This is a genomic window from Pseudidiomarina taiwanensis (genome assembly GCF_003987435.1).
In the GTDB taxonomy this organism is placed as follows: domain Bacteria; phylum Pseudomonadota; class Gammaproteobacteria; order Enterobacterales; family Alteromonadaceae; genus Pseudidiomarina; species Pseudidiomarina taiwanensis.
The window spans coordinates 173,015-225,044 of record NZ_PIQG01000005.1; the positions used below are offsets into that span (position 1 = coordinate 173,015).

Genomic DNA, 52,030 nt, shown 5'->3' on the forward strand with positions numbered 1-52,030 from the left:
AAAAGGCTACGAAATTGTGGTCCCAGCAGAGCACATTACTCAGCTTTGGGATGATTTGCTTAATGTTGGCGTGCAACCGTGTGGTCTGGGCGCGCGTGATACCTTGCGACTCGAAGCCGGCATGAACTTGTATGGCCAAGATATGGACGAAACCATCAGTCCATTAGAGGCCAATATGGGTTGGAGCGTTGCCTTTGAGCCGAGCGACCGTGACTTTATCGGGCGCGCCGCATTAGAGCAGCAAAAAGCCGCTGGCCACATGAAATTAGTTGGCTTAGTCATGCAAGACAAGGGCGTCTTACGCCATGGTCAACGGGTACTGGTTGACGGTGGTGAAGGCATCATTACTTCAGGAACCTTCTCGCCTACGCTTGGCTTCTCGGTAGCGATGGCTCGTGTGCCTGCCACAGTGGGTGAAACCGCAGAGGTGGAAATGCGCAAAAAATTGGTTAAAGTGAGCGTGGTGAAACCATGCTTTGTGCGGAACGGTAAATCTGTTCTGTAACGACCACGACGACAATTATTACAGTTTGAAGGAAGACAACCATGAGCACGATTCCAAAGGAATTAAAATACGCGACGACTCACGAATGGGTTCGTAACGAAGGTGATGGTATTTTCACCGTAGGTATTACGGAGCACGCCCAAGATTTGCTTGGCGATATGGTGTTCGTTGAGTTACCTGAAGTGGGTGATACTGCCGCTGCGGGTGATGATGTCGCCGTGGCCGAATCAGTTAAGGCTGCATCAGATATTTATGCGCCAATTGCTGGCGAAATTATCGAAGTGAACGAAGCACTCGAAGATGCTCCTGAAACGGTCAACAGTGATCCTTATGGGGATGGTTGGTTGTTCAAGATTAAGGCTGACGACGCATCTGAAGTCGACAGTCTGCTCGACGCTGACGGTTATCAAGCCGTCATCGACGAAGAATAAGATTAGGTCAAGGATGACAAAGCCCCGGTCACTATTGCCGGGGTTTTGTCGTTACTGATCAGCAGGTTTCACCCTTAAATTTAGCCCGTAACGAGGGATATGACGTACATGACCACGACTTTGCAGCAATTAGAAAATCATGGTGAGTTCATTGGCCGCCACATTGGTCCGAGCGCTGATGAAATCCAAGGAATGCTTGATGAACTTGGTGAGAGCTCACTTGAAGCTTTGATCAAAGATACTGTGCCAGGTAAGGTTTTACGCGAACCATTCTTGGAGGTAGGTGAGCCATTAAATGAGCGCGAAGCGCTGGCCAAACTCAAGGCGATTGCAAAAAAGAATAAGGTCCTAACCTCGTTCATCGGGATGGGCTACTACGACACGCTAGTGCCTAACGTTATTCTACGTAATGTGCTCGAGAATCCAGGTTGGTATACCGCCTATACCCCGTATCAACCAGAGATTGCCCAAGGTCGTTTAGAAGCGATTTTGAACTTCCAGCAGATGACGATTGATTTGACCGGACTTGAGCTTGCAAGTGCCTCGCTACTTGACGAAGCAACTGCAGCTGCTGAGGCGATGGCGATGGCGAAACGCGTCAGCAAGAGCAAATCAAATACCTTCTTTGTGGCGGATAATGTCTATCCACAAACCATTGACGTGTTAAAAACTCGCGCCGAGTGGTTTGGTTTCGATGTTATCGTCGCACCTGTGGCCGAAGCGGATCAGCACGATGTGTTTGGCGCATTATTGCAATACCCAGATCGTAACGGTGAACTCCACAACCTCGAGCAAGTGATTGCTGAGATTCAAGCGAAAAAAGGGGTGGTCGCGGTCGCCGCCGATATCATGAGCTTAGTGCTATTGAAATCGCCAGGCGAAATGGGAGCCGATATTGTGCTCGGTTCAGCCCAGCGCTTTGGTGTCCCAATGGGCTACGGTGGTCCACACGCGGCATTCTTTGCCACCCGTGATAAATACAAGCGTTCACTGCCAGGCCGGATTATTGGTGTATCAAAAGACAGCCGCGGGAACCTTGCGTTGCGGATGGCAATGCAAACTCGTGAGCAGCACATTCGCCGTGAGAAGGCCAACTCGAACATTTGTACCGCGCAAGTATTACTTGCCAATATGGCTTCATTTTATGCGGTATATCATGGCCCGCAGGGGCTGCGAACCATTGCGTCGCGCATTCATCGGTTGACCGACATTGTCGCGCTTGGCCTGCAAGAGCATGGTGTCAAGATTGTCAATAACCACTGGTTTGATACCTTAACCTTCAACTATGACGGCAATGCCCAAGAGCTGGTTGAACGTGCGGTTGCAGCAGGCATTAACCTGCGGGTTGATGGTGACGGGCAATTTGGTGTCAGCCTTGATGAAGCAAAAACACGTGCTGATGTCGAAGTATTATTTGAGGTCCTATTCGGGAAAGACCATGGACTTGAAATTGACGTGCTTGATTCACGTGTGGCATCGGGTGATGTGCAATCGATTCCAGCGAACTTACAACGTGAAAGCGCGATTCTCGAGCATCCGGTCTTTAACAGCTATCACTCAGAGACTGAGTTGTTACGCTATATCAAGCAGCTCGAGAATAAAGATTTATCACTGAATCACAGCATGATTTCGTTGGGCTCATGCACCATGAAGTTGAATGCGACCGCAGAAATGATTCCGGTGACTTGGCCTGAATTTGGTCAGTTGCATCCATTCTGCCCAGAAGACCAAGCGGCTGGTTATGCTGAAATGATTCACACCTTGGCTGACTGGCTCATCAATATTACTGGCTATGACGCCATGTCGATGCAACCAAACTCAGGTGCACAAGGTGAATATGCCGGCTTACTCGCAATTCAAAAGTATCATCAGAGTCGTGGTGACGCGCACCGCAACATCTGTTTGATCCCAAGTTCAGCGCACGGTACCAACCCAGCGTCTGCGCAAATGATGGGTTTGAAGGTTGTGGTCGTTAACTGTGACAAGAATGGTAACGTTGACCTTGACGACCTGCGTGCAAAAGCAGCAGAAGCAGGTGACAACCTGTCCTCAATCATGGTCACTTATCCATCGACCCACGGTGTATACGAAGAAGGGATTCGTGACATTTGCGATATCGTGCATAGCTTCGGTGGCCAAGTTTACCTCGACGGCGCTAACATGAATGCCCAAGTTGGGGTGACCTCACCAGGTTACGTCGGCGCTGACGTATCTCACTTGAACTTGCATAAAACCTTCTGTATTCCACACGGCGGTGGCGGCCCAGGTATGGGACCCATCGGGGTGAAGAAGCACCTCGCTCCGTTCTTACCAAACCATTCAGTGGTGCCAATTCACGGCACTGGTTTGGACAACGGTGCGGTATCGGCTGCGCCGTACGGAAGTGCCAGTATTCTTCCTATCTCATGGATGTATATCGCCATGATGGGTGGCCGTGGCTTGCGCAAAGCGACAGAAGTTGCGATTTTGAGCGCAAACTACATCGCCAAGAAACTTAAAGGTCATTACCCGATTCTGTACAAGGGCCGTAACGATCGTGTTGCACACGAATGTATTATCGATTTACGTCCGATCAAAGAAGCATGCGGTGTGACCGAGTTAGATATCGCGAAACGTCTACAGGATTATGGTTTCCATAGCCCAACCATGAGCTTCCCAGTAGCGGGAACCTTAATGGTTGAGCCAACCGAATCTGAATCAAAAGCTGAGCTTGATCGTTTTATCGAAGCCATGATCAGTATTCGTGAAGAAGCCAAGCGAGTTGAAGCAGGGGAATGGCCTGCGGATAACAATCCACTCCATAATGCGCCACACACCTTGGCCGATATTGTCGATGCCAACTGGGATCGTCCATACTCGCGCGAGCTGGCTGCCTATCCAGTCAATGCGGTACGGGTGAACAAGTTCTGGCCATCCGTCAATCGTATCGATGATGTGTATGGTGACCGTAACTTGGTGTGTAGTTGCCCAAGTATTGATGAATACCGTTAAGGTGTCATTTCGTTATTGCCGAAAAAGCCCTCCTCGTGAGGGCTTTTTATATTATGATGGGGAAATAATTCAGCTCGTTGAAGAGTTCCAGCAACAAGGCACAGCAGATGACCCAAGCAAATCGAGAGAACGAATGGCAGGCAATGTTACGACGCTTACCCGCGGAGCGTGACCATGAGCGTTAATTCTGGTTCTAGCCTCGAGCAGCAGCGTCAAGAATTTGCCCAGCGACGCCTAATTGCGACGCCGCTTGCTGGTTTAATTGCTTGGTCGGTGGTGGCAGTCTGTTCTTTATTTATGGATAGCTATGCGATTTCAATGACTCTGTTTATCGCGACCGGATCGATTGTTTATTTGGCTCTGCCGATTTCCAAATTAACCGGTGAGGATTTCCTCAACAAGCAACGCCCCAAAAACACCTTCGACACTTTGTTTTACTACACCATTGGGATGTCGGTTTTAGTGTATGCGATTGCCATTCCTTTTTTCCTAATTGATTACACTTCGCTACCTCTCTCAGTGGGGATCTTAACTGGGTTAATGTGGCTGCCAATCTCTTGGATCATTCAGCACTGGATAGGCTTCGTCCATGCCATACTTCGAACTTTAGTGGTTGTTAGCGTGTGGTACTTATTTCCCGAGCACCGATTTTTTGCAGTCTCAGTTGCGATCGTTACGCTATACATTGGCGCGATCATTGTATTAGAGCGCCGTTGGCGTGCACTACAAAACTAATCAGACAAGAGTTTTTTAAGGTCTCATGGAAACCTTTATTGAGTTTGGCTACCTTGGCTTGTTCATCGCCGCTTTTCTCGCTGCAACCATATTGCCATTAAGCTCTGAAATTGTGTTAACAACACTTCTACTCAATGATCTTTCCCCAAATCTGTTAGTGACTGTGGCCACTGTGGGTAATGTTCTTGGTTCGCTTACAAACTATGCACTGGGGTACTGGGCTAGTTTTGAATTGGTGAAGAAATGGCTAAAATTATCAGAACAAGAGTATCAAAAAGCGGAGCAGCGTTTTACTAAGTATGGCCTGCTATCACTGTGTTTTGCTTGGGTGCCGGTCATTGGTGACCCACTCACGGTCATTGCCGGAGTGCTGAGGATTAAACTTATTTGGTTTTTACTGCTGGTTAGCCTTGGCAAGTTCCTCCGTTATCTGGTCATCGCTGAACTCATGCTGTAACTTTTGTAGAAGTTCGCAGTTCTGCGTTAGATCAACTACCTTACTTATAACCGTCAAACGAACAAAGGTGGTCAACGACATGCAAAATTGGATTAAGTTGAGTCTCGTTAGTGCAGTTCTTGTGACGACTTTTTCGAGTCATGCTGCACTCCCGCCTGATCGCCAAAACATGCGTGATTTAAATGTCATGATCTCGTTTATTAACGCAAATGAACGCGTTGCTATGAGCCTTGAAACGATAGATTTCAGCAATTACACCATTCACTTTGGAGGGGGTTGCCAGGCTATTTTTGAGCGCAAAGAGGTACATCGCTCAGCAGGCTGGGTAGGACCTGCAGCGCCGCTCGAGTTTGCCCGATCAACGTGCAAACTCGATTGATACTTCTAAAACAAAACCAAAGTCTTACGCAAAAAAACAGATGCAGTATGCATATTGCTATAATAGTGTGCAAAAGCACAATAAGGCGCTTTCAAATTAGCTAACTCTGTGTTAAATCGTTAAGAGTCAAATCCACAACATAATAACTCTGATAAGTGCGATTTTGATCCTTTAGTCGAGCACTGTGCTCAGACATGTCGTTCAACCCTTGGGAGAATAACAATGCAAATTGATCAAAAACCAGGATTAGGAAGGTTCAATACTCTAGCACTCGCCATTATGGCAGTGATGTTGCCGATACAAGGTGCTGTCGCGCAAGAGAGCGCAAGCGCCGATGGTGCGCAAGAAGATGTCGAGCGTATCAATGTTGTGGGCAGCCGTCGCGCAGGTCGCACCGTCAGTGATTCGCCCGTGCCAATTGATATTATCGATGAAGATTCAATTAAGGCGACGGGTCTCACTGAGACCAATATGATTCTGAATACTTTGTTGCCGAGTTTTAACTTCCCGCAACCTTCGATTACCGATGGTACCGACCATGTCCGTCCAGCCCAGCTTCGCGGTCTTGCACCGGACCATACCTTAGTGTTGGTGAACGGCAAGCGTCGTCATACTTCAGCACTACTTAACTTGAATGGTTCGATGGGGCGTGGCTCGTCTGCGGTTGACTTGAACACAATTCCAGCCAATGCGATTAAACGGATCGAAGTACTTCGTGATGGTGCTGCAGCACAGTACGGTTCTGATGCCATCGCCGGGGTCATTAATATTGTCCTAAAAGATAGTCCAGAAGGCGGTGAAGTATCGGTTACTTACGGTGCCAATGTCACCACGATGGACGGTGTGCCTAATTTAGACAGCGTAAGCATTGAGAATGGCAGCTTGTCACTGCAAACCGGAAGTGACCGTGAAGTCACCGATGGTCAAACCTTGACCCTGCGAGGAAACATGGGGTTTGAACTCGGTACGGATGGTTTCATTCACGTTGCGGCTGAATATCGTGACCGTGGTGAAGCCAATCGTGCGGACTATGACCCACGTCAGAACTATCCTTTGGTGAATGGCGAGCTCGACCCGCGTGAAGTAACCTTTGATCGTTACAACCATGTGTTTGGTAATGGTGCGGTCACCGATTTCTCTGTTTTTGCTAACGCCGGAAAATACTTAACGGATAGTGCTGAACTATACGTCACGGCGAGTGCGGGGAATCGCAACTCAGTTGGCGCAGGTTTTTACCGTCGTGCCAATGATAGTCGCAACGTGCTGAGCATTTATCCAGATGGTTTCTTACCGCGGATCAAGACCGACATCAAAGATATGTCATTGATCGCAGGGGTTCGTGGCTATCAAGGTGATTGGAACTATGACGTCTCGGTCACTCATGGTCAGAATGACCTCGACTATAGCGTGATTAACACACTCAACGTATCGCTCGGGCCATCAAGCCAAACCCAGTTTGATGCTGGTGGTCTCGAATATGGTCAAACCGTATTTAACGTTGACGCCTCTCGCTTCGTCGACACTGATTTGTTCTATTCTGAAGTCAACGTCGCAGTCGGCGCTGAGTACCGTCGTGAGACATACGATATTACTGCCGGTGAGCCGAACTCATATATCCAAGGAACCTTTGGCCCAGGTGGCGTAGTCACTGATCCAGTTGATGGTCCATTTGGTGCAGCAGGTTCACAGGTATTCCCTGGGTTCACACCAGAATCAGCAGGTAGCAACTCTCGTCATAACTACAGCTTCTATGTTGATTTAGATACCAACATTACTGAGGACTGGAACGCTGCGGTCGCTGTGCGTTTTGAGGACTATTCAGATTTCGGTAGCACCGTAAACTGGAAGATGTCGCATCGCTATGAGCTAAATCAAGACTGGGCGTTGCGCGGCTCAATCTCAACTGGTTTCCGGGCGCCGTCGTTGCAACAGCAAAACTTCACTTCAATCGCAACCGTGTTTGTGGATAGTGTGCCGACTGAAACCGGAACCTTCGCTCCAAGCAGTGATGTTGCGTTAGCACTCGGTAGTCCGGGTCTTGATGCCGAAGAGTCAACTAACTTCAGTGCCGGTATTACCTACTCGCCAAGTGCTAACTTTAACTTGTCAGTAGACTTTTACCGCATTGATATCGATGACCGGATCGTGCTGTCAAACAACCTGTCAGGTCCTGCAATTGAAACCTTGCTAGCCGGAACAGGCGCAGTAAGTGGACGTTTCTTCTTGAACGCTATCGACTCTCGTACGCAAGGTGTCGATGTGGTCACCACCTACACCTATGATACGGATAGTTACGGTACCTTGTTGTTTAACGCTGGGCTCAATATTAATGATAACGAAGTGACCGATATCATTGCCCCACCAGCGGTCTTGCAAGGCGCAGGTTTTGACCAAGACAACTTGTTCTCGGATGTCGAGCTACGTCGTTTTGAGACGGGGACCCCGAGCGATAAGATCAACCTTGGCGTGACCTGGAACTACGATATCTACAACGCAACGTTGCGGACAACACGTTATGGTGAAGTTGAAGATCCATCATCAATCGCAGCTCGCAATGAGATTATTCCAAGCGAGTGGGTGACAGACCTTGATGTAAATATCGCAGTGACAGATAACATCAACGTTGCAGTGGGTGCCAATAACATCTTTGATGTATACCCTCGCGCAACACGTTACAATATTGAGGATGTTACAACCTTCGCAAATATCTTCCCATACTCAGGCTTCTCAGCCTTCGGCTTTACTGGCCGTTATCTCTATGGAAAAGTGAGCTATCGGTTCTAATCACCGTTTAGTTGGTCTGTATAAAATGGGGCATTATGCCCCATTTTTTATGGCTGGCTGGCGCGGTAAGCCGGTTGCACAAATAGCAGATAGAGCCAGTAAAATCGCGGAGCCAATTAGGCAGGCCGTTAGTCCATGGCTTTGGTAAAGTGCACCAGATAGAAGGGTACCCAATAAGCGGCCTAGGGCATTCGCCATGTAATAAAAGCCGACATCCAGAGAGACCCCATCGGCACGTGCGTATGAAACGATGAGATAGCTATGCAGGGCTGAGTTAATCGCAAAGATGATTGCAAAAGCGAGCAAACCGATGATTAGCGATAACTCGGCGGGCCACCCGAAATTTAGTGCAGCGACGATCAAGGTTGGAATACTCATGGTCACTAAGGCCCAACTCACCGCATTCGGGGCCAGCTTAAAATGCGGAACCAGCGCTTGAATCACGCCATAGCCAATAATCCAAAGCGCCATAAAGCTCCCGACTTGGCCGTTGCCCCAGTCTAATTCGGTACTGAAGTAGACAGGTATCGCGACCACGAACCAGATATCACGGGCAGCGAATAAAAATAATCGCGCAGCTGAGAGCAGGTTAATCGCACGACTGGTCGAAAATACTTCGCGGAATTTAGGTTTGGCGGAGCTCGTTCCTAACTCGCCTCGTAAATAGAGCCAACTGCATAATGCCATTAGCGCAAGTGCAGCGGCGAGTGCTGTAACAGCAAGCTGAAACCCGACTGTGGCGAGTAATACCCCTCCGATGAAAAAGCCTACGCCTTTGAGAGTATTTTTTGAACCCGTTAATAACGCCACCCACCGATAAAGGCGGCCTTGTTGCGCCGCTGGAATAAGCAGTTTAATGGCACTTTTGGCACTCATTTTATTCAGGTCTTTGGCAATCCCAGAAAGGGCCTGCGCGGCCATGACCCAGATCATGCCAAGCCAAACGTCTGGAACGGCCAGCATGAGTAGAGCAATGATTTGCAGTAAGGCCCCAACTTGCATCGTTCGATTCAGACCAAAGCGAGCGCCTAACCAACCGCCGACGAGATTCGTCACCACCCCAAATGCTTCATAAAAAATAAAGAGCATCGCGATGCTCAGTGCGTCGTAGCCAAGTTGATAGAAATAAAGCACCACCAACATCCGCAGCGCACCGTCGGTGAGGGTGAAAACCCAGTAGTTGGCAGTGATCAGAAGATATTGTCGAACGGCGTCTGAGAGGCTTTTAAACTTCGCAATCATAGCTGATCGGCTTGCCCAACCAACTTCGCAAGCTCAACTGTGCGCATGGTGTAACCCCATTCATTGTCATACCAAGCGTAGACTTTTAACTGGGTCTCATTAACAACCATAGTGGACAGCGCATCGATAATACTCGAGCGAGGGTCACTGCGATAATCGACAGAGACTAAAGGCCGTGTCTCATAACCCAAAATGCCCTTCAGTTCGCCATTCGCGGCATCTGCAAAAAGTTGGTTCACCTCGGTGACCGAAGTTGGGCGTTGCATCTCAAACACACAATCTGTTAACGAGGCGTTGGCGAGTGGCACGCGCACCGCATGACCATTTAATTTGCCAGCAAGCTCTGGAAAAATCATACCGATCGCTTTAGCTGATCCCGTAGTTGTTGGAATCAAGCTCTCTCCGCAAGCTCGGGCTCGGCGCAAGTCTTTGTGGGCGCTATCCAGAATAGACTGGGTATTGGTGATATCGTGAATCGTCGTCATCGACCCATGCACAATACCGATATTTTCTTGTAGCACTTTAATCACTGGCGCAAGGCAGTTGGTCGTGCATGATGCTGCGGTCACAATACGGTGTTGAGTGGGATCAAATAAGTGCTGATTCACTCCCATCACCACGTTGAGAACACCTTCCTCCTTAACAGGGGCCGTGACCACGACGCGTTTTACACCCTGGGCAAGATAAGCTTGTAACACCTGCTGTTGTTTAAATTTGCCTGAGGCCTCGATTACAACATCACATTGGCTCCAATCAACCTCGTCTATTTTAGATGCTCGGCTACAGACTATTTTTTGTTGGTTGAGGAGCAAGTTATCGCCATCATGAGCGGCATCATGCGACCAGCGACCATGCACCGAATCAAATTGGATCAGGTGAGCAAATGTCGCTGCATCACCTGCAGGGTCATTTACTTGCACAAGTTGCAGCGCTGGCTCTGCCATAATGGCACGAACGGCTAAGCGACCGATCCGCCCCAAACCATTAATCCCCACTTTGATGGTCATAGTGTCCTGTTCCAGTGTCGTTGAGTTGTTGTCGTTGAAATGTCGCTGATTATAACTCAAGTTGATTTCGTTTTGGTGGCAAAGCAAGCTATGCTAAATCGCAACTTGCTTCTAATGACAATAACAATGGCAACATCACAGCAATCAAACAATCTACCTGCGTCATCGCGTTGGCGCGCACTCGGGCCCGGTATTATTCTATCTGCCGCAGCGGTAGGTGGCTCGCACTTAGTCGCCTCAACTCAAGCAGGGGCGTTATTCGGCTGGCAGTTATGGTGGCTGATTTTACTGGTCAATGTGATCAAATACCCTTTCTTCCGGTTTGGTGTCACTTACACGCTCAACAATCAAGAAAGCTTAATTGCAGGGTACTATCGCAAAGGTCCATGGTATCTGCGGACCTTTATCTTATTGAATTTGATTGGCGCTGTGGTCAACACGGCAGGGGTGCTGTTACTGACAGCCAGTTTATTGAAGCTGTTTTTACCCGACAGTTGGTCTCTTAATCTAATCAGTGCAGGTTTACTAGCGATATGTGTTGCGTTGCTATTAGCTGGGCATTATCGCAGCCTTGATCGGCTCGCTAAGCTAATTATGTTTAGTTTAACTGTGGCGACTATTGTGGCAGTCGCGATTGCTTGGCAACAAGATACTTCGCCCCCGGCTGATTTTATTTCACCCTCGCCATGGGAACTTGCTGCGCTTGGATTTTTAGTGGCAATGATGGGGTGGATGCCCGTTCCGATTGAATTATCGGCCATTAACTCGTTATGGATTCGCAGTAAGCAAAAACTCATGAACTTGAGTTTACGCGACTGCTTGTTCGACTTTAATCTTGGCTATTGGGTCACGGCAGTGCTGGCCTTGCTATTCTTGGCCCTCGGGGCATTAATACAGTTCGGTAACCCGCAACCTGTGGCAATGGCAGGTGGCCAGTTCGCATCGCAATTTGTGGCCATGTATCGCGATACTATTGGACCTTGGTCAGAGTATTTAGTTGGCGCAATTGCCTTTTTATGTATGTTTGGGACCACGCTTGCAGTGCTTGATGGCTATGCCCGGACGTTGCGCGAGAGTTTTCGAGTGATAGGCCAACACGGCGATAAGCCGAACTGGCAAATGTCAGAGGCAGGCTGGTTAATTTTACAAGCCATCGCAGGGCTTGCGCTGATTATGTTTTTCCGCGGTGCTTTAGGCCCTATGCTGACATTTGCGATGACCTTAGCTTTTATAACGACACCATTTTTTGCATGGCTAAACTTCTCACTTGCTCATCGCCAACCGTTGGCTTTGAAATGGCGAGTTTATGGCTGGATCGGTGTGTTGTACTTAACGCTATTTGCGCTGGGGTTTTTGCTTTGGAGTGCGCTGTTGAGTTGATATCAACGATGAAAACAGCGCATTGGTCGCAGGCTACTTGAGCTTTCAACAGCGATTGCCTTAAATGACAATCAATTGACTAATAAGACGAGAGGTAACTATGAAACGTTCTTGGTTTGCTGCGACAGCGATAGCAGCTTTATTTATGTTCAATCCGACAGGATCGGTTGCCGTAGCCGATGAACTTCCTGTCGCCAAGTTACCTGCGGACGATGTCGTGGTGACCGAGCATCGCGCTCGGATTAATGGTGAGCGTTTTGAGTACCGCGCCACTACAGGTACCCAGCCTGTGTTTAACGCAGAGGGCGAAGCCACTGCTGCGCTCCACTTCACCTATTACGAGCGGATGGATGTCAAAAGCAAAGCCGAGCGGCCACTTTTAATTAGCTTTAATGGGGGCCCAGGCTCTGCATCGGTCTGGATGCATATTGCTTACACTGGGCCGAAGTCATTGCGCGTTGACGATGAAGGCTTCCCAATTATGCCTTACGGCGTAAAAGATAACCCTCATTCAGTGCTTGATGTCGCCGACATCGTATTCGTGAATCCGGTAAATACGGGCTATTCACGCGTATTACCTAATAGCAAAGGCGAAATGCCATCGCGTGAAAAACAAAAAGACATGTTTTTCGGAGTGAATGCGGATGTGAAATACCTCGCCGATTGGATCAATACCTTTGTAACACGCCATAATCGTTGGCAGTCACCTAAATATTTAATTGGTGAAAGTTACGGGACTACCCGTGTCTCAGGTCTTGCGCTCGAGCTACAGAATCGCCAATGGATGTATTTCAATGGGGTGATTTTGGTCTCGCCAACCGATTTGGGCATTGATCGCAGTGGTCCAGTGAAAGCGGCAAACCGTCTCCCATACTTCGCGGCCGCAGCTTGGTATCACAAGGCACTTGATGAAGAATTCCTCAATATGGATTTGCTTGAGTTCCTACCAATGGTTGAGAAGTACACCCTCGATACTTACTTACCCGCTTTGGCAAAAGGCTCGATGCTACCCGCGGCTGAACGTGAGCAAGTCGCCGCGCAGGTTGCGAAATACTCAGGTATCGACAAAAACGTGGTGTTACAGACTAACCTCGATATCGATACTTGGTTCTTTTGGAAGGAGTTACTTCGCGATAGAGGCCAAACAATCGGTCGCCTAGACTCACGTTATCTTGGCATTGATCGCACCGACGTCGGCGCTCGACCCGATTACAATGCTGAGTTAACTTCATGGTTACACTCGTTCACGCCAGCCATTAACTATTACATGCGTGAAGTGTTGAACTACCAAACTGATGTGAAGTACAACATGTTTGGTCCAGTTCATCCTTGGGACCGCAGCGGGAATGAAACCGGTCATCAATTAGGCGAAGCCATGCGTGCTAACCCATATTTGCATGTGCTAACGCAATCGGGCTATTACGATGGTGCGACAAATTATTTTGATGGCAAATATAACATGTGGCACATTGATCCAAGCGGCAAGATGGCAGACCGTTTTGAGTTCAAAGGCTATCGCAGTGGTCACATGATGTACCTGCGTAGTGAAGATCTGCGTAAAGCCAATGAAGACTTACGTGAATTCATCTTGCGGACTATCCCGGCACAAGGCGAGGCGGCAAAATATCCGCCTCAGCAATAACAATTAAAAGGAAAAAGAGATGGCTGACTTTATTCGGATTATTATCGCAATTTTACTGCCTCCACTCGGTGTTTTTTTACAAGTGGGCATCGGCGGGCATTTTTGGCTCAATATCTTACTGACGCTGTGTGGTTACGTACCTGGTATCGTGCACGCGGTGTGGGTCATCGCTAAGAAATAATACCGCCAACTTCGGCGTCTCAATTCAAAGGTGTTAAAAATGAAATATTCTGCGCTGGCGCTATGCGTCGGCGCGGCTTTTGCCGCGTCTATCGGGATCACTTCAGCTCAAGCAAACGACGATTGGGATGTAAACAATCCTATGGGCGAGTTTAAGCAGGTTGATATAAACGTCAACGAAGGGACTTGGATGAATGTCGATTTAAGTCCGGATGGCAAGTACATTGTCTTTGACCTGTTAGGTGATATTTATCGCATGCCCGCCAGTGGCGGCGATGCTGAGTTACTCGTCGGCGGCATGGCTTGGGATATGCAACCCGTTTATTCACCAGACGGCAAATATATTGCTTACACCTCCGATGCCGACGGTGGCGACAATATTTGGTTAATGGATGCAGATGGCAGTAATAAACGTCAAGTTACAGACGAAACATTTCGTTTATTAAATAGTCCAGCTTGGAGTCCCGATAGTGAATTTATCGTGGCACGAAAGCATTTCACGGCGCGCCGCTCACTTGGTGCGGGTGAAGTCTGGATGTATCACCGCAGCGGTGGCAAAGGAGTGATGTTAACCGAACGTCCAAACGATCAAAAAGACCTCGGTGAGCCGGCTTTTTCGCCGGATGGTCGTTATATCTATTTCTCGCAAGATGATACGCCAGGAAAAACCTTTCATTACAGCAAAGACTCTCTCGAAGGCATCTACGAAATTAAGCGGTTTGAGCGGGAGACAGGCGATATTGATGTAATCATCGCGGGCCCTGGGGGCGCAATTCGTCCAACGCCATCACCGGATGGCAAATACCTTGCCTATATCAAGCGTGAAGACTTCAATAGCGTGTTGTATTTATACGATCTTGAAAGTGGTGAGCATACCCGTCTCTATAGTGAGTTAGATCGTGATATGCAAGAAACCTGGGCGATTCATGGTGTGTATCCGACCATGGATTGGACCAATGACAGTCAGCACATTGTATTTTGGGCTCAGGGTAAAATTATGAAGCTAAATGTCGCTTCTCGACATGTTAGCGTGATCCCATTTAGTGTTGAAACCCAGAAGCAGGTCCAGACCGCACTGCGCTTTAAAACCGATCTCGACCAAGACCAGTTTAAAGTAAAAATGTTACGGATGGTGCAAGTTGCGCCAACTGGAGACAAAGTTGTTTATGAAGCCTTGGGTAAACTGTATCAGCGTGCATTACCCAGCGGCTCTCCTGAGCGATTAACAGAGCGTGAAGGAGCTTGGGAGTTGTATCCGACCTACTCTCGAGATGGTCAAAAGCTTGCTTATGTGACCTGGGATGACCAGCAACAAGGGCAAATCGTTGTCCGTGATCTCAGTACCGGTAATGAGACTATTTTGCCAACGGGGAAAGGCAAATTTATTGAGCCAGTATTCGCCCCAGATGGTCAGAGCATCGTCTATCGGAAAATTCGCGGCGGATATATCACCCCCGACACGTATGGTCTGAACCCGGGTATTTATCACTTATCGCTCGAGGCCAACGCCACGCCGCGTTTAATCAGTGAGCGAGGAACCCAACCACAATTTGGTGACCGCTCTGATCGGGTCTTTTTGATGAGCTTTGGAGCGACTCCTGAGCTGATTTCGGTTGATCTACAAACAAAACAAACACGAACCTTGTATAGCGCTGAACATGCGACTGAGTTTCGAGTTTCTCCAGACGGTAAGCACTTGGCTTTTGCCGAGCGCTTCAAGGTATTCGTGACACCTTTTGTGGAGCGCGGTGCAGCCATTAAAATTGGCCCAACCGATAAGCAGTTTCCGGTGCAACAGTTGAGTGTCCGTGCGGGTGAGAATATTTCCTGGACTGCGGATGGCGAGTCCTTGTATTGGTCGCTCGGGCCTGAGCTCTATCAAGCCTCGGTCGCCGGTTTATTCGATATTAAAAATACCGACAGCGCGTTTAGTAAAATCGAAAACGGGCTGGATATCAGTTTTACTGCAGCTGCCGCAATTCATGACCAGACCGTTGCTTTTGTTGGCGGTCAAGTGATCACCATGAACGGCGATACCGTGATTGAGCAGGGGACAGTCATCACCCGTGGCAATAAAATCATCGCGGTAGGAGAAGCTGCTGATGTGGCTGTTCCTGCCAACGCAACGGTTATTGATACACGCGGTAAAACGGTTATGCCAGGTCTATTTGACGGGCATGCACATGGCCCTCAAGGGGATAACGAAATTATTCCGGAACAGAACTGGGAAATGCATGCCAATCTGGGCTTTGGTGTCACCTCGATTCACGATCCATCCAATGATACCACTGAGATATTTGCGGCGAGTGAATATCAAAAAGCCGGCCTGATTGCAGCACCACGAACTTTCTCGACAGGGACCATCCTGTATGGTGCAAATGGACCCGGGTATACAGCGCATGTCGATAGTTTAGAGGACGCAAAATTTCATCTCGAGCGGCTGCAAAAGGTCGGTGCATTCTCTGTGAAGAGTTACAACCAACCGCGGCGTAACCAGCGTCAGCAAGTGATCCAAGCTGGACGTGAACTTGGAATGATGGTGGTTCCCGAAGGTGGTTCATTATTGCAGCATAACTTGAGTATGGTGGTCGATGGCCACACCACGATTGAGCACTCGATTCCGGTCGCTACCATGTATGCTGATATTGAACAGTTGTGGACGCAAACAGATGTAAGCTACACCCCGACACTTGGGGTTGCTTACGGTGGTATTTGGGGCGAAAACTATTGGTATGCTGAAACTGACGTTTGGAAACATCCGAAATTGACACGTTTTGTGCCAGCGGATGCGATTGTCGGTCAGGCAATGCGTCGGGAGAAGGCACCCCACAACCACTATAACCACATCCATAACGCTGAAGTCGCAACGCGCCTGGCAAATAATGGTGTAAATGTCGTGGCAGGTGCGCACGGTCAGCGTGAAGGGCTTGCTCAACATTGGGAAATTTGGATGATGGCGCAGGGGGGTATGACGCCATTGCAAGCACTGGCAACGGCCACCATTAATCCGGCCAAAGAGTTTGGGATGGATCATCAGCTTGGCTCACTTGAGCCAGGTAAGTTAGCAGATATCATCGTCATCGATGGTGATCCGTTAGCAGATATCCGCGTGACTGATCGGGTAACCCACACTATGGTCAATGGCCGTTTGTTTGACGCCAATACCCTCGACCAAATTGTGCCGCAAGCAGAGCCACGTCAGCCATATTTCTGGGAAGACTAAAGTTAAAGCGCGAGCACTGTAATTTCCTGATCAACACGTTATAATCCCGCTATATTCGTATAGCGGGATTTATTTTTTCTATGAATAATATAAAAGATATTGATCTTAACCTTCTGGTGTACCTTGATGTCTTGCTGCGAGAGCGCAATGTCACCAAAGCTGCGGCACAGCTGAATATTACCCAACCCGCGATGAGTAATGGCTTAAAGCGTTTGCGGACGCTCTTAAATGATCCGATTTTGGTGCGCACAAGTGAGGGGATGTTACCGACAGAGCGCGCTTTAGCGATGCAGGATGCGGTGCGTGGCATATTGTACTCGGTTGAAGAAATGGTCCAGCCAGCACGGGAATTTGAGGCTGTGAGTAGCCAGCGGGTCTTCCGAATTATGGCCTCTGACTATGCTGCCTCGACCCTCATGCCGCCACTTTTGGCGCGCCTAAAAGCAGAGGCTCCAGCGGTGAGCCTTGATATTATGACCCCCAGTGATATCAGCTTTCATGATGTTGAAAACGGTAAAGTTGATTTGGCCATTAACCGCTTTGAAAAACTCCCACAATCGTTTCATCAAAAAGCACTGTGGGAAGATGATTTTAGTTGCTTGATGCGCCGAGACCATCCGTTGCTAAGTACTTACTCACTCGAAAACTACCTGAAATTCGAGCATGTATGGGTAAGTAAGACTGGTTTTGGAGTTGGCGTGGGGATGGATCCTCATGACGTGCAAAAGCTTGGCTGGGTTGATGAGGCGCTTGCCAAACTCGGGTGTAAACGCGAGATTCGGGTCTTTACGCGCAACTATCATGTGGCCATGCATCTTGCCCGACAAGGGTTAATTGCAACCCTGCCGACGCGCGCAGCGATGCTTTATAAAGATGATGATGAGTTAGTGGTTAAACGCCCACCATTTGCCATTGACCAGCTCGAGTTGCAAATGATTTGGAGCCCTTTACTGCAGCACGATGCAGGCCATCGTTGGTTCCGGCAGGTGGTCGCTGATACGGCAGCGGATCGTAACTTCTAGGCTTGAACTGAATGAATTCAGAGACCCTTGCCCGCGCCATACTTGATGGTTTTCACCAACACTACCAGCGTTTCCAAGCAGTTACCGCGAGTGCAGGTCGCTATTTTGCGAAAGGTGATTGGCAAGCCATGCACGAGGCAAGCCGGGAACGTATTCATTTTTATGATCAGCGCGTCCAAGCGACGACCGTACAGCTTGCTCAACTAACTCAGCAAACCTTTGATCCTGAGGTGTGGCAAGAAACGCGTCAGTATTACCAGCGCTTATTGTGTTTTCACCCACAAGCCGAACTTGCCGAAACATTTTACAATTCGGTTTTTTGCCATTTGTATCACCGTCGCTATTTCAACAATGCGTATATTTTTGTTAACTCAACGCTTGAGGCGGGATTACCGCAAGCGATGGAAACCGAGTATCGCTCTTACTTTCCGATTATTGAGGGGATGGCGGGAACGATGCAACGGATCCTCGAGCAAACAGATTTAGGCTGTGATTTTGCTAACCTTGGGCTAGACATTGAGCTGCTCGTTGCAGCCTTCGCTGCAGAGCTTGATGCCAGTGTTCTTATTTCAGAGGCGTTTCGAATTGATGTGTTACGCCATCCATTTTACCGCAATAAGGCAGCGTATATCGTGGGGCGTTTGGTCACGGAAACTCAAATGCTGCCCTTTATCTTACCGATTCTGCGAACCAGTGAAGGCACCGTCTATGTTGATGCGTTGATTACTGACCGTCAACAAATGGCGATTATTTTTGGCTTTGCTCGAACCTATTTTTTCGTCGAAACGCGAGCGCCATCAGCTTTGGTGGAGTTTTTAAAGCAATTACTACCGAACAAAACCAAAGCAGAGCTGTACTCGGCGATTGGTTTTCATAAGCAAAGTAAAACCGAGTTTTACCGCGAGTTTTTAGCCCTCCTTGAGCAACCGAATCAAGCGGAGGAGTTGGTATCCGCCGCTGGTGTGAAAGGGATGGTCATGGAAGTTTTTACCCTACCGTCGTTTCCGTATGTTTTTAAAGTCATTAAAGATCGCTTCGGTGGTAACAAAGCCATGTCTAGACAAACCGTGATCGATCGCTATCGTATGGTTAAGCAGCACGATCGCGCAGGGCGGATGGCGGATACTTATGAATTTACTGATGTAGCCATACCACGAGCGCGTTTTGCGACCGAATTACTTGCAGAGCTTAACCAGACCATCGCAGGCTCGCTCGAATTTCAAGACGATAAAGTGATTATCAAGCATTTATTCGTTGAGCGGCGCATGGTACCGCTGAATCTGTTTTTAGAACAAGCGGATGCGAGTGAAGCTGAGCTCGCTCTTGCTGATTATGGGCAAGCGATTAAGGATATGATTGCAGCGAATATATTTCCGGGCGATATGTTGATAAAAAACTTTGGTCTGACACGACATCGGCGCGTGGTTTTCTATGACTATGATGAAGTGCGTTATCTAACGGATATGGCTTTTTATCCACTACCGGACGAAAGCGAAGTCAACTTTGGTGCTGGACCAGATGATGTTTTCCCAGCCCAGCTACCGACTTTTTCAATTCCAAATCCAGACCACCGCAAATTATTTTTAAAGCATCATCCCGAGCTTGTCGATCCGCACTATTGGCGGAGTCAACAAGCTCAGATTAATAACGGCGTGACTCCAGATGTTTTTCCCTATCCGCAAACCATTAGGTTTAACCGAACAGATTAAATAACTCTCGGTTGAGGGTCATATGTACCCAAACACTGGCGATGTAACCAAGTAAAATAGCGGGCGCCCACTTTAGATGTGCTGCAAAAGTGTAAATCCCTCGCGCTTGCCCCATCAGTGCCACCCCTGCAGCAGAACCAATGGATAAAAGGCTACCGCCGGTGCCTGCAGTGAGAGTGATCAGCAGCCATTGTCCGTGCGACATATCAGGCTGCATGGTCAGCACTGCGAACATCACCGGAATGTTATCAATTAACGCTGAAATTAAGCCAAGTGAAATATTTGCCTCAGTCGCGCCCCAGCCATTGTATAAGCTATCCGAAAGAAGGTGCAGATAGCCAATGAGACTCAGTCCACCGACACACATCACAATGCCGTAGAAGAACAATAAGGTATCCCATTCGGCCCGTGAAACCCGACTAAAGACGTCAAAGGGCACGACGCCGCCAAGCCGTTTTAGTTTTTGCACATCGCCCTCACGCTCGGCCATCGCCTTTTTGCGCGCCAAAGAGCCTGGGAGCGTCATGCGTAAGAAGTATCCAAAAAATTGTAAGTAACCAAGCCCCATCATCATGCCTAACACCGGTGGTAAGTGCAGCAGGATGTGACAGGCAACAGCGGTTGCGATGGTTAATAAGAATAAAAAGGTAATTCGAAGCGCGCCGCGCTTTAATTCGACTTCTTCATCGAGCGCTTCAGGACGCTTATTTTTAATGAAGAAGTTCATAATTAAAGCTGGGACCAGGTAGTTCACAAGCGAGGGAATAAATAGCACCAAGAACTCTTGAAACTCAACCAGACCTGCTTGCCATACCATCAAGGTGGTGATATCGCCAAATGGGCTAAAGGCGCCTCCGGCATTGGCCGCAACCACGATACTAATGCTGGTTAGGGCGATGAAGCGCTTATCATCCGGCGCAACTTTCATAATCACGGCACACATCAAAAGTGCAGTGGTTAAGTTGTCAGCGATTGGCGAGATAAAAAATGCGAGCCCACCCGAAATCCAAAATAATTGCCGATAGCTAAACTGTTTGCGGACCAACCAAGCGCGCAACCCATCGAATAACCGGCGCTCTTCCATGGCGTTGATATAGGTCATCGCAACTAAAAGAAACAGCATCAGTTCGGCGAATTCGAGTAGATTATGACGAAATGCATCTTCTGCGATATGCGACATGCCATTTTGGGTGTAGACATAGCCAAGCATCATCCAAATGAGTCCAGCGGCAACTAAGACCGGTTTGGATTTGCGCATATGGAGTCGTTCTTCACCCATAACCAATAGGTAGGCAGCGACGAAGATAATCAGCGCGCTTAAGCCGATGGCTGTTTGAGTTAGATTCAGTGTTGTACTATCGGCAGCGGCAGCGGCAGCTGTCGGCGAAACGAGTAACGCGGTTAGCGCGGCAAAGACGAGCCACATATCTTTTTCCTTCGAGGGGCAGGGTTATCAGGCGCGCGGAGTCTAGCACAAAAATCCAGTTGCAGAAGGCTGCAACTGGATTTGTTTTAAACTTTCTATGTAACAAGATAATTACATCAGGCTGAACGGAATTGTTCTTCCTCGGTCGAGCCGGTGAGAGCGGTAACTGAAGAACTCCCTCCTTGGATAACCGTAGTCACGTCATCGAAATAGCCCGTACCCACCTCTTGCTGATGAGAGACAAAAGTATACCCTTTATCAGCCGCTGCAAATTCTTGTTGCTGCAGCTTCACATAGGCAGACATATCGTTACGGGCATAGTCATGCGCGAGCTCAAACATGTGGTACCACATATTGTGCACGCCAGCGAGAGTAATGAACTGGAAGCGATAACCCATTGCAGCGAGCTCGCGTTGGAACTTGGCAATCGTTTCATCATCCAAATTGCGCTTCCAGTTAAATGACGGTGAGCAGTTGTAAGCAAGCAGTTTCCCTGGATACTTGGCGTGGATTGCCTCTGCAAATTTGCGTGCTTCCTCCAAGTCGGGTTTGGCCGTTTCACACCAGAGTAAGTCTGCATAAGGTGCATAGGCGAGGCCACGTGAAATGGCTTGATCTATGCCCGGACGGACTCGGTAGAAGCCTTCGCTAGTGCGCTCACCAGTGCAAAATGGCTGGTCATTCGGATCAACATCTGATGTTAATAAGTCAGCCGCATTGGCATCCGTTCGAGCAAGAATTAAGGTCGGTACTCCCGCAACATCTGCAGCCAGTCGAGCAGCAATCAGTTTTTGCACCGCTTCTTGGGTGGGAACCAGCACCTTGCCGCCCATATGTCCGCACTTTTTCACCGCAGCGAGTTGGTCTTCAAAGTGCACTCCTGCAGCTCCTGCACGAATCATATTCAGCATGAGCTCATAGGCATTGAGTACGCCTCCGAAGCCAGCTTCAGCATCGGCCACGATGGGTGCGAAATAGTCAATGTAGTTGTCATCATCAGCGCTAATACCTTTGCTCCACTGAATTTGATCAGCGCGCGCAAAAGAATTATTAATACGCTCGACCACAGTTGGCACCGAATCTACCGGGTAAAGGGATTGGTCGGGATACATGCTCATCGCACTATTATTGTCAGCAGCCACTTGCCAACCTGACAAGTAGATCGCTTGTAAGCCAGCTTTGACTTGCTGCACTGCTTGGCCGCCGGTTAATGCGCCCAAGGCATTGACATAATTTTTGCCAAACTTCTCTTGTGCACCACCGTTTACCAGTTGCCACAATTTTTCGGCACCGCGGCGTGCATAAGAATACTCTGGTTGAAAACTACCACGCAGTTTGATGACATCTTCAGCGCTGTAACCGCGAGTGATTCCCTGCCAGCGCAGGTCTTGCTGCCACTGTTGTTGTAACGCTTGGGCTTGTTGCTGTTGAACTGATGAGGTTGTCATGGGTTTAGTCCTTGTTGTGTTGTTATTTAATCGATCAACTCATAACCGGGCAGGGTTATAAACTCGATGAACTCTGGAGCTGTTGTAATTCGTGAGAATAAATTCAGCGCCTCGTCGAAGCGTTCCGTTTGCCAGCGCTCCTCACCAACTTCTACTTTTACTTGCTGCGCTTCCTCATGCAGATATTGGGTAAAGAGCTCTTCGGTGACCGTTGCCCCGTTATCGAGGGATTTTTGATGTTTAAGCCACTGCCATATGGATGCTCGTGAAATTTCAGCGGTTGCCGCATCTTCCATCAAACCATAAATGGGCACACAACCTTTGCCGGAAATCCAAGCAGCAATGTATTGCAGGGCGACGCGAATATTGGTCCGCATGCCGGCTTCGGTGCGCGCACCTGAGCTCGGTTCGAGCAGATCTTTGGCGGTAATTGGCGCATCATCAGTACGTATCACCTGAAGTTGATTCGGACCGTCTAAGCCGTCTACGAATACTTCACGGACTGTTGTGGCGAGACCAGGGTGAGCGATCCAGGTACCGTCGTGACCATTTGCGCGCTCCAATTCTTTATCGGCCCGAACCTTTGCTAAAATCTGTTGGTTTTGCTCAGGATCTTTACTTGGAATGAAGGCTGCCATTCCACCCATTGCAAGCGCTCCACGGCGGTGGCAGGTTTTGACAAGTAAGCGTGAATAGGCATTTAGAAACGGTTGATCCATGGTGACAACCTGGCGGTCAGGGAGAACTCGATCTGGGTAATTCTTGAGGGTTTTAATGTAGCTAAAAATATAGTCCCAGCGGCCACAGTTAAGCGCTGCGATATGGTCACGCATAAAGTACAGAATTTCATCCATTTGAAACACAGCCGGAAGCGTTTCGATTAATACGGTGGCGCGAATCGTTCCTGTCGGTTGCTTAAAGTAGCCCTCGGCAAAATGGAACACATCTTCCCACCAAGCCGCTTCGCTACCATGCTCCAATTTAGGTAAGTAGAGGTAAACTCCTTCGCCTTTTTGCGCTCGAGTTTGATAGTTGTGGTAAAAGTAGAGCGCAAAATCAAATAATGACCCCGGCACCTGTTCATTGTCGACAAGCACGTGTTTTTCCCACAGGTGAAGGCCGCGTACCCGCGCAATCAAGGTGACAGAATGCTGTTGGAGGCTGTAAAACTTGCCGGAACTTGGGTCGGTATAGCTAATATCGCCGCGGTTGGCATCGATTAAATTTTGTTGTCCCGCTAATAGGCCTGTCCAAGTCGGTGACTGCGAATCTTCGAAATCCGCCATATAGCAATCAACATTCGCATTTAAGGCATTGATGACCATTTTGCGATCAACTGGCCCGGTAATTTCTAAGCGCCGCTGTTGTAGTGTTTGTGGTAACTCAGCAACGCGCCAGTCACTTTCACGAATGGTTTGAGTTTGCGGGCAAAAGTCCGGCAGCGTACCGTTATCTATTTCAGCTTGACGCTCAGCTCTATCACGTAACAAACGTTTTAGGTGAGGGCGAAATTTGCGTACGAGTTCAAGTAAGAATTGTTGCGCTTGCGGGTCAAATAACGCTTGAGTTGTCTCATCCAATGGGGGCATAGTGAGACCTGTAATCGGGGTAAATTTGCTCATAACGTACTCAGTTGTTGTTCCGTTGTTAACGTTAGGTTCAAATTCAATGTAGTCACCAAGGTGCGCATTCGTCTAATTTATCCTTTTGATTTTAGGTATTCACTAAAATTATTCAAACAGATGGGTTTATCAGTATGAAATGGAAACTCTTACTCGCTCTGCCTTTGCTACTTACATGGCAAACACAAGTCGTCGCTAAATCGACACAAGATGACGCGCGAATCGAATCTTATCCACTCCCGGATTTGCGCCAAAGAGCCGTTCTTGTGGATGAGTTTCTAGAGCGTCGAATTGAGACGATTTTGCCGAGTTTGATGCGTCGTAGCGGCATTGATATGTGGTTACTCATCAGTCGTGAAAATAACGAGGATCCGACCCTGCGGACATTATTGCCAGCTGATTGGTATAAAGCACGGCGGCGCACCATTTTAGTCTTTATTGACAAAGGCTTTAAGGATGGCGTGGATCTCGGTGTTGAAGCACTCTCAGTTTCACGCTATGCCGTCGGGGATATTTTCAAAAGTGCTTGGGAACCGGAGTCACAACCCGATCAATGGCAACGACTTGCGGAGATTATCGAAGAATATCAACCACAAACGATTGGCATTAATCAGTCGGATTATTTTGCGCAAGCCGACGGTTTAGTCGCTACCGATAAAGAGGGGCTACTCGGTGCGCTATCAGAAACTTATCGAGAGCGTTTGGTAAGTGCCGAAAAGCTTGCAATCGGCTGGCTTGAAACCCGCATTCCAGAAGAGATCCCACACTATCAATATGCGGTTGGTTTGGCTCAAGCGATCATCGCCACTGCCTTTTCAAATCAAGTCGTCATCCCAGGTCAGACGACAACCACAGATGTTGAGTGGTGGATGCTCGAAAAGGTCAAAGAACTCAAGCTAACAGCGTGGTTTCCACCAACGGTAAGCCTGCAACGCAAAGGTGCCAGTAACCCGCGTATGCGAGGTGAAGTGATTCAACCAGGTGACTTATTGCACGTGGATTTTGGGATTACCTATTTGCGTTTAAATACGGATACTCAGCAACATGCTTATGTATTAAAAGCTGGCGAAGAGAGCGCACCTGAGTCGTTAACGACGGCTTTAGCAAAGGGTAATGCAGTGCAAGATTTTCTCACGGCTGAGTTTGTAACGGGACGCAGTGGTAACGAAATATTTTTGACGGCATTAGAGCAAGCTAAAGCGAGTGGTTTACGCCCATCAATTTATTCTCACCCTATCGGCTACTATGGCCATGGCTCTGGCCCAACCATAGGGATGTGGGATAAACAGCATGCGATACCCGTCAACGGAGATTATCCATTGTATCCAAATACGGCGTATTCAATTGAGCTGAACAATACATTTTACAGCGAAGATTGGCAGCAAGATGTTGTGATTATGCTCGAGGAAGATGCTTATTTTGATGGCAGCCAAATAGACTATCTACATGGCCGCCAACAAGAGTTTTATTTAATTCGTGAATGAACCAGGCGTTGATACCAGCGGCGTGGAAGCAGACGTTTTAGCCACCACGCTTGCTGCGCATCTTTGTGCGGCAGACAGTAGAAGCGGTTTTGGTCGACCGCAGCGAGAATTCGATCCGCTATATCCGCCGCATTGAGCTTACTCTTGCGCATCCAACGCTCGACCCGCTCATCCATACCATCAACTGTGCTGCGCATCCCTTGATTCAAGTTGGTCTTGAAAAAAGACGGACAGACAACCGTGACACCAATGTTGGCACTTTTGAGTTCGTTATCCAGTGTTTCAGACAAGGATACAACCGCAGCTTTGGTCGCGTTATAGGCTGAAGCGCTTGGCATATCGAGTAGCCCCGCCATAGAGGCAATATTAACGATATAACCCTTGCCTTGCTCTTTGAACATTGGGATAAAAGCCTTGCAGCCTCTCACCACCCCTAGCAAATTAATATCGACAATCCACTGCCAATCTTTCAAGGTGGTATCTGCTATCTCACCAACTTGTGCAACGCCTGCATTATTAACCAATACGTCCACGCCATCCCATTGCTCTTGCAGCGTCTTGGCAACACGTTCAAGGTCTGCGACACGGGTCACATCGCAGGGTAAAAAGAGCGCGTCCTTTTGTAATTTTTGGAGCGAGCCGATCACCGCCTCACCGCGCTCTTGGTCGCGGTCACCGATACAAACTTGCCAGCCAGCCTTCGCGCATTGTTGTGCCAGAGCATAGCCTAAACCACTGGCTCCACCGGTGATAAAAATACGTTGTGATTGCATCTCAACCTCTTCTTATAGTGTGCTTTGATGAATACTGTCTTTTCCTGCAGCTTTACTAGCATAAAGCAACTTATCGGTGTGTGCGACCACCTCGACAAATTTACTGGAGGTTGGATCTTGAACAAAGGTCACCCCAGCACTGATAGAGAGATTTAGAGTTCCAACTGCAGTGCTAATCCCCTCAGCTAAGCGCTGCCGCAGAGATTGGTAGCTGGCTTCAAATTGAGCAGCAGGAGCAAAGCTCAGTACGGCGAACTCCTCACCGCCATAGCGTCCAGTGATCGCGTCGACACGGGCAAAAGAATCACGCAAGATACGAGCGAACTCGGTCAAACAAGTATCTCCGACTGGGTGTCCATATTGGTCATTGATCGCTTTAAAGTCATCAATATCGATCAACATGAAGCTGAAGCTATCGTTCGGTCTTGCTTTGGTTAGACGCAATGCCGACTCATCGAAAGCACGCCGGTTCAATAACTGCGTAAGGCCGTCGTGTTGTGATAATTCAAACAACTTTTTATTCAGAGCTTCAAGCTCGGCGGTTTTCCCGCGAACTTGTTCGGTCAGTTCGCGATTAAAGTTCTGCATCAGATCGCGGGCTTGATTCAATTCAGACGAAATTGCTCTAAGATCATCGCTCATTTGCAGATCAATATCCTCAGCTTGCAAAGGCTCAGCAGAGCGCATTCGTTCAGCCATTAGCTTAAGTGGACGAGTAATATCGAGTGAGAATCGATGCGCGATCAGGGTAAAGAATAAAGTGACGGCCACTAATGCGGTGAGAAAAATCCATAAATTTTCGGCAAAGACAGCACTGATTTGACTCGGCTTCGCAAGAATATACACATGCCAGCCTAGCGGATTTTGCGCTTCCGTAAATAATAGTGTCTGGTCGTTGACCGTGGTCTGACGGAGTTGTGCTGAATAAATACTGAATAGCTCCGACTGTGGCTGAAATTTGGCAAGCTCTGCCAAACCCAAACGTTCCGTTGCAAAGATGACTTGGTGATTCGCATCCGTGACGATGACGGCTTGTTGAAGTGAGTCCAGTTCGACCCGTTGCTCGATGAAGTTGAGGTTAGGAAGATTGAGTGAACCTTCTACAACTCCGGTAAACTCATTGCCATCGAAGAGGGGCGCACTGATTGCAATAATCGGATCACGGCCAAAGCCTCGACCACGGAAAACCTCTGAAACATAGGTTTCACCCGTCATCAAAGGTTGCTGAAAATACGCACGGTCAGCAACGCTAAACTGGTTGTTAGGGCTTGATTGTTGCAGTCGCTGATAAAAATTGGCGGGCGCTCCCGCGATAATCTGGCCGCTTTGGTCTGTGATCAACATCGTCAAGAAGCCAGAATAAGTCGCTTGCATTTGGGTCAGCAGTTGTTGCTCTGTCTCGAGAGTATTTCGCGAGCTGATGGTTTGCGCAAAATAATCAACGGCTCGCACATGCTGGTCAACATAATCTTGGGTGACGCTGGCAAGGTTCTTGGCTTTACGAGTGACATCATCAACGATCGCTTGCTCGGCATCGTTGGCGCTTCGAGCAGTAAATATAATCGCGATCAACATACTTGGAATGAGAATACTTAAAAAGGACAAATAGAAAATGCGTCCAGCCAAACTAGTCACTGCAGGACGTTGGATTCGTGATTTCCACGCTGTTGAAATGATTACATTGATGCTTATCGCCAACGCAGTGTAAAGCACTCCATTGAGGATCATTTTCATCAGTACCAGAATAGTAAAATCATCCGGCAGTTCAGTTCTTAACTCAAGTCGCAGCCAAGTAAGCGGGACGCCGGCGATAAGCCAAAATAGTATACTCGCGGTAAGGTAAGAAGTGCCGCGTCGAGTGAGCAACCAAAATGCTACAATCTCGAGTAGTCCCAACAGCCCTAACAGCCAGTTTTCGGTACTGTAGTAAAGTGCGATGCCACTGCAAAGACTTACCAACAGAGCCGTGCTTGGACCCCTCATCATTAACGCGAGAATGGCAAATAGCTGCCCAAACTGCAGGGTCACCAAACCATAAAGTGGAATGGTGAAATAGTAGTTCGTGATAAAAGCAGCAATTACTAATATTGGGAGGACAATTAGGCTGCGTTTTTTAATGGCTTTGAGCATTGCTATCCATCGCTTTTGATCTTTTATTCGATGAGATTATCACAGATATTTCCCGCCGTGCTATCTATTATGTAATAGCGCTTTTTATCAGGATGCGAAAATTCCGATTAGCCTGATTTATATTTTCAATCGATACGACCGAGCAAAAACAGGTTTTCTAATCTATAGTAATTACGCAGTTTTTCATGACCACTGCCTACAATAAAGGGGTAAATAACAATGAAAATGTTGAGAAAACCATTGGTATCGGCGCTTGCCTTAGCAATGTCTCTCGGCGTTGCATCTGCGGCAAATATGACCGGTAATGCCAAATCAAATGGCTTTTGGTGGCCAGAGCAGCTCAACTTGCAGCCGCTCCGTGACCACGATGAGAGTTCTAACCCATATGACGATGACTTTGATTACATCGCTGAATTTAAGCAGCTCGACCTTGATGCGGTTCGTGCCGATATCGAAGCCTTGCTAACTGACTCGCAAGATTGGTGGCCCGCTGACTACGGTCATTACGGTCCATTCTTTATTCGCATGGCATGGCACGGTGCGGGTACCTATCGTGTCCACGATGGCCGTGGCGGAGCTGGCGGTGGTCAACAGCGTTTTGAACCACTCAATAGCTGGCCTGATAACGTAAGTCTCGATAAAGCACGTCGTTTACTTTGGCCAATCAAGCAAAAATATGGTCGTGCAATCTCTTGGGCCGACCTTATGGTCCTCACGGGTAACGTAGCCCTCGAATCAATGGGTTTCCAAACTTATGGTTTCGCTGGTGGTCGTGAAGACGACTGGGAACCAGATACAGTTTACTGGGGTCCCGAGCAGCAAATGCTTGCTGATGAGCGTTACAGTGGCGATCGCGAACTTGAGCGTCCACTTGCAGCAGTTCAGATGGGCTTGATTTACGTCAACCCAGAGGGACCAAACGGTAATCCTGATCCGCTACTTGCAGCAAAAGACATCCGTGAAACCTTTGGCCGGATGGCAATGAATGATGAAGAAACCGTTGCTTTGATCGCAGGTGGTCACACCTTCGGTAAAGCTCACGGTGCACACAAGCCTGATGACTGTCTCGGCGCTGAACCAGCTGCTGCAGGCATCGAAGAGCAAGGTCTTGGCTGGACCAACAAGTGTGGTAAAGGTAACGCTGAAGATACCATCACCAGTGGTCTAGAAGGTGCATGGTCAGTTAACCCAATTGCTTGGACGAGCCAGTATCTTGATAACCTGTTTGGTTATGAGTGGGAACAAACCCGCAGCCCTGCTGGTGCAATTCAGTGGATCCCGAAAGATGGTCAAGCAGCGAACCTCGTTCCGGATGCACACATCCCTGGTAAGCGTCACGCGCCAATCATGTTCACGACTGACTTGTCACTCAAGTTCGACCCTGAATATCGTAAAATTGCGAAACGCTTCCAAGAGAATCCAGAAGAGTTCCGTCTAGCCTTCGCGAAAGCTTGGTTTAAGTTGACTCACCGTGACATGGGGCCGCGCGCACGTTATGCGGTTGATACTTCACCAGCTGAGCCACTTTTATGGCAAGACCCAGTACCAGCGGTCGATCATGAACTGGTTAATGACCGTGATGTGGCGAAGTTGAAAGCGGACATCCTTGATACTGGCCTCTCAGTATCAGAGTTAGTGCGTGTCGCTTGGGCATCTGCTGCTAGCTTCCGTGGTACCGATATGCGTGGTGGTGCAAATGGTGCACGCTTACGTCTCGCGCCACAGAAAGATTGGGAAGTAAACAACCCAGCAGAAGTCGCAAAAGTACTGCGTGCACTTGAGCGCGTGCAAAACGACTTCAACCGCAGCCAACGTGGTAACAAGCGTATCTCAATGGCAGATATGATTGTGCTAGGTGGTGCGGCAGCGATTGAAAAGGCAGCGCAAGATGCAGGCCACGATATCACTGTTCCGTTCACTCCGGGTCGTACTGATGCGACTGCGGAAATGACCGATGTTGTATCGTTTAACTTCTTGAAGCCGCGTGCTGATGGTTTCCGTAACTATTACGGTGACGAGGCGTTATTATCGCCAGCTGATAGTTTGGTTGATAAAGCTGACTTGTTGACCCTGACCGTTCCAGAAATGACTGTTTTGGTTGGTGGTTTACGCGCGCTTGATGCGAACTACAAAGGTAGCAAGCACGGGGTATTCACTGACCGTCCTGGTCAATTGACGAACGACTTCTTTGTTAACTTGCTCGACATGGGTACCGTTTGGGCGAAGTCTGACGAAGAGGGCGTGTATGTGGGTCGTGATCGCAACAGCAATGAGTTGAAGTGGACCGCTACTCCAGTTGACCTGATTTTCGGTTCAAACTCAGAGCTACGTGCAATTGCTGAAGTTTATGCAATGAGCGATGGCGAAGAAATCTTCGTTGAGGACTTCGTTGATGCATGGACTAAAGTGATGACTTTGGATCGCTTTGATCTAGAGTAAGCACAACAAAGCTTAACGAAAAGGGCGACCTATTGAGGTCGCCCTTTTTATTTAATGACTCGTTGGAACGGCTTGCTGTATTGATTTTGGTAAACGACGAATGAGCTTACCTCGCAGTGGATGCCAATAAACCGCGACGAGTAAGAGACCACTGCCAATAATAACGCCGATCACTGCTGTGCTGCCATCCATAAAGCCATAGCTATCAAGTAACTTGCTAAACACGTAAACGACATAGGCTAGTGCCGACACCATCAGTGCGCGGCGATCAATAATCAATGATACTGACGCCAAACATAAATATAGCGCGATGGTGATAATGGCTTGTTGTAGCCCTGAGTCCGCGTTCGCTAAGGTACTAAATATTGGGTGCACTATAAGCGGTGCCGCTAACAGGTGAAGCCAAAACGCCACATCTGAACGCCGTGTTTCACGTTTTATGTCACCGTGGTCCCAGCGTAGTGCGAGTATAAATACGATAATCCCGGCGCTAAAAAATCCAATTTTCAGGATTTGCTCTGAGAACGGAATAAAAATAGTTAGAAACGAAATACACACACCTGTGATCGTAGCGGTGGCAGCTGCGATGGTGATCGGTACTTGAAAGCGTTGCCAGTGAGCGTAGGCAACCAATGAACTCAATGCGAATGCGGTGAGGGGAGCGTAGGCCTGGTTCGGAAAGAATTGCTCAAGTGTCATTACGGTGCCAAGAAAAGTCGCGCCAACACAGAACACCAGCAAAACGATTGAAGGCAACGCCATGCGTTTGATCCGGGTAAAATACTCAGCAAGGCCCCAAGCAAAGGCCGCGACCAATAAGCCGCCTAACCAGGGTGCAAGTAAGCCACCGAGTGTCCAAGTTGCACCGAGTGCTAGGATGGCAGCAACAACAACGAAAATATCATTGAAGCCACTCAATAAGCGAAAATGCTCTTCATCAGGTAACGCCGCGCTGGCGCGCTGGTGCTGAAGGAACGTGCGCAGTTGTTGGTATTGTTCAGGGGTTAATACCTGAGCATCCACTGCAGCTTTGATATCGTCATCTGAATACATAGCTCTGCCCGAAAAAAGAAAAAGTGTTTTTTACTCTGGCAGAGAAACGGTCATTGCGCGAGCAGAATCTGTATCCAATTATTACAGGAAGTTAAGCTTGTGCGAGCTGGATAAGATGTTCTTTGAACAGATAGGTTGGTTGCGAGGCTTTCGCCGCATCGAAGCATGCTTTAGCTTTGCGACTGCATTGACCGCAATCACTACAAAGCCCTAGCTGGCTTTTGAGTTCCTTAAATGAACGCACGTCGTTTGCCACAGCAGCATGGACATCGGCTTCACGGATTGCGTTACAAATACAAATATACATTAGCACCTCACATATCTTACAATGCGAATCTTAACGAGAATAATTCGCATTTGCAAGATGGTGAGGCTAAATTCTATACCTGACTTTGTAAATAGTTACTCAAACCTAAATCGTTAATCAATGATAGTTGCGTCTCGTACCAGTCAATTGATTCTTCACAGGCCTCTAAAAGCTCATGCAGCATATCGCGGGTCGCATAATCTTGAGTTTCTTCGGAGATTCGAATCGCTTCGATCAAGTCGGCTCGTTGAGTTTGAACTTCAAAATCAAGATCCCCTTGCAAACACTCTTGAACATTTTCACCGATACTGAGGGCTCCAAGGCTTTGCAAATTGGGCAAACCTTCAAGAAATAATATCCGCTCGATAAGTGTATCGGCCTCTTTCATAACTCGAATGGATTGCTTGTACTCACTGTGGTTTAACTTATCGAAGCCCCAATTCTTGAACATCCGCGCATGTAAAAAATATTGATTAATTGCCGTCAGTTCATTTTTAAGAACCTTGTTAAGAGCTTTAACGATACTTTTGTTTCCTAACATAAAATTCTCCAAAAACTATGAACTGAGCTGACTTTGCAGATAATTTTGCAACCCAAGCGTATCAATCAGACGAAGTTGTTGCTCGAGGAAGTAGGCATGGTCTTCTTCAGTGTCTTTGATTTGTGCCACTAACATATCGCGGGTGACATAATCCTGTTGTTGTTCACAAAGTGCGACCACTTGTTTGAGATGTTTGGCAACTTGATATTCGAACTCTAAATCTGCACGCAGCATTTCTGGCACGCTGGTTTTGACTGAAATCGGGTTACGCTTGGCTAGATCAGGTTCACCCTCGAGAAATAAAATACGTTGAATGATGGCTCGGGCATGCTCACGTTCGTGTTCTGATTCATGTATCGCATGCTCGGAAAGTTTAGTCAGCCCCATATCAGCGAGAATTTCACCATGGGCTAAATATTGATCAATGGCGGTAAGCTCACCGGTTAATAAGTCGTTTAATGCAGCAATAATTTGACTATGACCTTTCATCGCGTTGGTACCTCATTAGCTTATCGAGTGCAGGTTTTGAGTATGCGTGATTCTCAAATTTGTGCAAGTTTGCTGGCGTGGCCGGGACCTTTACCTTATAGCAAAGGATATATATATTAGACAAACAATAGATAACAGAGGAAATGTTTTGCTGGCCCTGATTTCTGTACTCGTTATCACCTACCTGGGTTACTGGTTACTGCGAGTATCAAAACGTCTTCCCGAAACGGCGCTGACAGAGATATGCTGGGGCAGCGCAGCGAAAGAATATGCTCCCTTGCCGAAGCAAATTTGGACGTTTTGGCACGATTCACATCCACCTCAAGTCGTCCGCGAATGCATCGCTGGATGGCAGCGCTTAAATCCTGATTACCAAATAACATTGGTTACGCGCGATAGCATTGGCCAATATATTAATAATTTGCCGACTAACTTTACCGAGGTGCATATCACCAAGCAGGCCGATTGGCTGCGTCTTGCACTGTTGGAAAAGTACGGCGGAATTTGGCTCGACTCCTCAATATTGTTGACGCAATCACTTGATTCTTGGCTATCTCGATATAGCTCTGAGAGCAATAATAGTTTTATTGGATTTTATTTAGCCCGGCATAATACCGACGCCAGTTCGCCGTTACTTGAGAATTGGTTTTTGGCAGCAAAACAGGGAGATCCTTTTATCAAGGATTGGTTCGCTGCCTTTAACCATAATACGTTTGAACTCGGAACGGACCGTTATTTGCAGCAATTACGACAGCAGGGAAAACTAGCAACGTATCAACAAGGATTCGATACTCCCGAATACCACACCATGCATGTTATGGCGCAGGAACTACTGCATGCGCCAGCAGCACAGAGCAAATACCGCCTTACTCTGATTAAAGCTGAAGACTTAGCGTTTAAGCTTCAACATTACAGCCAATGGCGCCGCCGGCGTTTATTTTGGCGCCTCTTGGTCGGCAATGATCCGAACGCGCCTGCGCTAATTAAATTACGTGGTGGCGAGCGCAGAAAGCTCGAGTGGTACCTCAAACATAAGCTCTACGCTCGAAATAGTCTTATCGGTCAGCAATTGACTCAAAACCAATAAAGTAAAAAGCCCCGCTGTTTCCAGCGAGGCCTTTAAAATAATGGTGCCCAGAGGCGGAATCGAACCACCGACACGAGGATTTTCAATCCTCTGCTCTACCAACTGAGCTATCTGGGCGTGGGGCGTATTAAACGAGTTTTTCGGGTCAGAGTCAACCGCTTTTTGGCGAGAAATGATTGTTTGCTCACGAAATGCTCATTTTGACGCTTTTTACACCTTTAAGTAGGTACTTCCTGCCAAACACTTCTCATAGTAGTCAGTCCATTTGACCCCTTCGCGAGGTGCAATTTGACCTTTGCGAACGAGCCGGTCGATCGACTTCTTGACTGTTTTCGCCATGTAATCGGTGTTGTATTGCATGGTTTCGAGCACTTTTTCAGCAGCCGTTCCGGGGACGACTTCTTCGATATAAAAATCACCTGGCTCATCGTCGTGGCAATAGACATGCACTTCGGTCAGTCGACCAAATAAGTTATGCATATCGCCCATTACATCCTGATACGCTCCGGTTAAAAACAAGCCCACATGGTACGGCTGATCCTTGTGCAGGGCATGCATCGGAATGTTGTCACTTAACTCGGTACCTTCGATATATTTGCGCAGCTTACCGTCACTATCACAGGTGATATCTACAATCGAGCAACGCACTTCAGGTTTTTCATCGAGTCGACTAATGGGAACAATCGGCAAAACTTGCCCAATCGCCCAAGTGTCTGCCGCAGATTGGAAGATCGAGAAGTTGCACAAGTATTGGCTCGCTAGCATGTCATCGAGTTTTTCGAGTTCTTGGAAAACGAAACTATCGTGGTCTAGAGACTTTTGGATCTCACTGAGTATTTGCCAATACATGGTATCGATTTTAGCGATCTCTTCGAGCGATAAGATACCGAGCTTGAATGCTTCATAAGCATTTTCTTTAAAGCCCGCGGCATCATTGTAGCGCTCTTGCGGGTGCAAATCGTTGGCCGTCGTCAATTCACGCATATTGGTGACAATGATGTGTTCACCTTCGCTAGCGCTGGTATCGAATTGCTTGCCAGTGTTTTTAATTTCGCCAACGATATTGGTTACCACACAGCTATGGTGCGCAGTGATCGCTCGTCCTGATTCACTGACCAAGTTTGGATGCGCTACTTTCTCTAAATCGCAAATTTGTTTGACACCGTAAACAACGTCAGCGACATATTCCTCAGTTGAATAGTTCCGCGATGAATCGGTGGTTGAGCTGGTGCCATCGTAGTCGATGCCAAGACCGCCGCCAATATCGAGATACTCTAACGGGACCCCGAGTTGCACTAGCTTGGCGTACAAGCGCGCCGCTTCTGATACGGCTTCTTTAATTTTACGGATGTCCGAGAGCTGACTGCCAATATGGAAGTGCAGAAGTTTGGCACAGTGGAGCATATCCTCTTGCTTGAGGCGCTCAATAATATTAAGAATTTCAGTGATGCTGAGGCCGAACTTGGCGCCATCGCCGCTTGAGCTTGCCCATTTACCTAAACTGCGCACCATCATTTTACTGCGCAGCCCAATCATTGGCTCAACCCCAAGCTTCTTCGCAAGTGGAATCAGCATTTCGAGTTCACTGTACTTCTCGATGACGATGATCATTTTACGACCGAGCTGACGACCGAGCAGCGCAAGAGTGAGGTAGTCTTCGTCTTTATAACCGTTTAAAACGGTGAGTGCATTGGGGTTGTCGTTATACGCCAAAACCGCCATTAACTCGGGCTTAGAACCCGCTTCAAGACCGTAATCATAGGGCTCACCCGCATCCATGATTTCTTCAACGACTTCGCGCATCTGGTTTACTTTGATTGGGAACACGCCGGTGTAGCGGCCCTGATAATCCGCTTTTTCGATGGTGTCGGCAAAGGTCTCGTTCAGAATTTCGACTTGCGAACGCAAAATATCGTGAAATCGAATCACCGCTGGAAATTGAATCCCTTCGGCAATAATTTCGTCGACCACTTCTTGCATATCAATGGTGACGTCTGGCAATCGATGGTTTGGAGCAATTTGAATATTGCCGTTGTCACCAATTGAAAAATAACCAGCGCCCCAGCGTCTAACGCCGTAGAGCTCTTCTGCATCTTCAATAGTCCAAGTTGGCACTAGCTTGCTCCTTTTTCATTCAGGATAATTAATAGTTCGCGGACGATTTTTGCCGCAAATACATCAGAATTGCCGGTCGGATCGATCTCTGGCGAGAGTTCAACAACGTCCGCTCCGACTAAGTTCTTTTGCCGTAAAATCTTGATCAGGCTGATATACGAGTGAAAATCTTCACCACCTGGCTCGGGTGTTCCCGTACCCGGCAGAAAGGCAGGATCAAAGTAGTCCAGATCAAGGGTTAAATAGATCGGACGATCGGCGGCGATGGCAGCGACACTCTCTAAAAAGTCTTTACGCGAGGTACGAACCGTACCGTGCTCTTTCATGTATTGGTATTCTTCTCGGGTTCCTGAACGAATACCATACTGAATCAGTTGATGGTTCGGACCAAAATGATCGAGTGCTCGTCGGATAATTGAGGCATGCGAGTAGTGATACCCCAAGAAGCCATCGCGCAAGTCAGCATGAGCATCAAGGTGAAGTAATACCAGATCTGGGTATTGTTCCAGATACTTCTTAATCGGCGCGTAAGAAATCGAATGCTCACCACCAAGCGTTAGCACTCGAACGTTTTCGGTCGCAAGGTTTACTGAACCAAACAAGCCATCGAACTGCTCGGAAGCATGCTGCCACTGGGCTTCAACATCAGCACTTTGACCGAGTGATAGATTTCCCAAATCGGTGAAAGGGATATCGTACAGATCAGCATCGAGGTAGGGCGAGTAAGACTCAATATCTTCAGATACCGCGCGCAAGCCATTCGGACCATTACGCGTTCCTTTGCGGAAGCAGGCTGTTCCATCAAAGCCAAAACCAATGATATGAGTGGTATTTGCTTGCACGTGAGGGCTAAGGTTTGCGCCAAAGAACTCGCGTATAGGCTGTTCCAGCCCCGTCGCAGTGGCTAATAGTTTTTGAGTTTGCTGAGATGCCATATGATCGCCTCAACCGTGGTCATAAAAAAGGGGCGTATTATCTGCCCAATCGCCCCTAAATTCTAGCATTTCAATGGTTACGCTGAGATTTTTTTACTGGATTAAAAATCTCGTGCTGAATCCGCAATAAATTCGGGTCAAGTGGATGCTTTTTCTGCCACGTATCGACAATCGGAACAGCGACATTTTCTTGCCCACGAATGCCGGTCATGACCTCAGTCGCACCACTGCGAATCAATTCCACCGCATGCACTCCCATTTGTGCGCCAAGGATTCGGTCGGCAGGAGCCGGTGCTCCGCCCCGTTGAATGTGCCCGAGTAAGCAAGGGCGGCAGGGCAGGTGATATTCGGCTTCAAGTTGTTCGGCGAGCGCCACTGCGCCACCTGGCCATTGATGCTCACTTAGCACCATGACATAACTGCCTTCGCCACGAACCTTCTGTACCCGTTCGATATGCTTGACCAACGCGGCAATGGTAAGCGGTTTATCGCGCTGCAGCTCTGGCAAAATCATCCGCTCTGCACCAGCTGCCATGGCGCTACTTAAACCAATAAAGCCAGCGTCTCGTCCCATAACTTCCACAATAAAGACCCTGTCCATGGCATCAGCGGTGTCTCTGATCTTGTCTAGTGCATCCATTGCAATATTGACGGCAGTGGCGAAGCCAATCGTGGCATCGGTCCCATACAAGTCATTATCGATGGTGCCTGGGATACCGATAATTTGTCCATGCCAATGCTGGGCGAGGTGATGCGCTCCGCGAAATGAACCGTCGCCGCCAATCACCACCAATGCTTGGATGTTGTTTTCATCCAGAACTGAAGACGCTTGTTGAGCGGCCTCGATGGTTTTGAAACGTTGACATCGTGCACTTTTAATCACAGTGCCCGAGTGCTGCAAAATATGCAGTACGTCATGAGGACGAAGCACAACGGATTCATTTTCAAGCAGTCCCTTATAGCCATGCCGAAACGCGACGACTTCGATCTGGTAATGATCGGCCGCTAAAACAACTGCGCGCAATGCGGCATTCATCCCCGGCGCATCACCACCACTGGTCAGCACTCCAATGCGCTGAATCGTTGTGTTTTTTCCCACTAAACATACTCCTCTAACTGTAGCTCTGATAAGCTTATCGAAGTTGCACTGAATAACAAGTAGAGAGCGCCATGTCCGACGATAAATTAAACCGTTATGATGCCGAGCAAATGCAGCAATGGGCAACCGCTTGCATTAGCGCGACTGGCGCCAGTGATGAGGTCGCGGCTGCGCTTTCTGCCGGTCTGGTCGCTGGAGATCTGCTCGGTTTTAAAACTCATGGGCTGTTGCGGCTACGCTACAATTTACAGTGTCTTAGTGAGGGGAAAAGTCGTAAAGCAGGACAACCCGAGGTGCTGCAGCAGCGTCCTGCAATTGAACTTTGGGACGCTAATTTGTTGCCCGGCCCTTATGCTATGAATCTGGCGGTACAACGAGCCATCAAGCTCGCTCAGCAGCAGGGCACAGGCACAATCGTAATGCGGCGAGCTCAACACATTGCCGCACTCGCCATTTATCTCGAGCAGGCCATTGACCAAGATTTACTTATCCAAATATTCGCCGCAACACCAAGCCAGCAGGTCGTTGCCCCGTTTGGTGCTAAAACAGCTGTCTTTTCACCCAACCCGTTTGCAATTGGTGCTCCAGCAGTTGATACCAAGGTTATGTTTGATATCAGCTTATCGATGACTGCTGCGGGAAAAATTAGAACCGCGATTGCGGAGGGGCGGGAGCTTCCGTATCCAGCTCTCATTACCCCCGAAGGCGATTATACTGTCGATGCAAAAAGTTTTATTGCGTCTCCCGCAGCAGTGATTGCATCACTCGGTGGAGAGCAACTGGGCTACAAAGGAACAGGACTTAATCTGTTTAGTGAATTATGGACTTTAGCTCTGAGCCAGTATGGCCGAGCCGATGCACCTGCGGCCGAGGGGGATGCAAATAGTGTTTGGATCCAAGTGATTGATCCCAGCGCGCTGGGAGATATCGGAAACTTTAAGCAGCAGGTGCAAGCCCAGTTGGAAGCGATTCAAACTGCGACTCCGATTACTCCCGAGCAGTTGGTGCGGGTACCGGGGCAGGGCGCTATGCAGCGGCGCGCGGAACAGCTTGCAAACGGGATCAGCTATTCGGCTGCGATCATCAAGCAGCTCGAGTGGTGCGCGCAACAATACCAGGTTGCGCTACCCGCACCACTCGGTGGCTAGTTAGGGTTGCAGGCCCATGATGTGCCACTGCTGTTGCTCTTTTTGGTAGCAAAACCGGTCGTGCAAGCGATAGCGCCCACCTTGCCAAAACTCATAGCGTTGCGGGCGAATGAGATAACCACCCCAAGTATCGGGTTTGGGGATCGTCTTGCCCGCATAGCGTTCGGTAAGCTCATGATAGCGCTGTTCCAATTCTGCTCGATCAGCAAGCGGCTGGCTCTGCATTGAGGTGAGTGCGCCGAGCTGACTTTCGCGGGGGCGACTATGAAAATATTCCTCAGCGTGCGCCGCGGAAATTTTCTCAGCAAAACCTTCAATGCGAACTTGGCGTTCCATCTCTAACCAAGAAAAGTGCATTGCGACTGCTGGGTTGTGGTCGATATCACGCCCTTTAGCGCTGGCTTGATTGGTGTAAAATACATAGCCCTCGGGGAGCACTTCTTTAAGCAGCACGATGCGTTGATGAGGACGCTGATCAGCATCAACCGTTGCTAAGCTAAAAGCGGTTGGATCGGGCATGCCGCCATGTTCAAGCGCCTCAGCAAACCACTTTTGAAACTGCTCATGAGGGTCTGCAGCGAGACTGTCTCGGGTTAGGCGAGCTTGTTCATAGTCTCGCCGATGTTCGCGTAAATCCATAATTACCTCTCAAACTTGGCTTCACCGGCAACATAAGTTGCAAGCACGGTAGGTTGCCACAGTTTACTCGGTTCCTGAGCAAAGGGGTCTTGATCCAGCACAATAAAATCAGCCCATTTGCCCGGTTCGATTGAACCTAGAGTTTGCTCTTGGCCAGAGGCATATGCAGCATCAAGGGTAAAGGTACGCAGCGCTTGTTCCAGTGTCACGGCCTCGTGCGCGTACCAGCCCCCCGCAGGTTGATTATCTCGATCTTGGCGAGTGACTGCTGCATGTAAGCCAAAAAATGGGTTGGCCAGTTCAACTGGAAAATCTGAACCTGCGGCAACAATAGTGCCCTGCTCCAAGAATGTTTGCCAAGCATAAGCCCCTTCCATGCGCTCTTTGCCAAGCCGGTCTTCTGCCATATTTTTATCACTGGTGGCGTGAGTTGGCTGCATCGAAGCAATAATGTTCAGCTCTTTGAAGCGTGGAATATCGTCGGGGTGCACAACTTGAGCATGTTCGATTCGATGGCGCAAATTACGGCCACCGATGCTTTGATAGGACCGCGCGAACTCGTCCAAAGCAATTCGATTGGCTCGATCTCCAATCGCGTGAGTATTGATTTGGAAGCCGTGTGGAATAATTAGTTGATAGAGCTCATGCAACTGTTCCGGAGCGGTGACCAACAAGCCGCGTTGACCTGGTTCATCATGATAGGGTTCAAGTAGCGCAGCGCCCCGACTGCCGAGCGCACCGTCTGCGTAGATTTTGACACTGCGGACAGTGAGTGACTCATCCGGGGTCAGAATCGGACCGGCCGCAAGCAATTCTGGCAAGCGTGGTTCGTTGGCGCCAATCATGGCATAAATGCGCACCGGCAGTTGCTGTTGCTGCGCGAAATTCTGATAAAGCTGAATATTTGTGGCATCTACTCCAGCATCATGCACGCCAGTGATACCGCGCTCGAGCAAGTGTTGAAACGCAAGTTGAAGTGCTTGTTGTTGCCGTTCAATTGAGGGGGCTGGGATCACATCTTCAAGGAGTTTCATGGCGTTATCGATGAGAACTCCGGTAGGTTCTCCGTTGGCATCCTTGATGATGTCACCGCCATCTGGTGAGACTGTGTCTTTAGTGATTCCTGCCAATTTTAGCGCCGCACTATTAGCCCAACCAGCATGACCATCAACGCGCGTAAGCCAGACCGGTTGGTTGGCAAAACTTTCGTCTAGACTCTGGCGTGTTGGAAAACGTTTACTTGGCCAATTTTCTTGGTTCCAACCACGCCCAATAATCCAATCTGATTGCGCTTGATTGGCGGCAAACGCTGTGACTGTTTGGACGGCATCACGCTCAGATTCGGCAACCCGTAAATCGGCTTCAAGCAGGCCTAAACCAAGCCCGAGCACGTGGCCATGTGCATCAATAATGCCTGGGAGTACTGTTTTACTATTCAAATCGACCGTTTGGTCAAACTGCCAAGAACGATTTTCAGTAACATTTTTTTTACTCCCTACCGCCGCGACCTTACCATCGACCACTATGACTGCGTCAAAACGTCGCAGCTGGGCATCAGAACCTGGCTCGCCGGTAAGCGTGTAGCCGTTCATGTTGTGGAATAAAATAGTCTCGGCAGTCACCGTGTGCGGTAACAAAAGACTGAGAGCTGAGCAAGCTAAAATAAGTTTTTTGAGCATCTGATTCATACCTTTCTGTGCAGATGTGATAGGTCAATCGTTTCGATATTTAATGCTTTCTTACAATTTAACAACACGTACTATGTTATTACTCGGCAAAGATGTGTACAATGACCTCATAACTAGTATCGAGATAGTGTCTCTAATCATAGGTGTTGTATGAAAATTTTGATTATCGATCCGCAATTTTTTGTTCGCGCCGGTTTGATCCAGCTGATTACCAGCTATTCAGCTGATGTAGCCATCTATGAGGCACCAACTTTCGAAATTGCGAATGAATATCTTCGCCATCAAAATGACTATAACCTGATTTTCCTTGATATGGATCTCCCCGACGCTGAGATTCGTCCTGTTCTAAACACGCTTAAACGCATGACACCATCAGCGCATATTGTCCTGTTTTGTTGGCCACGCTCGATGTCGGAGATTCGCCAAGCATTGAGTGCTGGTGTGCGGAGTTATTTACCTAAAGATGCGACGTCAGAAGAAGCTAAGTTAGCAATCCGAACACTGCTCCAAAACGATCGTTATCTGCCGGATGAGACACGTTTGAGCGAGCCGAACAGTAATCAGGGCAGTGCTGAAAACTTCCTCTCGCCGCGGCAGCTTGAAATTATGCAGTTGCTAGCGCAGGGGCTCTCCAACAAAGAAATCGCGACGATTCTCGGTATCACTGAGGGGACAATTCGGGTGCATTTATCGGCGATATTCAAAGCGATTAAAGTGTCGAATCGGACCGAAGCTACCTTGTGGTACTTGTTGCGGCAAAAACGTCTCGTTAGTTAGCTATGGCTCAGCAACCCGACCTGAATCAATTTATGGCCGGGCTGAAGCAGCTCCGCTATGCGCCAACCGAAAAATGGGATCCGCCTTATTGTGGCGAGCTCCCTATCCGAATCGCCACGAACGGTGACTGGCTTTATCAAGAGTCACCGATTCAACGCATGGAAATCGTGAAATTATTTGCCTCTGTTTTGCAATTCGAAGGGGATGAATATTTCTTAGTAACCCCCGTTGAAAAAGTCAAAATAAGCGTCGATGACGTTCCTTTTGTGATTACCAATTGGCGCATGGCTGAGCTTGATGAGATTGAAGTGATTCAGCTCGAAACCAACCTAGCCGAACAGTTCCCACTGACGCCAGAACACCAAGTCGAAGTGGTGGATGATCGAATTTATATCGAGATCCAACGAGGGCTGCGCGCGCGAGTCCATCGCAATGTTTATTACCAATGGATCGAAATGGCCGACCGTACAACTCTCGCGAACGGTGATCTGGTGTTTAGCATGACGAGTGCCAACGCACGTTTTGAAATCGGTCGTATTTGCGCAGACTAAGCGGCTCATATATCATTCGCACGTCATTACCTCAGGAGTGCAGATGTCCCTATGAGCCCGTTGCAGATTACCCTCGCGCAGCTCGATTTTACAGTTGGTGCGATTCAGCAAAATACCGATAAAATAATCGCGACCCTTGCCGAGTATCCCCATGGTGGGCTAGTGGTGTTTCCAGAGCTTGCGATAACCGGGTATCCACCTGAGGATTTACTTTTCCGTCCGGATTTTGAACGCAAAGTCGAGCAGGCAGTACAACGAATTGCTGCTGCGGCAACGAACAATGTCGCGCTTGTCGGGCATCCTCAGCGCGTCGGAGATGCGCTTTTTAATGCAGTATCCGTCGTTCACAAAGGCCAAATAATCGCTCGGTATCACAAGCAGAGACTCCCGCAATACGGCGTGTTTGATGAGCAGCGCTATTTTATTCCTGATCATCAGAGCGTTTCTTTCGAGTGGCAAAATCACCGTATTGGCCTATTAATTTGTGAGGATCTTTGGCACCCTGACCCGATTGCCCAACTGATTCCGCAGCGCTGCGACCTGATTGTTGCGATCAATGCTTCACCGTTTGAGATAAATAAACATCAACAGCGCTTACATGTGCTCGCTCAGCGAGTGCAAGAGTCCAAGCTTCCAATTGTTTATGTCAACAACTGTGGTGGGCAGGATGAGCTGGTATTCGATGGCCACTCGTTGATCATGGCGAAGGATCAGACCGTGGTTGCGGAACTACCTCATTGTCAGCCATGTTGTGCAACTTATTCTTTTAGTCAAGCGGCTGGCTGGCAGCTCGAGCAGCAAGAATGTGCAGTCACTCAAGGGTTGAGCAACTTGGCAGAGGTCTATCAGGCATTGGTCTTGGCGGTTCGTGATTACGTCCGTAAAAATGGCTTTACTGGAGTAACACTAGGGTTATCCGGTGGTATCGACTCAGCATTGACGCTTGCAATTGCGGTAGACGCTCTGGGGGCCAGAAATGTACATGCGGTGATGATGCCGTTTCGCTATACCTCACAGATGTCGCAGGATGATGCCGCCTTGCAGGCGAAAACACTGGGAGTGCAGTATGATGTTATCGCGATTGAACCCATTTATGATGCGTTTATGCAACAACTTGCGCCGTTACTCGAGGGAAGCGAGCCCGATATCACTGAGCAAAATATCCAAGCACGCGCGCGTGGCAGTTTATTGATGTCATTGTCCAATAAGTTCGGGCGTTTAGTCCTGACTACGGGCAATAAAAGTGAATTAGCAGTCGGATACTGTACCCTTTACGGCGACATGAATGGTGGTTTTGCACCAATTAAAGATGTGCCTAAAATGATGGTGTATGAATTAGCCCGCTACGTGAATCGGGAGCGTGAGATTATCCCTATGCGGGTCATCGAACGCGCACCATCAGCAGAGCTCGCACCGGATCAGAAAGATGAGGATAATCTGCCGAGCTATGAAGTGCTTGATGGCATCCTCAAACTTTATGTCGAGCAGGACTGGGCGGCTGCAGAGATCATTGCTGCCGGGTATGATTCAGCAGATGTTGAACGAGTGATTCGGCTCGTGGATATTAATGAGTATAAACGCCGACAAGCAGCGATTGGACCGAAAGTTACGGCGCGCAATTTTGGCAAAGATCGACGTTATCCGATTACCAATCAGTATCGCCACGAATTGTTGCGAGAGCTGAACCATAAGGAGTGACCATGAAAAAAATTGAGGCGATTATCAAGCCATTCAAACTTGACGATGTTCGTGAGGCGCTATCTGAGGTTGGTATAGCCGGTATGACTGTTTCTGAGGTTAAAGGATTTGGTCGTCAGAAAGGCCACACTGAACTTTATCGTGGTGCCGAATACATGGTCGATTTTTTGCCGAAGGTAAAATTAGAAATTGTCGTCAGCGATGAGCAAGTTGAAACCTGTATTGACGCCATCATGGAAACAGCACAAACGGGTAAAATAGGTGATGGAAAAATATTTGTCTCGACCATAGATCGAGTGATTCGGATTCGTACGGGTGAAGAAAACGAAGACGCGGTCTAAGCCGCGTCTTGCAGGATTTCGCTCAACGCTATTAGTTGAGATAGCCGCTCGACGGGAAGTTATGCGCCAACATTTGCCGCGCTTCTTCACTGAGCTCGGTTAAATCTAACTCAGCATAACTGCTCATCATAATTGCCAAGGCTTCTTCTACCTCAGGAGTATTGGCAAAATGCTCCACCACATATTTGCTTCGATTCGCAGCTGCAAGATAGGCCTCTCGGGTCACGTAGTAGCGTGCCACTGCCAACTCATGTTGAGCAAGTCGGCTTTTTAGAGCGACCATGCGCTGCTTAGCGTCCGCCGCATATTTGCTATCTGGATACATCCGCAGGAGTCGAGCGAAGTCGTTAAAGGCTTCACGAGCCTTTGAGGGATCGCGATCTGAGCGATTGATATCAAGCAAGTCATGGAACAGATTGTAGTCTGCACGTTGATTCACTAAGCCACGCATGTACATCGCATAATCAACATCTTGATGGTTCGGATTGAGCCGCATGAAGCGGTCAATACCTGCTAGTGCTTTGTCGATATCATTAAGTTTGTAATAGACAAAAATAAGATCAAGTTGGACTTGATGCGCATATGGACCAAACGGGAACCGGGTCGATAATTGCTGGAGTGCTTCAGCGGCACTCTGATAGTTCCCCGCAGCAATGTTGCCTTGAGCGCGCTCATAGGCATCTGCAGCAGTCGAAGAGCGAGCTTGGCGCGCCGCCTCATCAGCACCACCAGAGCAGGCTAAAAGGCTAACCAAAGCGATCGTCGCGAAAATAAGTCGTAGTTTCATAGGTTAAGTTTTTTATCCGTTTGGTTTTAACGTACACTATATACAATTCACGCATTCTAGCGCAGGCGCAATTGCTTTCACAGGTCCTAAGTGTAATTTATGAGCGAGCAGATTTTTCTTTCGGATGAAATTCCAGAACATCTTAATGGTAAGCGATTGGACCAAGCGATCGCTGATATGTTCCCTGATTATTCGCGTTCGCGCTTAAAGGAGTGGATTACCTCTGGTCAGGTCAAACTTGATGGGCAAGTTATCAGTAAACCTCGCGAGAAAGTGTTGTTTGGCCAAATGGTAGAAATCAATGCCGAAGTTGAAGAACAACAGTGCTTTGAGGCGCAACCTATAGCGCTTAGTATCGTTTATGAAGACGATGATATTCTGGTGATTAATAAACCGGCTGGACTGGTTGTTCACTCGGGAGCCGGTAACCCAAGTGGTACGGTACTTAATGCTTTGCTTCATCACTTCCCAGCAATAGCGCAGGTGCCAAGAGCGGGAATTATTCACCGCCTCGATAAAGATACGACTGGATTGATGGTGGTTGCGAAAACCTTACCGGCACAAACGCATCTGGTCGCGGCGATGCAGAATCGTGAAATCACGCGGGAATATGAAGCAGTATGTAATGGGCCGATGACTGCGGGCGGTCTGGTCGATGAACCGATCGGCAGACACCCGACCAAGCGCACCCAGATGGCCGTGGTCGCCATAGGCAAACCGGCTTTAACTCATTATCGGGTGGTCGAGCGTTTTCGCGCACACACCCATCTAAGACTGCGCTTAGAAACGGGGAGAACCCATCAAATTCGCGTCCACATGGCGCACATTAGACACCCATTAGTGGGCGATTTTGTTTACGGTGGACGCCCCCGACCACCGCGCGGTGCAAGTGAAGAGTTGCTGACTACCTTGCGTAATTTTAGACGGCAAGCCTTACATGCTGCGCGACTCTCATTGCAGCATCCAATCACTGGCGAAGAACTCAGTTGGGATGCACCTACGCCGGACGACTTTGTGGCGCTATTGGAACAATTAAGAGCGGACCGTCGGCTCCATCCAAATCAGGACTGAGGCATGACTGATGGCATTATTTATCCCAACATGGCAACTACCAGAGGGTGTTCGAGCTGCGATCAGCACCAGCACAATGCCGGGAAATCTAGCCGCTCATGTTGGCGCAGAACCTAGTACGGTTATCCGAGCTCGCCGGCAGTTGGTTGAAGCTGCAGAATTACCGGTTGCGCCTCATTGGTTGCGACAGGTCCATGGTACAGACTGTATTCATTGGCAGGGCAGTTATCTCACCCGCAGCGCTGATGCGATTTACAGTAACCAACCCAAATCAGTCTGCGCGGTTTTAACGGCTGATTGTCTTCCGATCTTATTGTGCTCTGCCAATGGTGAAGAAATTGCCGCAGTTCACGCTGGTTGGCGAGGACTCGTTGCTGGTGTTGTAGCCTACACACTGCGCCAATTCCAATCTCCTCGTAGCCATATCAAAGCATATATCGGCCCTGCTATTTCACAGCCAGCGTTTGAGGTTGGCGCCGAAGTTCGGCAGCAATTTGTTGCCGCCGGTTTTTCTCCAAAACGCTTTGCTGCCGGTGAGCTGGAGCGTTATTACGCTGATCTTCCGAGGCTAGCGAGTGATCAATTACGACAGCTCGGACTCACCGATATTACGCTGAGTCAGCAATGCACTTTTGCTAATCCTATGTGGTTTTCCTACCGCCGCGATCACACCTGTGGCCGCTTCGCCAGCTTAATCTGGCGCTCTTCATAAGCAGTATTTTAGTAGCCCTTGAAATAGCAAAATAAATACCCACATTAAGTTTCAGGAAATATGATTTTTTGTGAGGTTAGCTTATGCGATTCGATCGTTTAACAACTAAATTTCAAGCGGCTATCGCTGATGCGCAATCACTCGCTTTAGGCCGTGATCATCAGTTTATTGAGCCAGTCCATTTGATGTCGGCGCTACTGAACCAAGATGGCGGCGCATTGCGTCCTTTATTGACGCTTATGGGCATCGACAGTAATGCATTAAGAACAAAACTTGCTGCGGCTCTTGAGGCTCTGCCACAAGTTCAAGGTGCAGGCGGCGAGGTACAGGTTTCACAGCAAACCGGAGTGTTGCTGAACCTGTGTGATAAATACGCGCAAAAGCGCAATGATCAGTACATTTCATCTGAGCTGTTCGTGCTCGCAGCCACTGAGGACAAAGGAACGCTTGGGGATATCCTCAAAGGTTTAGGCGTTACCCGTCAGAAAGTAGAAGAAGCGATAGACAAGGTTCGTGGTGGCGAAGCTGTGCAAGATCAAAATGCCGAAGATCAACGCCAAGCTCTCGATAAATATACCATCGACCTAACCGAGCGGGCGGAGCAAGGTAAGCTTGATCCAGTGATTGGCCGTGATGAAGAAATTCGTCGCACGATTCAAGTATTGCAGCGCCGGACCAAAAACAATCCCGTGTTGATTGGTGAGCCAGGCGTTGGTAAAACCGCAATCGTTGAAGGCTTAGCGCAACGAATCGTCAATGGTGAAGTACCAGAAGGTTTGAAACATAAACGAGTTTTATCTCTCGACCTAGGGGCTTTACTTGCTGGCGCGAAATATCGCGGTGAGTTTGAAGAACGTCTGAAAGCCGTTTTGAATGAGCTTGGTAAAGAGGAGGGTCGAATCATTCTCTTTATCGATGAGCTTCATACCATGGTGGGCGCGGGTAAAGCCGACGGCGCCATGGATGCCGGAAACATGCTCAAACCTGCGCTAGCACGCGGCGAGTTGCACTGTGTTGGTGCAACCACGCTTGATGAGTATCGTCAGTATATTGAGAAAGATGCTGCACTTGAGCGTCGTTTCCAAAAAGTCTTAGTTGATGAGCCGACGGTCGAGGATACCATTGCGATTCTGCGCGGACTGAAGGAGCGCTATGAGGTGCATCACAGCGTTCAGATCACGGATCCGGCGATTGTTGCAGCGGCGACTTTATCGCATCGCTATATTAGTGATCGCCAGCTTCCGGATAAGGCAATTGACCTCATTGATGAGGCAGCATCGAGCATTCGGATGCAAATTGATTCCAAACCGGAAGAGTTAGATCGTTTGGATCGGCGTATTATCCAACTGCAACTGGAATCAAAGGCACTCGAAAAAGAGACCGATGAAGCAAGCAAGAAGCGTTTGGCAAGTTTGCAGGGTGAGCTTGGTGAGTTACAGCGTAAGTATGCTGAACTAGAAGAAGTGTGGACGTCAGAAAAAGCATCAGTGCAGGGGGCGCAAGCCATTAAAGCACAATTAGAGCAAGCTCGAACTGACCTCGAAATCGCACGTCGAGCAGGTGATCTGAACCGTATGTCTGAATTGCAATACGGTAAAATTCCTGAGCTTGAGCAACAGCTACAGCAGGCCGAGAGTGCTGAAGAGCAGGAGTTATCACTACTTCGCAATAAAGTCACTGATGAGCAAATCGCGGAAGTCTTGTCGCGGTGGACGGGGATTCCAGTGAGTAAAATGCTCGAAGGCGAGCGCGAAAAACTCCTGCAAATGGAAACTCAGTTGCACCAGCGCGTTGTTGGTCAAGACGAGGCTGTCACATCGGTGAGTAATGCGATTCGACGCTCACGAGCAGGCTTGTCAGATCCTCAGCGGCCTATCGGTTCATTCCTATTTTTGGGGCCAACCGGAGTGGGTAAGACCGAACTCTGTAAAGCCCTCGCAAACTTTATGTTCGATACCGATGAGGCTATGGTTCGGATTGATATGTCTGAATTTATGGAGAAGCACTCGGTCGCCCGTCTCGTCGGTGCGCCTCCGGGCTATGTTGGTTATGAAGAGGGAGGCTATCTGACTGAAGCCGTACGGCGTCGACCGTATTCAGTGGTATTGCTCGATGAAGTCGAGAAGGCCCATCCAGATGTATTTAACATCCTCTTGCAAGTGTTGGATGATGGCCGCTTGACCGATGGGCAAGGGCGTACAGTTGATTTCCGTAATACGGTGATCATCATGACCTCAAACCTTGGCTCTGATGTCATCCAAGAGAAAGCCCATCAGCAGAGCTACGATGAGATGAAGACGGACGTTATGGGAATCTTACAGCATCATTTCCGTCCAGAATTTTTGAATCGTATCGATGAAACCGTCGTATTTCATCCGTTGGCGCAGGAGCAGATTAAGAATATTGCTTCGATTCAGTTACAGCGTCTGTATAAACGCTTACAAGAGCGCGATTATCAGTTGCAACTGTCGGATGAGGCGCTTGCGCACCTAGCAAAAGCTGGCTTTGACCCGGTATTCGGTGCGCGGCCATTGAAGCGGGCAATTCAGCAAGAACTTGAGAATCCGTTAGCGCAACGGATCTTGTCTGGGCAGTTACTGCCAGGCCAGATGATTCATGTTGATGTTGAAGAGGGTAACTTAACGATCACCCAATAACGGGCTATTTCAGTGGGCCACATAGCTGTGCTATGCTGTGTGGCCTATTTATTTTAGCTCATAAAAAGGATGACCTATGCCGAACAACCGTGGCATTTATCTCTTGCCTAACTTGCTAACGACTGCAGGTTTATTTTCGGGCTTCTATGCCATAGTCGCATCCATGAATGATCAGTTTATTGCGGCAGCTGTTGCGATTTTCATTGCTATGGTGTTCGACGGTTTAGATGGTCGCGTTGCACGCATGACAAATACTCAAAGTGAGTTCGGCGCTGAATACGATAGCATGGCAGATATCGTATCCTTTGGTATGGCTCCAGCGCTGGTTATGTACAACTGGGCGCTCTCAGATTTGGGTAAGTTTGGATGGCTCGCTGCGTTTATCTTCGTAGCAGGGGGCGCTCTACGCTTGGCAAGGTTTAACGCAAATCTAGCGGCATCACCAGATAAACGCTTCTTCCAAGGTTTAGCGATTCCAAGTGCTGCAGCAATTGTCGCGGGTGCAGTATGGGTTGGTAATGAATATGGGATTGACCCAGCAACAGTTAATTACGGTGTAGCTATTCTTACCATTTGTTGCGGCCTATTGATGGTAAGTAACTTTAAGTATCATTCATTCAAAGAAGTTGATTGGCGTGGCAAAGTATCTTTTCTCGTCATTTTGGTTGTTGTCCTCATCTTTGTAATCGTGGCCACTGAACCTAGCTTAGTCTTGTTCGGAATTTTCTTCTTATACGCTTTCTCTGGGCCCATCACGACCTTCCGTTCGGTTAAACGCCTCAAGCTAGAACATGTCATTGGCGACCCGGATGACGAAGCGAAAGATCCTGAAAAGAGCGATATTGAACAAAAATAAAGCAGTCAGTTGCTGTAAGTGAAAAAAGATCTTGCAGGCGCAAAGCAGATGTTTATAATTCGCGGCCGTTGTCAGGCAGCAAGCCGGCAACGACTGCAAAAAAAGATCAAATAGGATCTTGACGCAGAGTGGGGATGACGTAAAATACGCATCCCGCTTCAGAAGAAGCGAACGTTCTTTAACAATTTATCAAGCCAAGCAAACTGTGTGGGCACTTACCGGATTCAGGCAGAGAAAGCATCTTCGGATGCAAAAAGTATCCTTCTTTTAGCGAAGGGGATACACCTGACTGATTGGAAAAGTGCTTAACAAATTTAGATTTATTAAGTCATTGATTCAATGGGTCGATTAAACACTTTAAATTGAAGAGTTTGATCATGGCTCAGATTGAACGCTGGCGGCAGGCCTAACACATGCAAGTCGAGCGGTAACAGGAAGAAGCTTGCTTCTTTGCTGACGAGCGGCGGACG

General features: G+C 48.4%; 42 protein-coding genes, 1 tRNA gene and 1 rRNA gene (1 of these 44 only partly in view). 26 read left to right on the forward strand and 18 right to left on the reverse strand.

What is annotated here, in order from left to right:
• The 7 genes from gcvT to CWI83_RS10030 all read left to right on the forward strand — a co-directional run.
• A protein-coding gene (gcvT, locus tag CWI83_RS10000; protein WP_126828596.1) for a glycine cleavage system aminomethyltransferase GcvT crosses the window boundary here: on the forward strand, positions 1-505 show its end. Its footprint begins 572 nt before the window's first position; only the last 505 of its 1,077 coding nucleotides appear in the window; its start codon lies off the left edge, out of view; it ends in the stop codon at positions 503-505.
• Between the two features lie 41 nt (positions 506-546).
• Positions 547-936, forward strand: a complete 390-nt coding sequence (gene gcvH, locus CWI83_RS10005; protein WP_126828597.1) for a glycine cleavage system protein GcvH — start codon at positions 547-549, stop codon at positions 934-936.
• 99 nt (positions 937-1,035) lie between these two features.
• A complete protein-coding gene (gene gcvP / locus CWI83_RS10010; protein ID WP_126828599.1) occupies positions 1,036-3,927 on the forward strand; it encodes an aminomethyl-transferring glycine dehydrogenase in 2,892 nt (963 codons plus the stop codon).
• 174 nt (positions 3,928-4,101) lie between these two features.
• Positions 4,102-4,662 (forward strand): DUF7010 family protein, encoded by a 561-nt coding sequence (locus CWI83_RS10015; RefSeq protein WP_126828601.1) that lies wholly within the window; start codon positions 4,102-4,104, stop codon positions 4,660-4,662.
• Between the two features lie 25 nt (positions 4,663-4,687).
• The gene (locus CWI83_RS10020) at positions 4,688-5,119 is read left to right on the forward strand and encodes a YqaA family protein (protein WP_126828603.1); all 432 of its coding nucleotides are present in this window, start codon (positions 4,688-4,690) and stop codon (positions 5,117-5,119) included.
• A 79-nt stretch (positions 5,120-5,198) separates the two neighbouring features.
• Complete coding sequence (locus CWI83_RS10025) at positions 5,199-5,498, forward strand: ssr3402 family protein (protein ID WP_198677291.1); 300 nt, start codon at positions 5,199-5,201, stop codon at positions 5,496-5,498.
• Positions 5,499-5,786: 288 nt separating this feature from the next.
• On the forward strand, positions 5,787-8,282 hold the full coding sequence (locus tag CWI83_RS10030; protein WP_420849397.1) for a TonB-dependent receptor plug domain-containing protein: 2,496 nt from the start codon (positions 5,787-5,789) through the stop codon (positions 8,280-8,282).
• 33 nt (positions 8,283-8,315) lie between these two features.
• Here CWI83_RS10030 and arsJ read toward each other — a convergent pair whose 3' ends face one another.
• On the reverse strand, positions 8,316-9,524 hold the full coding sequence (gene arsJ / locus CWI83_RS10035) for an organoarsenical effux MFS transporter ArsJ (RefSeq protein WP_126828607.1): 1,209 nt from the start codon (positions 9,522-9,524) through the stop codon (positions 8,316-8,318).
• On the reverse strand, positions 9,521-10,531 hold the full coding sequence (locus CWI83_RS10040) for an ArsJ-associated glyceraldehyde-3-phosphate dehydrogenase (protein WP_126828609.1): 1,011 nt from the start codon (positions 10,529-10,531) through the stop codon (positions 9,521-9,523). The genes arsJ and CWI83_RS10040 overlap by 4 nt, the downstream gene beginning before the upstream one ends.
• 126 nt (positions 10,532-10,657) lie before the next feature.
• Here CWI83_RS10040 and CWI83_RS10045 point away from each other — a divergent pair, with 126 nt between their 5' ends.
• From CWI83_RS10045 to aceK, 6 genes are all read left to right on the forward strand, one after another.
• Entirely contained in the window at positions 10,658-11,911 is a 1,254-nt protein-coding gene (locus tag CWI83_RS10045; protein ID WP_126828611.1) for an NRAMP family divalent metal transporter, read from the forward strand.
• Positions 11,912-12,011: 100 nt separating this feature from the next.
• Entirely contained in the window at positions 12,012-13,553 is a 1,542-nt protein-coding gene (locus CWI83_RS10050) for a S10 family peptidase (RefSeq protein ID WP_126828613.1), read from the forward strand.
• Positions 13,554-13,572: 19 nt separating this feature from the next.
• The gene (locus tag CWI83_RS10055; RefSeq protein WP_126828615.1) at positions 13,573-13,734 is read left to right on the forward strand and encodes a YqaE/Pmp3 family membrane protein; all 162 of its coding nucleotides are present in this window, start codon (positions 13,573-13,575) and stop codon (positions 13,732-13,734) included.
• A gap of 39 nt (positions 13,735-13,773) precedes the next feature.
• Positions 13,774-16,956, forward strand: a complete 3,183-nt coding sequence (locus CWI83_RS10060; RefSeq protein ID WP_126828616.1) for an amidohydrolase family protein — start codon at positions 13,774-13,776, stop codon at positions 16,954-16,956.
• A gap of 80 nt (positions 16,957-17,036) precedes the next feature.
• On the forward strand, positions 17,037-17,978 hold the full coding sequence (locus CWI83_RS10065) for a LysR family transcriptional regulator (RefSeq protein WP_126828618.1): 942 nt from the start codon (positions 17,037-17,039) through the stop codon (positions 17,976-17,978).
• Between the two features lie 11 nt (positions 17,979-17,989).
• The gene (gene aceK / locus CWI83_RS10070; protein ID WP_126828620.1) at positions 17,990-19,687 is read left to right on the forward strand and encodes a bifunctional isocitrate dehydrogenase kinase/phosphatase; all 1,698 of its coding nucleotides are present in this window, start codon (positions 17,990-17,992) and stop codon (positions 19,685-19,687) included.
• Here aceK and nhaD read toward each other — a convergent pair.
• The 3 genes from nhaD to aceB form a co-directional block, all read right to left on the reverse strand.
• Complete coding sequence (nhaD, locus tag CWI83_RS10075; protein WP_126828622.1) at positions 19,671-21,113, reverse strand: sodium:proton antiporter NhaD; 1,443 nt, start codon at positions 21,111-21,113, stop codon at positions 19,671-19,673. The two genes, aceK and nhaD, sit on opposite strands and share 17 nt — an antisense overlap.
• Before the next feature lie 116 nt (positions 21,114-21,229).
• Positions 21,230-22,561, reverse strand: coding sequence for an isocitrate lyase (gene aceA, locus CWI83_RS10080; protein ID WP_126828623.1), 1,332 nt, complete (start codon positions 22,559-22,561; stop codon positions 21,230-21,232).
• Positions 22,562-22,587: 26 nt separating this feature from the next.
• Positions 22,588-24,183: a malate synthase A gene (gene aceB, locus CWI83_RS10085; protein WP_126828625.1), complete on the reverse strand. Its 1,596-nt coding sequence runs from the start codon at positions 24,181-24,183 to the stop codon at positions 22,588-22,590.
• Positions 24,184-24,317: 134 nt separating this feature from the next.
• Between aceB and CWI83_RS10090 the strand changes: the two genes are divergently transcribed.
• The gene (locus CWI83_RS10090; RefSeq protein WP_126828627.1) at positions 24,318-25,667 is read left to right on the forward strand and encodes a M24 family metallopeptidase; all 1,350 of its coding nucleotides are present in this window, start codon (positions 24,318-24,320) and stop codon (positions 25,665-25,667) included.
• Here the strand turns inward: CWI83_RS10090 and CWI83_RS10095 are convergent.
• Together CWI83_RS10095 and CWI83_RS10100 are read right to left on the reverse strand one after the other, a co-directional pair.
• Complete coding sequence (locus CWI83_RS10095) at positions 25,649-26,440, reverse strand: SDR family oxidoreductase (RefSeq protein WP_126828628.1); 792 nt, start codon at positions 26,438-26,440, stop codon at positions 25,649-25,651. The two genes, CWI83_RS10090 and CWI83_RS10095, sit on opposite strands and share 19 nt — an antisense overlap.
• A 12-nt stretch (positions 26,441-26,452) precedes the next feature.
• The gene (locus CWI83_RS10100) at positions 26,453-28,570 is read right to left on the reverse strand and encodes a sensor domain-containing diguanylate cyclase (protein WP_126828630.1); all 2,118 of its coding nucleotides are present in this window, start codon (positions 28,568-28,570) and stop codon (positions 26,453-26,455) included.
• 225 nt (positions 28,571-28,795) lie between these two features.
• Here CWI83_RS10100 and katG point away from each other — a divergent pair, with 225 nt between their 5' ends.
• Positions 28,796-31,009, forward strand: coding sequence for a catalase/peroxidase HPI (gene katG, locus CWI83_RS10105; RefSeq protein WP_126828686.1), 2,214 nt, complete (start codon positions 28,796-28,798; stop codon positions 31,007-31,009).
• A 51-nt stretch (positions 31,010-31,060) separates the two neighbouring features.
• Here the strand turns inward: katG and CWI83_RS10110 are convergent, their stop codons facing one another.
• The 4 genes from CWI83_RS10110 to bfr (CWI83_RS10125) form a co-directional block, all read right to left on the reverse strand.
• Positions 31,061-32,062, reverse strand: a complete 1,002-nt coding sequence (locus CWI83_RS10110; RefSeq protein ID WP_126828632.1) for a hypothetical protein — start codon at positions 32,060-32,062, stop codon at positions 31,061-31,063.
• A gap of 91 nt (positions 32,063-32,153) precedes the next feature.
• Positions 32,154-32,369: a (2Fe-2S)-binding protein gene (locus CWI83_RS10115; protein ID WP_126828634.1), complete on the reverse strand. Its 216-nt coding sequence runs from the start codon at positions 32,367-32,369 to the stop codon at positions 32,154-32,156.
• 73 nt (positions 32,370-32,442) lie between these two features.
• Positions 32,443-32,910 (reverse strand): bacterioferritin, encoded by a 468-nt coding sequence (gene bfr, locus CWI83_RS10120; protein ID WP_126828636.1) that lies wholly within the window; start codon positions 32,908-32,910, stop codon positions 32,443-32,445.
• A 15-nt stretch (positions 32,911-32,925) separates the two neighbouring features.
• Positions 32,926-33,399, reverse strand: a complete 474-nt coding sequence (gene bfr, locus CWI83_RS10125; protein ID WP_126828638.1) for a bacterioferritin — start codon at positions 33,397-33,399, stop codon at positions 32,926-32,928.
• A gap of 46 nt (positions 33,400-33,445) precedes the next feature.
• Here bfr (CWI83_RS10125) and CWI83_RS10130 point away from each other — a divergent pair, with 46 nt between their 5' ends.
• Positions 33,446-34,486 carry a glycosyltransferase family 32 protein gene (locus tag CWI83_RS10130; RefSeq protein ID WP_126828640.1) on the forward strand — a complete coding sequence of 347 codons (1,041 nt, stop codon included), beginning with the start codon at positions 33,446-33,448 and terminating at the stop codon, positions 34,484-34,486.
• A 41-nt stretch (positions 34,487-34,527) separates the two neighbouring features.
• Here the strand turns inward: CWI83_RS10130 and CWI83_RS10135 are convergent.
• The 4 genes from CWI83_RS10135 to CWI83_RS10150 all read right to left on the reverse strand — a co-directional run bounded on the left by CWI83_RS10135 (position 34,528) and on the right by CWI83_RS10150 (position 38,635).
• Positions 34,528-34,603, reverse strand: a tRNA-Phe gene (locus tag CWI83_RS10135).
• A gap of 93 nt (positions 34,604-34,696) precedes the next feature.
• Positions 34,697-36,601, reverse strand: coding sequence for a biosynthetic arginine decarboxylase (speA, locus tag CWI83_RS10140; RefSeq protein ID WP_126828641.1), 1,905 nt, complete (start codon positions 36,599-36,601; stop codon positions 34,697-34,699).
• Positions 36,601-37,536: an agmatinase gene (gene speB, locus CWI83_RS10145; protein ID WP_126828643.1), complete on the reverse strand. Its 936-nt coding sequence runs from the start codon at positions 37,534-37,536 to the stop codon at positions 36,601-36,603. The genes speA and speB overlap by 1 nt, the downstream gene beginning before the upstream one ends.
• A gap of 70 nt (positions 37,537-37,606) precedes the next feature.
• Positions 37,607-38,635, reverse strand: a complete 1,029-nt coding sequence (locus tag CWI83_RS10150; protein ID WP_275540771.1) for an ATP-dependent 6-phosphofructokinase — start codon at positions 38,633-38,635, stop codon at positions 37,607-37,609.
• A 71-nt stretch (positions 38,636-38,706) separates the two neighbouring features.
• Between CWI83_RS10150 and CWI83_RS10155 the strand changes: the two genes are divergently transcribed.
• On the forward strand, positions 38,707-39,783 hold the full coding sequence (locus CWI83_RS10155) for an Ldh family oxidoreductase (protein WP_126828645.1): 1,077 nt from the start codon (positions 38,707-38,709) through the stop codon (positions 39,781-39,783).
• On the opposite strand, the gene pdxH is transcribed toward CWI83_RS10155, so the two are convergent.
• Entirely contained in the window at positions 39,784-40,422 is a 639-nt protein-coding gene (gene pdxH / locus CWI83_RS10160; protein ID WP_126828647.1) for a pyridoxamine 5'-phosphate oxidase, read from the reverse strand. It abuts the gene before it with no gap.
• Positions 40,423-40,424: 2 nt separating this feature from the next.
• On the reverse strand, positions 40,425-42,110 hold the full coding sequence (locus tag CWI83_RS10165) for an amidohydrolase (protein WP_198677292.1): 1,686 nt from the start codon (positions 42,108-42,110) through the stop codon (positions 40,425-40,427).
• Positions 42,111-42,260: 150 nt separating this feature from the next.
• On the opposite strand from CWI83_RS10165, the gene CWI83_RS10170 reads away from it, so the two are divergent.
• The 4 genes from CWI83_RS10170 to glnB are packed head-to-tail and all read left to right on the forward strand — an operon-like array spanning position 42,261 to position 45,477.
• Positions 42,261-42,887, forward strand: a complete 627-nt coding sequence (locus CWI83_RS10170) for a LuxR C-terminal-related transcriptional regulator (protein ID WP_126828650.1) — start codon at positions 42,261-42,263, stop codon at positions 42,885-42,887.
• A 2-nt stretch (positions 42,888-42,889) separates the two neighbouring features.
• On the forward strand, positions 42,890-43,438 hold the full coding sequence (locus CWI83_RS10175) for a DUF1285 domain-containing protein (protein WP_126828652.1): 549 nt from the start codon (positions 42,890-42,892) through the stop codon (positions 43,436-43,438).
• Positions 43,439-43,489: 51 nt separating this feature from the next.
• Positions 43,490-45,136: an NAD+ synthase gene (locus CWI83_RS10180; RefSeq protein WP_126828653.1), complete on the forward strand. Its 1,647-nt coding sequence runs from the start codon at positions 43,490-43,492 to the stop codon at positions 45,134-45,136.
• Between the two features lie 2 nt (positions 45,137-45,138).
• Positions 45,139-45,477: a nitrogen regulatory protein P-II gene (glnB, locus tag CWI83_RS10185; protein ID WP_126828655.1), complete on the forward strand. Its 339-nt coding sequence runs from the start codon at positions 45,139-45,141 to the stop codon at positions 45,475-45,477.
• Positions 45,478-45,508: 31 nt separating this feature from the next.
• Here the strand turns inward: glnB and CWI83_RS10190 are convergent, their stop codons facing one another.
• The gene (locus CWI83_RS10190; protein ID WP_126828657.1) at positions 45,509-46,264 is read right to left on the reverse strand and encodes an outer membrane protein assembly factor BamD; all 756 of its coding nucleotides are present in this window, start codon (positions 46,262-46,264) and stop codon (positions 45,509-45,511) included.
• A gap of 99 nt (positions 46,265-46,363) precedes the next feature.
• Here CWI83_RS10190 and rluD point away from each other — a divergent pair, with 99 nt between their 5' ends.
• From rluD to CWI83_RS10215, 5 genes are all read left to right on the forward strand, one after another.
• A complete protein-coding gene (rluD, locus tag CWI83_RS10195) occupies positions 46,364-47,335 on the forward strand; it encodes a 23S rRNA pseudouridine(1911/1915/1917) synthase RluD (RefSeq protein ID WP_126828659.1) in 972 nt (323 codons plus the stop codon).
• 10 nt (positions 47,336-47,345) lie between these two features.
• Entirely contained in the window at positions 47,346-48,047 is a 702-nt protein-coding gene (gene pgeF, locus CWI83_RS10200; protein ID WP_126828661.1) for a peptidoglycan editing factor PgeF, read from the forward strand.
• Positions 48,048-48,130: 83 nt separating this feature from the next.
• On the forward strand, positions 48,131-50,704 hold the full coding sequence (gene clpB / locus CWI83_RS10205; RefSeq protein WP_126828663.1) for an ATP-dependent chaperone ClpB: 2,574 nt from the start codon (positions 48,131-48,133) through the stop codon (positions 50,702-50,704).
• Between the two features lie 76 nt (positions 50,705-50,780).
• Positions 50,781-51,560 (forward strand): CDP-diacylglycerol--serine O-phosphatidyltransferase, encoded by a 780-nt coding sequence (pssA, locus tag CWI83_RS10210; RefSeq protein WP_126828665.1) that lies wholly within the window; start codon positions 50,781-50,783, stop codon positions 51,558-51,560.
• A 359-nt stretch (positions 51,561-51,919) separates the two neighbouring features.
• Positions 51,920-52,030, forward strand: a 16S ribosomal RNA gene (locus CWI83_RS10215); the annotation flags it as partial.

Coding starts and splice junctions, on each gene's coding strand:
- glnB (WP_126828655.1), top strand. CDS start 45,139: ATGAAAAAAATTGAGGCGATTATCAAGCCATTCAAACTTGACGATGTT.
- CWI83_RS10060 (WP_126828616.1), top strand. CDS start 13,774: ATGAAATATTCTGCGCTGGCGCTATGCGTCGGCGCGGCTTTTGCCGCG.
- CWI83_RS10090 (WP_126828627.1), top strand. CDS start 24,318: ATGAAATGGAAACTCTTACTCGCTCTGCCTTTGCTACTTACATGGCAA.
- gcvH (WP_126828597.1), top strand. CDS start 547: ATGAGCACGATTCCAAAGGAATTAAAATACGCGACGACTCACGAATGG.
- CWI83_RS10065 (WP_126828618.1), top strand. CDS start 17,037: ATGAATAATATAAAAGATATTGATCTTAACCTTCTGGTGTACCTTGAT.
- pgeF (WP_126828661.1), top strand. CDS start 47,346: ATGGCATTATTTATCCCAACATGGCAACTACCAGAGGGTGTTCGAGCT.
- CWI83_RS10040 (WP_126828609.1), bottom strand. CDS start 10,531: ATGACCATCAAAGTGGGGATTAATGGTTTGGGGCGGATCGGTCGCTTA.
- CWI83_RS10025 (WP_198677291.1), top strand. CDS start 5,199: ATGCAAAATTGGATTAAGTTGAGTCTCGTTAGTGCAGTTCTTGTGACG.
- aceA (WP_126828623.1), bottom strand. CDS start 22,561: ATGACAACCTCATCAGTTCAACAGCAACAAGCCCAAGCGTTACAACAA.
- CWI83_RS10175 (WP_126828652.1), top strand. CDS start 42,890: ATGGCTCAGCAACCCGACCTGAATCAATTTATGGCCGGGCTGAAGCAG.
- clpB (WP_126828663.1), top strand. CDS start 48,131: ATGCGATTCGATCGTTTAACAACTAAATTTCAAGCGGCTATCGCTGAT.
- CWI83_RS10100 (WP_126828630.1), bottom strand. CDS start 28,570: ATGCTCAAAGCCATTAAAAAACGCAGCCTAATTGTCCTCCCAATATTA.
- bfr (WP_126828638.1), bottom strand. CDS start 33,399: ATGAAAGGTCATAGTCAAATTATTGCTGCATTAAACGACTTATTAACC.
- bfr (WP_126828636.1), bottom strand. CDS start 32,910: ATGTTAGGAAACAAAAGTATCGTTAAAGCTCTTAACAAGGTTCTTAAA.
- CWI83_RS10110 (WP_126828632.1), bottom strand. CDS start 32,062: ATGTATTCAGATGACGATATCAAAGCTGCAGTGGATGCTCAGGTATTA.
- speB (WP_126828643.1), bottom strand. CDS start 37,536: ATGGCATCTCAGCAAACTCAAAAACTATTAGCCACTGCGACGGGGCTG.
- gcvP (WP_126828599.1), top strand. CDS start 1,036: ATGACGTACATGACCACGACTTTGCAGCAATTAGAAAATCATGGTGAG.
- nhaD (WP_126828622.1), bottom strand. CDS start 21,113: ATGTGGCTCGTCTTTGCCGCGCTAACCGCGTTACTCGTTTCGCCGACA.
- pdxH (WP_126828647.1), bottom strand. CDS start 40,422: ATGGATTTACGCGAACATCGGCGAGACTATGAACAAGCTCGCCTAACC.
- CWI83_RS10030 (WP_420849397.1), top strand. CDS start 5,787: ATGTTGCCGATACAAGGTGCTGTCGCGCAAGAGAGCGCAAGCGCCGAT.
- CWI83_RS10055 (WP_126828615.1), top strand. CDS start 13,573: ATGGCTGACTTTATTCGGATTATTATCGCAATTTTACTGCCTCCACTC.
- rluD (WP_126828659.1), top strand. CDS start 46,364: ATGAGCGAGCAGATTTTTCTTTCGGATGAAATTCCAGAACATCTTAAT.
- CWI83_RS10155 (WP_126828645.1), top strand. CDS start 38,707: ATGTCCGACGATAAATTAAACCGTTATGATGCCGAGCAAATGCAGCAA.
- CWI83_RS10020 (WP_126828603.1), top strand. CDS start 4,688: ATGGAAACCTTTATTGAGTTTGGCTACCTTGGCTTGTTCATCGCCGCT.
- katG (WP_126828686.1), top strand. CDS start 28,796: ATGTTGAGAAAACCATTGGTATCGGCGCTTGCCTTAGCAATGTCTCTC.
- pssA (WP_126828665.1), top strand. CDS start 50,781: ATGCCGAACAACCGTGGCATTTATCTCTTGCCTAACTTGCTAACGACT.
- aceB (WP_126828625.1), bottom strand. CDS start 24,183: ATGAGCAAATTTACCCCGATTACAGGTCTCACTATGCCCCCATTGGAT.
- CWI83_RS10170 (WP_126828650.1), top strand. CDS start 42,261: ATGAAAATTTTGATTATCGATCCGCAATTTTTTGTTCGCGCCGGTTTG.
- CWI83_RS10045 (WP_126828611.1), top strand. CDS start 10,658: ATGGCAACATCACAGCAATCAAACAATCTACCTGCGTCATCGCGTTGG.
- CWI83_RS10050 (WP_126828613.1), top strand. CDS start 12,012: ATGAAACGTTCTTGGTTTGCTGCGACAGCGATAGCAGCTTTATTTATG.
- CWI83_RS10165 (WP_198677292.1), bottom strand. CDS start 42,110: ATGAATCAGATGCTCAAAAAACTTATTTTAGCTTGCTCAGCTCTCAGT.
- CWI83_RS10180 (WP_126828653.1), top strand. CDS start 43,490: ATGAGCCCGTTGCAGATTACCCTCGCGCAGCTCGATTTTACAGTTGGT.
- CWI83_RS10015 (WP_126828601.1), top strand. CDS start 4,102: ATGAGCGTTAATTCTGGTTCTAGCCTCGAGCAGCAGCGTCAAGAATTT.
- arsJ (WP_126828607.1), bottom strand. CDS start 9,524: ATGATTGCGAAGTTTAAAAGCCTCTCAGACGCCGTTCGACAATATCTT.
- CWI83_RS10190 (WP_126828657.1), bottom strand. CDS start 46,264: ATGAAACTACGACTTATTTTCGCGACGATCGCTTTGGTTAGCCTTTTA.
- CWI83_RS10115 (WP_126828634.1), bottom strand. CDS start 32,369: ATGTATATTTGTATTTGTAACGCAATCCGTGAAGCCGATGTCCATGCT.
- CWI83_RS10095 (WP_126828628.1), bottom strand. CDS start 26,440: ATGCAATCACAACGTATTTTTATCACCGGTGGAGCCAGTGGTTTAGGC.
- aceK (WP_126828620.1), top strand. CDS start 17,990: ATGAATTCAGAGACCCTTGCCCGCGCCATACTTGATGGTTTTCACCAA.